Source organism: Helicobacter sp. MIT 05-5293 (assembly GCF_000765665.2).
Taxonomy (GTDB): Bacteria; Campylobacterota; Campylobacteria; order Campylobacterales; family Helicobacteraceae; genus Helicobacter_C.
Genome location: NZ_JROZ02000001.1, coordinates 519,043 through 576,448 on the forward strand (window position 1 = coordinate 519,043; position 57,406 = coordinate 576,448).

General features: G+C 37.5%; 61 protein-coding genes and 1 tRNA gene (2 of these 62 running past the window's edge). 31 read left to right on the forward strand and 31 right to left on the reverse strand.

The genetic code is table 11. The features are described 5' to 3' along the window. The 24 genes from nuoN to LS68_RS02730 all read right to left on the reverse strand — a co-directional run. Window positions 1-735, reverse strand: the beginning of a protein-coding gene (nuoN, locus tag LS68_RS02615; protein WP_034370188.1) for an NADH-quinone oxidoreductase subunit NuoN. It extends 759 nt beyond the left edge of the window; 735 of the gene's 1,494 nt are visible here — the first part of the coding sequence; it begins with the start codon at window positions 733-735; the stop codon falls past the left edge of the window. A 1-nt stretch (window position 736) separates the two neighbouring features. Then, window positions 737-2,317: an NADH-quinone oxidoreductase subunit M gene (locus LS68_RS02620; protein ID WP_034370191.1), complete on the reverse strand. Its 1,581-nt coding sequence runs from the start codon at window positions 2,315-2,317 to the stop codon at window positions 737-739. 4 nt (window positions 2,318-2,321) lie between these two features. Beyond that, the gene (gene nuoL / locus LS68_RS02625) at window positions 2,322-4,187 is read right to left on the reverse strand and encodes an NADH-quinone oxidoreductase subunit L (RefSeq protein WP_034370194.1); all 1,866 of its coding nucleotides are present in this window, start codon (window positions 4,185-4,187) and stop codon (window positions 2,322-2,324) included. Window positions 4,188-4,190: 3 nt separating this feature from the next. Further along, on the reverse strand, window positions 4,191-4,493 hold the full coding sequence (gene nuoK / locus LS68_RS02630) for an NADH-quinone oxidoreductase subunit NuoK (protein WP_034370197.1): 303 nt from the start codon (window positions 4,491-4,493) through the stop codon (window positions 4,191-4,193). Further along, window positions 4,490-5,020, reverse strand: a complete 531-nt coding sequence (locus LS68_RS02635) for an NADH-quinone oxidoreductase subunit J (protein ID WP_034370201.1) — start codon at window positions 5,018-5,020, stop codon at window positions 4,490-4,492. The genes nuoK and LS68_RS02635 overlap by 4 nt, the downstream gene beginning before the upstream one ends. Then, window positions 5,013-5,627, reverse strand: a complete 615-nt coding sequence (nuoI, locus tag LS68_RS02640; RefSeq protein ID WP_241993650.1) for an NADH-quinone oxidoreductase subunit NuoI — start codon at window positions 5,625-5,627, stop codon at window positions 5,013-5,015. The genes LS68_RS02635 and nuoI overlap by 8 nt, the downstream gene beginning before the upstream one ends. Window positions 5,628-5,636: 9 nt before the next feature. After that, window positions 5,637-6,635, reverse strand: coding sequence for an NADH-quinone oxidoreductase subunit NuoH (gene nuoH / locus LS68_RS02645; RefSeq protein ID WP_034370204.1), 999 nt, complete (start codon window positions 6,633-6,635; stop codon window positions 5,637-5,639). After that, complete coding sequence (locus LS68_RS02650; protein ID WP_034370207.1) at window positions 6,628-9,135, reverse strand: NADH-quinone oxidoreductase subunit G; 2,508 nt, start codon at window positions 9,133-9,135, stop codon at window positions 6,628-6,630. Before LS68_RS02650 ends, nuoH begins: the two co-directional genes overlap by 8 nt. Next, window positions 9,132-9,986, reverse strand: coding sequence for a hypothetical protein (locus LS68_RS02655; RefSeq protein WP_034370210.1), 855 nt, complete (start codon window positions 9,984-9,986; stop codon window positions 9,132-9,134). Before LS68_RS02655 ends, LS68_RS02650 begins: the two co-directional genes overlap by 4 nt. Then, window positions 9,976-10,212 carry an NADH-ubiquinone oxidoreductase subunit E family protein gene (locus LS68_RS02660; RefSeq protein ID WP_034370213.1) on the reverse strand — a complete coding sequence of 79 codons (237 nt, stop codon included), beginning with the start codon at window positions 10,210-10,212 and terminating at the stop codon, window positions 9,976-9,978. The genes LS68_RS02655 and LS68_RS02660 overlap by 11 nt, the downstream gene beginning before the upstream one ends. Before the next feature lie 14 nt (window positions 10,213-10,226). Then, window positions 10,227-11,456, reverse strand: a complete 1,230-nt coding sequence (gene nuoD, locus LS68_RS02665) for an NADH dehydrogenase (quinone) subunit D (RefSeq protein WP_138090850.1) — start codon at window positions 11,454-11,456, stop codon at window positions 10,227-10,229. Further along, window positions 11,453-12,208, reverse strand: a complete 756-nt coding sequence (locus LS68_RS02670) for an NADH-quinone oxidoreductase subunit C (RefSeq protein WP_034370217.1) — start codon at window positions 12,206-12,208, stop codon at window positions 11,453-11,455. The genes nuoD and LS68_RS02670 overlap by 4 nt, the downstream gene beginning before the upstream one ends. A 12-nt stretch (window positions 12,209-12,220) precedes the next feature. Beyond that, the gene (locus LS68_RS02675) at window positions 12,221-12,730 is read right to left on the reverse strand and encodes an NADH-quinone oxidoreductase subunit B (protein ID WP_034370219.1); all 510 of its coding nucleotides are present in this window, start codon (window positions 12,728-12,730) and stop codon (window positions 12,221-12,223) included. Continuing rightward, on the reverse strand, window positions 12,712-13,116 hold the full coding sequence (locus tag LS68_RS02680) for an NAD(P)H-quinone oxidoreductase subunit 3 (protein ID WP_034370221.1): 405 nt from the start codon (window positions 13,114-13,116) through the stop codon (window positions 12,712-12,714). Before LS68_RS02680 ends, LS68_RS02675 begins: the two co-directional genes overlap by 19 nt. A gap of 111 nt (window positions 13,117-13,227) precedes the next feature. Next, window positions 13,228-13,941, reverse strand: coding sequence for a YebC/PmpR family DNA-binding transcriptional regulator (locus LS68_RS02685; protein ID WP_034370223.1), 714 nt, complete (start codon window positions 13,939-13,941; stop codon window positions 13,228-13,230). A 47-nt stretch (window positions 13,942-13,988) separates the two neighbouring features. Then, window positions 13,989-14,603: a hypothetical protein gene (locus LS68_RS02690; protein WP_052100209.1), complete on the reverse strand. Its 615-nt coding sequence runs from the start codon at window positions 14,601-14,603 to the stop codon at window positions 13,989-13,991. Between the two features lie 94 nt (window positions 14,604-14,697). Further along, the gene (hemB, locus tag LS68_RS02695) at window positions 14,698-15,675 is read right to left on the reverse strand and encodes a porphobilinogen synthase (RefSeq protein WP_034370225.1); all 978 of its coding nucleotides are present in this window, start codon (window positions 15,673-15,675) and stop codon (window positions 14,698-14,700) included. 23 nt (window positions 15,676-15,698) lie between these two features. Further along, the gene (locus LS68_RS02700) at window positions 15,699-16,955 is read right to left on the reverse strand and encodes an ArsS family sensor histidine kinase (protein ID WP_034370228.1); all 1,257 of its coding nucleotides are present in this window, start codon (window positions 16,953-16,955) and stop codon (window positions 15,699-15,701) included. 3 nt (window positions 16,956-16,958) lie between these two features. Beyond that, window positions 16,959-17,639 (reverse strand): response regulator transcription factor, encoded by a 681-nt coding sequence (locus LS68_RS02705; protein WP_034370231.1) that lies wholly within the window; start codon window positions 17,637-17,639, stop codon window positions 16,959-16,961. A gap of 306 nt (window positions 17,640-17,945) precedes the next feature. Beyond that, window positions 17,946-18,326, reverse strand: a complete 381-nt coding sequence (locus LS68_RS02710; RefSeq protein ID WP_034370233.1) for a hypothetical protein — start codon at window positions 18,324-18,326, stop codon at window positions 17,946-17,948. Next, window positions 18,317-18,571, reverse strand: a complete 255-nt coding sequence (locus LS68_RS02715; RefSeq protein WP_034370236.1) for a hypothetical protein — start codon at window positions 18,569-18,571, stop codon at window positions 18,317-18,319. The genes LS68_RS02710 and LS68_RS02715 overlap by 10 nt, the downstream gene beginning before the upstream one ends. Before the next feature lie 85 nt (window positions 18,572-18,656). Beyond that, window positions 18,657-19,439 (reverse strand): ATP-binding protein, encoded by a 783-nt coding sequence (locus LS68_RS02720; RefSeq protein ID WP_034370239.1) that lies wholly within the window; start codon window positions 19,437-19,439, stop codon window positions 18,657-18,659. Between the two features lie 106 nt (window positions 19,440-19,545). After that, window positions 19,546-20,871 (reverse strand): MFS transporter, encoded by a 1,326-nt coding sequence (locus LS68_RS02725; protein ID WP_034370242.1) that lies wholly within the window; start codon window positions 20,869-20,871, stop codon window positions 19,546-19,548. Continuing rightward, a complete protein-coding gene (locus tag LS68_RS02730) occupies window positions 20,871-21,404 on the reverse strand; it encodes a peptidylprolyl isomerase (protein ID WP_034370244.1) in 534 nt (177 codons plus the stop codon). Before LS68_RS02730 ends, LS68_RS02725 begins: the two co-directional genes overlap by 1 nt. A gap of 84 nt (window positions 21,405-21,488) precedes the next feature. Here LS68_RS02730 and LS68_RS02735 point away from each other — a divergent pair, with 84 nt between their 5' ends. From LS68_RS02735 to LS68_RS02770, 8 genes are all read left to right on the forward strand, one after another. Beyond that, the gene (locus tag LS68_RS02735; RefSeq protein WP_241993651.1) at window positions 21,489-22,505 is read left to right on the forward strand and encodes a hypothetical protein; all 1,017 of its coding nucleotides are present in this window, start codon (window positions 21,489-21,491) and stop codon (window positions 22,503-22,505) included. 169 nt (window positions 22,506-22,674) lie between these two features. Then, window positions 22,675-24,012 (forward strand): S41 family peptidase, encoded by a 1,338-nt coding sequence (locus LS68_RS02740; protein WP_034370248.1) that lies wholly within the window; start codon window positions 22,675-22,677, stop codon window positions 24,010-24,012. A gap of 9 nt (window positions 24,013-24,021) precedes the next feature. After that, window positions 24,022-24,732 carry a phosphoribosylaminoimidazolesuccinocarboxamide synthase gene (purC, locus tag LS68_RS02745; RefSeq protein WP_034370250.1) on the forward strand — a complete coding sequence of 237 codons (711 nt, stop codon included), beginning with the start codon at window positions 24,022-24,024 and terminating at the stop codon, window positions 24,730-24,732. Window positions 24,733-24,760: 28 nt separating this feature from the next. Then, on the forward strand, window positions 24,761-25,003 hold the full coding sequence (gene purS, locus LS68_RS02750; protein ID WP_034370252.1) for a phosphoribosylformylglycinamidine synthase subunit PurS: 243 nt from the start codon (window positions 24,761-24,763) through the stop codon (window positions 25,001-25,003). Next, a complete protein-coding gene (gene purQ / locus LS68_RS02755; RefSeq protein ID WP_034370255.1) occupies window positions 25,000-25,659 on the forward strand; it encodes a phosphoribosylformylglycinamidine synthase subunit PurQ in 660 nt (219 codons plus the stop codon). The genes purS and purQ overlap by 4 nt, the downstream gene beginning before the upstream one ends. Before the next feature lie 14 nt (window positions 25,660-25,673). Next, window positions 25,674-26,777, forward strand: coding sequence for a hypothetical protein (locus tag LS68_RS02760; protein WP_034370258.1), 1,104 nt, complete (start codon window positions 25,674-25,676; stop codon window positions 26,775-26,777). Beyond that, on the forward strand, window positions 26,761-27,474 hold the full coding sequence (locus LS68_RS02765) for a 1-acylglycerol-3-phosphate O-acyltransferase (RefSeq protein ID WP_034370260.1): 714 nt from the start codon (window positions 26,761-26,763) through the stop codon (window positions 27,472-27,474). The genes LS68_RS02760 and LS68_RS02765 overlap by 17 nt, the downstream gene beginning before the upstream one ends. 37 nt (window positions 27,475-27,511) lie before the next feature. Then, window positions 27,512-27,587 (forward strand) — tRNA-Ala (locus LS68_RS02770). A 274-nt stretch (window positions 27,588-27,861) separates the two neighbouring features. Here LS68_RS02770 and LS68_RS02775 read toward each other — a convergent pair. Next, entirely contained in the window at window positions 27,862-28,347 is a 486-nt protein-coding gene (locus LS68_RS02775) for a flavodoxin domain-containing protein (RefSeq protein WP_034370264.1), read from the reverse strand. Between the two features lie 138 nt (window positions 28,348-28,485). On the opposite strand from LS68_RS02775, the gene LS68_RS02780 reads away from it, so the two are divergent. The 3 genes from LS68_RS02780 (at window position 28,486) to LS68_RS02790 (ending at window position 30,326) form a co-directional block, all read left to right on the forward strand. Beyond that, window positions 28,486-29,118 carry a ribonuclease HII gene (locus tag LS68_RS02780; protein WP_034370267.1) on the forward strand — a complete coding sequence of 211 codons (633 nt, stop codon included), beginning with the start codon at window positions 28,486-28,488 and terminating at the stop codon, window positions 29,116-29,118. A 66-nt stretch (window positions 29,119-29,184) separates the two neighbouring features. After that, complete coding sequence (locus LS68_RS02785) at window positions 29,185-29,748, forward strand: bacteriohemerythrin (RefSeq protein ID WP_138090853.1); 564 nt, start codon at window positions 29,185-29,187, stop codon at window positions 29,746-29,748. 17 nt (window positions 29,749-29,765) lie between these two features. Then, a complete protein-coding gene (locus LS68_RS02790; protein ID WP_138090856.1) occupies window positions 29,766-30,326 on the forward strand; it encodes a hemerythrin family protein in 561 nt (186 codons plus the stop codon). A gap of 248 nt (window positions 30,327-30,574) precedes the next feature. On the opposite strand, the gene LS68_RS02795 is transcribed toward LS68_RS02790, so the two are convergent. Both LS68_RS02795 and LS68_RS02800 read right to left on the reverse strand, forming a co-directional pair. Next, the gene (locus LS68_RS02795; protein WP_034371817.1) at window positions 30,575-31,624 is read right to left on the reverse strand and encodes a CapA family protein; all 1,050 of its coding nucleotides are present in this window, start codon (window positions 31,622-31,624) and stop codon (window positions 30,575-30,577) included. 10 nt (window positions 31,625-31,634) lie between these two features. Beyond that, on the reverse strand, window positions 31,635-33,158 hold the full coding sequence (locus LS68_RS02800) for a bifunctional indole-3-glycerol phosphate synthase/phosphoribosylanthranilate isomerase (protein WP_052100409.1): 1,524 nt from the start codon (window positions 33,156-33,158) through the stop codon (window positions 31,635-31,637). Between the two features lie 345 nt (window positions 33,159-33,503). Here LS68_RS02800 and LS68_RS02805 point away from each other — a divergent pair, with 345 nt between their 5' ends. From LS68_RS02805 to LS68_RS02830, 6 genes are all read left to right on the forward strand, one after another. Further along, entirely contained in the window at window positions 33,504-35,621 is a 2,118-nt protein-coding gene (locus LS68_RS02805; RefSeq protein ID WP_138090860.1) for a carbon starvation CstA family protein, read from the forward strand. 37 nt (window positions 35,622-35,658) lie between these two features. After that, window positions 35,659-35,853, forward strand: a complete 195-nt coding sequence (gene kcuS, locus LS68_RS02810; RefSeq protein ID WP_199741474.1) for a KCU-star family selenoprotein — start codon at window positions 35,659-35,661, stop codon at window positions 35,851-35,853. 198 nt (window positions 35,854-36,051) lie between these two features. Then, the gene (gene queF / locus LS68_RS02815; RefSeq protein ID WP_034371572.1) at window positions 36,052-36,537 is read left to right on the forward strand and encodes a preQ(1) synthase; all 486 of its coding nucleotides are present in this window, start codon (window positions 36,052-36,054) and stop codon (window positions 36,535-36,537) included. Between the two features lie 7 nt (window positions 36,538-36,544). Further along, the gene (gene yejB / locus LS68_RS02820; protein ID WP_034371575.1) at window positions 36,545-37,597 is read left to right on the forward strand and encodes a microcin C ABC transporter permease YejB; all 1,053 of its coding nucleotides are present in this window, start codon (window positions 36,545-36,547) and stop codon (window positions 37,595-37,597) included. Window positions 37,598-37,619: 22 nt separating this feature from the next. After that, window positions 37,620-38,639 (forward strand): ABC transporter permease, encoded by a 1,020-nt coding sequence (locus LS68_RS02825; RefSeq protein WP_138091089.1) that lies wholly within the window; start codon window positions 37,620-37,622, stop codon window positions 38,637-38,639. Then, window positions 38,639-40,234, forward strand: coding sequence for an ABC transporter ATP-binding protein (locus LS68_RS02830; RefSeq protein WP_138090863.1), 1,596 nt, complete (start codon window positions 38,639-38,641; stop codon window positions 40,232-40,234). Before LS68_RS02825 ends, LS68_RS02830 begins: the two co-directional genes overlap by 1 nt. Before the next feature lie 3 nt (window positions 40,235-40,237). Here LS68_RS02830 and LS68_RS02835 read toward each other — a convergent pair whose 3' ends face one another. Next, window positions 40,238-41,065 (reverse strand): M23 family metallopeptidase, encoded by an 828-nt coding sequence (locus LS68_RS02835; protein ID WP_034371710.1) that lies wholly within the window; start codon window positions 41,063-41,065, stop codon window positions 40,238-40,240. A gap of 173 nt (window positions 41,066-41,238) precedes the next feature. On the opposite strand from LS68_RS02835, the gene rplU reads away from it, so the two are divergent. The 11 genes from rplU (at window position 41,239) to LS68_RS02890 (ending at window position 52,477) form a co-directional block, all read left to right on the forward strand. Next, the gene (rplU, locus tag LS68_RS02840; RefSeq protein ID WP_034371713.1) at window positions 41,239-41,550 is read left to right on the forward strand and encodes a 50S ribosomal protein L21; all 312 of its coding nucleotides are present in this window, start codon (window positions 41,239-41,241) and stop codon (window positions 41,548-41,550) included. A gap of 42 nt (window positions 41,551-41,592) precedes the next feature. Then, a complete protein-coding gene (gene rpmA, locus LS68_RS02845; protein ID WP_034371716.1) occupies window positions 41,593-41,850 on the forward strand; it encodes a 50S ribosomal protein L27 in 258 nt (85 codons plus the stop codon). A 115-nt stretch (window positions 41,851-41,965) separates the two neighbouring features. Next, complete coding sequence (obgE, locus tag LS68_RS02850; protein ID WP_034371719.1) at window positions 41,966-43,054, forward strand: GTPase ObgE; 1,089 nt, start codon at window positions 41,966-41,968, stop codon at window positions 43,052-43,054. A gap of 185 nt (window positions 43,055-43,239) precedes the next feature. After that, window positions 43,240-44,634 (forward strand): quinone-dependent dihydroorotate dehydrogenase, encoded by a 1,395-nt coding sequence (locus tag LS68_RS02855; protein WP_034371722.1) that lies wholly within the window; start codon window positions 43,240-43,242, stop codon window positions 44,632-44,634. A gap of 39 nt (window positions 44,635-44,673) precedes the next feature. Beyond that, window positions 44,674-45,993 (forward strand): pitrilysin family protein, encoded by a 1,320-nt coding sequence (locus LS68_RS02860; RefSeq protein ID WP_138090866.1) that lies wholly within the window; start codon window positions 44,674-44,676, stop codon window positions 45,991-45,993. Between the two features lies 1 nt (window position 45,994). After that, window positions 45,995-46,876 carry a 4-hydroxy-tetrahydrodipicolinate synthase gene (gene dapA / locus LS68_RS02865; protein ID WP_034371726.1) on the forward strand — a complete coding sequence of 294 codons (882 nt, stop codon included), beginning with the start codon at window positions 45,995-45,997 and terminating at the stop codon, window positions 46,874-46,876. Beyond that, the gene (locus tag LS68_RS02870; protein WP_052100378.1) at window positions 46,873-47,676 is read left to right on the forward strand and encodes an enoyl-ACP reductase; all 804 of its coding nucleotides are present in this window, start codon (window positions 46,873-46,875) and stop codon (window positions 47,674-47,676) included. Before dapA ends, LS68_RS02870 begins: the two co-directional genes overlap by 4 nt. Before the next feature lie 18 nt (window positions 47,677-47,694). Next, the gene (locus LS68_RS02875) at window positions 47,695-49,014 is read left to right on the forward strand and encodes an apolipoprotein N-acyltransferase (RefSeq protein WP_052100381.1); all 1,320 of its coding nucleotides are present in this window, start codon (window positions 47,695-47,697) and stop codon (window positions 49,012-49,014) included. A 180-nt stretch (window positions 49,015-49,194) separates the two neighbouring features. Further along, window positions 49,195-49,962 (forward strand): hypothetical protein, encoded by a 768-nt coding sequence (locus LS68_RS02880; RefSeq protein WP_034371729.1) that lies wholly within the window; start codon window positions 49,195-49,197, stop codon window positions 49,960-49,962. Between the two features lie 174 nt (window positions 49,963-50,136). After that, on the forward strand, window positions 50,137-51,795 hold the full coding sequence (locus tag LS68_RS02885) for a tetratricopeptide repeat protein (RefSeq protein WP_138090869.1): 1,659 nt from the start codon (window positions 50,137-50,139) through the stop codon (window positions 51,793-51,795). A 13-nt stretch (window positions 51,796-51,808) separates the two neighbouring features. Next, window positions 51,809-52,477, forward strand: a complete 669-nt coding sequence (locus LS68_RS02890; RefSeq protein ID WP_199741475.1) for a 3-methyladenine DNA glycosylase — start codon at window positions 51,809-51,811, stop codon at window positions 52,475-52,477. A gap of 36 nt (window positions 52,478-52,513) precedes the next feature. Here the strand turns inward: LS68_RS02890 and LS68_RS02895 are convergent, their stop codons facing one another. The 3 genes from LS68_RS02895 to LS68_RS02905 form a co-directional block, all read right to left on the reverse strand. Further along, the gene (locus LS68_RS02895; RefSeq protein ID WP_052100427.1) at window positions 52,514-52,744 is read right to left on the reverse strand and encodes a hypothetical protein; all 231 of its coding nucleotides are present in this window, start codon (window positions 52,742-52,744) and stop codon (window positions 52,514-52,516) included. A 79-nt stretch (window positions 52,745-52,823) separates the two neighbouring features. Further along, window positions 52,824-53,381 (reverse strand): Fe-S-containing hydro-lyase, encoded by a 558-nt coding sequence (locus LS68_RS02900; protein WP_034371958.1) that lies wholly within the window; start codon window positions 53,379-53,381, stop codon window positions 52,824-52,826. 10 nt (window positions 53,382-53,391) lie between these two features. Next, entirely contained in the window at window positions 53,392-54,237 is an 846-nt protein-coding gene (locus LS68_RS02905) for a fumarate hydratase (RefSeq protein WP_034371955.1), read from the reverse strand. Between the two features lie 287 nt (window positions 54,238-54,524). Here LS68_RS02905 and LS68_RS02910 point away from each other — a divergent pair, with 287 nt between their 5' ends. The 3 genes from LS68_RS02910 to LS68_RS02920 all read left to right on the forward strand — a co-directional run. Then, window positions 54,525-54,962, forward strand: coding sequence for an HTH domain-containing protein (locus LS68_RS02910; RefSeq protein WP_052100165.1), 438 nt, complete (start codon window positions 54,525-54,527; stop codon window positions 54,960-54,962). Window positions 54,963-55,039: 77 nt separating this feature from the next. Further along, on the forward strand, window positions 55,040-55,537 hold the full coding sequence (locus LS68_RS02915; RefSeq protein WP_277872301.1) for a WYL domain-containing protein: 498 nt from the start codon (window positions 55,040-55,042) through the stop codon (window positions 55,535-55,537). A 651-nt stretch (window positions 55,538-56,188) separates the two neighbouring features. After that, window positions 56,189-57,406, forward strand: the 5' portion of a protein-coding gene (locus tag LS68_RS02920; protein WP_241993652.1) for a GTPase. Its footprint extends 171 nt past the window's final position; 1,218 of the gene's 1,389 nt are visible here — the first part of the coding sequence; the start codon lies at window positions 56,189-56,191; its stop codon lies beyond the right edge, outside the window.

The following is a 57,406-nucleotide window of genomic DNA, read 5'->3' on the forward strand; positions in this document are numbered from 1 at the left end:
GTTTGAACCTTCATACACATCAGGTCCCCATGTGTGGAAAGGAACGACAGAGATTTTAAAGCCTAACGCACACAGCATTAAGATAAAACCAATAATGGCAAGTGGTGAGGGTTCAAAAGCATGCTGTTGTAAAAATTGCGCAATACCTATGGTATCGACACTTCCTGTTGCTGTGTAAAGTAGCATTGCTCCAAAGGCATAAAATGCTGTCGCGAGTGATCCCATTGTGAAATATTTGATCGATGCTTCAAAAGCACTTGAACGATTGTGTAACGCTATGAGTGCATAAAGAGATAAAGATGCGGTTTCTAATCCAAGCAAAATCAAGATGAGATTGTTGCTTGAAACCATAAAACCAAATCCTGCAATGCTAAATAAGAAAAGAGCATAGAATTCAGGTTTTTGGCATTCTGGCAAGTTTGTTTTGTTGATAAAAAGAGGAAAGAGCAAAAGAGCACTTGTAAGGATAATGATTTGTGTTAAAAGTGAGATTCCATCAACGAGTAAGAGATTAAAGAATCCTGAAGCATGATATGTTTCGATCAATACGCCTAGGATAAAGCCGAGATTGAGCAATACAAAAAGCACACTGATACTGACACACAAATCACGAGTATTTGATTTGTTAAAGATTCCAACACCTAAAATTACAATTCCGCCTAGGAGTGATATTGCCATGGGAATGAGTAGTTGAAAATGAAGTTGTGAAAATGAAAAGCTCATTAATTCTGGCATTTTAGTCTCCTAAATTTGGGATAATAAGAAGATCATCGGGTGAAGTGCGATTAAATTCATCTGGAATCTCAATAAGATTCTCTTGAGGATCTTCGAGGGTATCGGGAAGATGATTGCTTGTTTGGATTTTATGATAAATGATTTGATTGATATGCTTGATGCTGACATCAATAGGTTCTAAGAGTGGTTTAGGATAAACGCCTAGCCATACAATAAGCACTATAATAGGTAAAAATACAAGTTTCTCTCGTAGATTCAGATCATTTAAGTGGCGATGCTGATCCGAGACAGAACCCAAGAAGACTTTTTTAAACACACTTAACATATAAATTGCCCCCACAAAGAAGCTTGTCCCTGCAAGAAGTGTGATGATAGGATTAATTTGAAAGTATCCAAATAGTGCCAAGAATTCTCCCACAAAACCCATTGTGAGAGGCAGACCTAAGGCACTCATCATTACGATTCCAAAAATAGTAGTAAAATGAGGCATTACATTTGCTAGACCTCTGCAACTATCAATTTGCTGACTTTGGATTCTCTCGTATAAAACTCCTGCGAGCAAAAATAATGCTGCGACTATCACACCATGAGCAATCATAAAAAATACAGCACCACTCATACCTTCGATATTGAGGGAAAACACACCCAAAACAATGATACCCATATGTGAGAGTGAGGCATAAGCAATCAAAGTTTTGATATTGGTTTGTGCATAAGCAATCAAAGCTCCATAGATGACCATAATAACACATAAAATACCAATGATTAAGCTCAAATCATTACTGACAACAGGGAAGAGTGGCAATATAAAGCGCACGAGAGCATAAGTCCCCATTTTGCTAAGAACACCTGCGATCAAGGCTGACCCAACGATGGGAGCTTGTGTGTAGGCATAAGGTTGCCAAGAATGTAGCGGCAATAGAGGGATTTTGACAGCGACACCGATAAAGAATGCTAAGAATACCCAACCCTGTATGCTTAAATCTAAATCTATGGCATACCAATCTAAAAGGTTAAAGCTCCATACACCCGAAATAAGGAAATATTGATAAGCATAATACAGAATACCTATAAGCATAATCAAGGACGCACCAAAAGTGTAGATGAAATATTTTAAGGCTGCATAAGCGCGTTTTTCACCTCCCCATACACCAATAATATAAAGCACAGGTATGAGGGAGAGTTCCCAAAAAATGTAAAACAAAATCACATCAAGCGCGCTAAATACACCCATTACAATACTTTCTGTAAAAAGAATAGCAACAGCAAGGGGTGTTTTGATTTGCTTAAAGAAATAGATTCCTAGTAGTGTAATAAACGCATTCAGAATAATCAAAAAAAGCGAAATTCCATCAATGCCCACATCATAATTGATGCCATAAGAAGCAATCAGAGGAAAGTGAGAGAAAAACTGAATCCCGCCATAATCAAGATGAAATTCATTCCACAAAAGGAGTGTAAAAAAGAGTTCTGTTGCCGCAACGATGATAGCAAAGATTCTCGTATTTTCACTGCGCAGAATAAGGAGCAATAATGCTGCGAGCGCGGGAAAAAATATGATAATACTTAATAAATAGTCCATCAATTTACCTCCAAATAAAATACGCTAAACACAGCAAAACTAATATGAAAAGTCCCACAATCATTAGTCGAAGCATTTGGGTGAGATCACCATTTTGTATGCGTGAGAGTTTGGTGCCTAGTGTTTTGGCAAAATTTCCAACAGAATCTACAAAAGCATCAATCCCACCTAGCTCAATTTTTTGCCATAAGAAATATGAAAGCTTCGTATAGGGTTTGATGAATAGGGTTTCGTATAGTTGGGGAATGTAGTAATTATTGCTCAAGATTCTGTAAATGAAAGTTTCTTGCCAAAATGCTGAAAACCCGCCTCGTGCGTATTTGAAAATAGCAAAAATTGCCCCACAAATGACGACACAAAGTGTCCCTGCAATAAGGAGATAATGCGTATCATGTGCAAGAGCTGTTTGTTTAAAGGGCAAGACTTGCGAAAGAAAATCTTCAATTACCCCACCAAGCCCTGCAATAACTGCAAGAATCGCTAGAGGAAGCATAGCGAGCAACATATATGAATACGCTTCATGTGGGTGTTCATTGTGTCGTTTAGGGACAAAGAATACAAGCATTAAAAGCCTAAAGGAATAAAAGGCTGTAAATAGGGCGGTGATGAGCAACACTCCCCAAATAATCATATATCCTTCACTGAATGCGATTTCAAGTATCTTATCTTTAGAGAAAAAGCCCGCAAATGGATAGATTCCAGCAAGTGCCACAGATGCAATGAGCATTAGAATCATTGTGTAACGTAGTGGTTTAGATAAGCCACCCATTGATGTAATATCAAGTTTATCATTCATAGCGTGCATTACATTTCCTGCCCCAAGGAAAAGCAGAGATTTAAAAAACGCATGCGTGATAAGATGAAAAAGTGCCACCCAATATGCGCCAATCCCTGCTGCCACAAACATATATCCGAGCTGTGATAAGGTTGAATAAGCAATAATGCGTTTTAAGTCTTTATTTACTAAAGCCATACTCGCTCCAAAAATTGCTACAAATGCTCCTAAAGAGGTGATCCAGAATCCAACATCGGGTATCATTTGATATAAAGGATATGCACGGATAACGAGATAAACTCCAGCTGTTACCATTGTAGCGGCGTGTATGAGGGCTGAAACAGGTGTAGGTCCTTCCATTGCATCGGCAAGCCAAGTATGGAAAGGAAATTGAGCCGATTTTCCCATTGCCCCCACAAAGAGTAATGCACCAATCCAAATCAATAAGTTTTGGTCAAAGTCTTCAAATTCTAATCGTAAAAATACTTCTTCGTATTTAATGCTTTCAAAATACCATGCTATTAAGAAAATCCCTAAAATCAACGCAAGGTCAGCGATTCTATTCATCACAAATGCTTCGATTGAAGCAAAGTTTGCGCTTGGACGCTCATACCAAAAGCCAATGAGTAAGTAAGAGCATAGTCCCACACCTTCCCAACCAGCAAAAAGTCCTAAGAAGTTATCGCTCATCACTAAAAGCATCATTGAAAAAACAAAGGCACTCAAATAGCTAAAGAATCGATTGAATCCTGCATCATTTTTCATATAACCGATTGAATAAATATGCACCATTGTTGAAACAAGACTCACAACAAACATCATGCTGACGCTGATTCTGTCGATAATAATTCCAAATGAGCTATAAAAATTCCCGGCTTCAATCCAATTGAGAATCTCGAAGTTGATTGCGATATTCATACGGTAAGTGTAGAAGAGTAAGATGCTTGAAGCAAAAAGCGAACAAGCAATTAGCACACTTGAAATGATACCTATCCAAACATATTTTTGCTTCTGCCCAAATAATGCAGCAAAAACTGCACTGACCAATGGGGCAAATAAGGCTATATAAACCATTTGTATGAGAAATACGCTCATAACTTATCCTTTAAGTGTTTGAATCGTGTTAATATCAAGTGTGCGATGTTTTTTATACCAAATCACCACAAGCCCTAAACCTACTGCGATTTCTGATGCGGCAATAGCAATGATAAAAAGCGCGAAAATTTGCCCACTAAGATCATTGAGGTATGAGCTAACTGCTACAAATCCTACATTTGCAGCGTTGAGGAGAATTTCAGTAGAAAAAAATAACATCAAAATATTTTTTCGTTTCATCATACCAAAAAGTCCAATAGCAAACAAAATTGCCGAAAGCACCAAATAATGATTGAGTGTAATCATACAATCTCCTTTTTGGAGGATTTGAGAGAGAGGACAATACCTGCAACCATTGCGACAAGCAACATTAAAGCGGCTAATTCGAAAGGAATAAGGTATTTTGTGAAAATGACATAGCCTATCATTTGAATGTTGTTCATACTTGCAATATTGATGAGATGTTGAGAATCTGCGATTGATTCAATGTTATTGGCGATAATAGGCATACCAAGCACAATAACCAACATCAAAGCAATACCAAATGCTAGAATACAAGCGATTTTTTGATGTTTATTTGATTCTATGACGGGTTTGGAGGCATCAAAAAACATCATTGCAAACGCATAAAGTGCAACGACTGATCCACTATAGACAATGATTTGCACTACACCTAAAAATTCTGCATCAAGTGTAAAAAATATGCCTGAAATAAAGAGCATTCCACTTGCAAGGGCTGTCATTGCGTATAAGATTTGGCTTGAGCTTACCGCAATGACAAACATTATAATAGTAAGTGTGCTAAAGAGATAAAAAGCAATAGCTTCAAACATCAGATGCCTCCTTAGAATAGCTTAAGGGGGTTTTGCGTATTTGAGAATCTGCATCGGGAGAGATTGAGCCAAATCCGCTAAATTCTACAATCGAAGCATTTTTTTCAAGAATTTGATCTTTGCTACCAAAATGGGCTCTTTGCTCACTCGCATTTTCATATAAATCACTATGGACGATGGCGAGTTCTGGGCATACTTCTGCACACAATCCACAATAAATACAGCGTCCAAAATTAATCGTGTAATGATGTATTTTTTTGCGATGATCTTCGCCTTGATCTGTGATGATGCGGATACAATTGCTTGTGCAAATCTTTTCACACAACCCGCAACCGATACATCTTTCATTTTCAGATTCTAAAAGGCGTTGGAGCTTGTGAATTGCTCTGTATCGTGGGCTTAATGGAGCTAATTCTAAAGGATACTGAACCGTAACTTTAGGAGAAAAGAAAGCTTTTAGGGCATGACCCAAACCAACGAATAATTCAAGCTTAATGCTTGTTTGAAATGTAATGAGGCAACGTTTCAAGAAATTTTGTTGCAAACGTTGTGTGCGTGGAGGTAAAATGCGATAATCTGTCGTATTTTGTGGCATTAGATTTTTCATTTTTATTCCTTACAATAATAAAATGCTACCAGTAGCAAGGACATTGAGTAACGCCAATGGCAAGAGGATTTTCCAACACATTCTCATTAATTGATCAGGGCGCACATGAGGGAAGCTTGCTCTAACCCACATAAAGAGGAATATAAAGAAGCATACTTTGAGCAAAATCGCTATTCCTCCCGGGATAAAGCCCCAATCATTAAATCCTCCACAAAACATTAGGCTTAAAATAAAAGCAGTTGCAAACATATTAGCGTATTCACCGATAAAAAACATACCCCACTTAAGCCCGCTGTATTCGCTTGCAAATCCCGCTGTAAGCTCTGCCTCGTGTTCGAGCAGGTCGAAAGGTGTGCGGTTTAGCTCAACATACGCTGCAATAATAAAAAGCACAAAAGCTAAGGGTTGTTTGAAAATCAGCCAATTAAGCATACCTCCGGATTGGTATTGATTGATTTCGATTAGTGAAAGTGAGCCTATAATCATAAGCGGTGCAAGTAATGAAAGAATCGTAATGACTTCAAAGCTTAAAAACTGCAAACTTGCGCGCGCACCACCGATTAGAGACCATTTATTGCCCGAGCTTAATCCTGCTAAAAGAGGAGCATAAATACCACAAGAACCCACTGCAAGGAAAAATAGAATCCCCACATTAATATCAGCAATAATAGGGCGCACGGTGTGTCCAAAGAGCTCAAATTCTGGAAAAAATGGAATGGGTGCCATTGCTAAAAATGCTGTCATTGCCGCGATAGCAGGTGCAATGATAAAGATAGGACGAATAGCATTTTGAGGGATAATATCTTCTTTGGTAAAGAGTTTAATACCATCAGCAAGCACTTGCAATAAGCCATAAGGTCCGACATAGTTAGGTCCTAGTCGCCGTTGAAAGAATCCTAAAACCTTGCGTTCTAAATAAGTCCCAAACCCTGCTAATGCTGAAAATATAAGCAATAAAACAATAATTTTAAGCAGGGTTTCAATAATGTTTCCAGCAAAATCACTCATTGTTATTCCTTGTTTGAGATTCTAAGCTTAAAAGAGCATATCTTTGGTGAGCAAAAATCTTTTTTGCTCCCGTAAGTATCGGATTGACAAGATAAATTGGCTCATCAAGATAGTAGTCTATAAATACCTGCCCACTAACACAATGAGTAGAATCTGTAAGCGTGATGAAGTCTCCTTCTTGAAGATTCTGTTCTTGCATAAAAGATTTGCTCATATAAATGCCAACTTTATTTTGAATATGCTGACTTTTGGCAGTGTAGAGATTAAATTGTGAGGGAGAATGCAACATATAGGCATTGTATGTTTTCTTTTGAGGCAAGAGAAGTTGCTCATTAGATTCGGGGAGGTCTAAAGTTTGGGGGATTGTGATATTCTTGAAGCGATAACCCCGCAAATTTGTGCCGTCATTCAAGTAGCGATTCTCAAAATCATCAAATTCACAACCACAAATAAGGCTCGTGTAGTCTATCAAAAATTCACCTTTCATATCAAAAGCTTTAGCAATATCGCTCAAATCATAGCCATTAAAGGGTAGGGCAGGCTTTAAAGGCAAAATACGCGAATCAATGCTTGTATAAGTGCCTTCTATTTGATTGAAAGCAGGGAGAATAAAATCTGGTTGATAGTCTGAAGAAAAAGCAGTATGATTGTTAGAATCTTGCGAAATGAAATCAGAATCCATAATAAAATCACCTACATTACGGAATCCGATGGTATATTCTTGCTCATTTGTTTGAGGTAAGGGAGAGAGATCACAAATCATCGCTAAGCCAAGCGCATTTGCAAAAGGTGGGATAAGAAGAACTTTGAGATGCCCATCTTTTTGTAAAACCCCTAGAATCTTTGCAAATAATGCGCTTTGAGGGTGTTGGTATAAGTCATTTCCGATAATAAGAAGTGGCGTTGAATCAGCGTTGAAAAATGCTGATAAGGCTTGCAAGTCTTCATTGTTAATTTGTGAATCTTGCAACATTTGATAAAGAGAAGTTTCTTTAATTTCTTCGACTTGCTCGATAATTTCTTGGGGTGCTTGGTCTTGTGCATCATCACCTTGCGCAGGAATTTGTTTTTTGACTTCTTTGATAATTTTTTCTTGTTGGACAATATGAGAATCACAGATTGCTTGGAGATGCGTATATAATGACGAATCATTTGATTGATAGGCTTGTGTAGCTAAAGCAATACTTCCCAATGCGACAGGTAGCGCGTCAGAATGATAATGAATACTTCTAAGATTCTTGCTTAAACTACTCATTAGTGTGTCATGAATAGGGTGCATATAAATGACTTGCGAACCTTTGGTGAGTTTAAGTTTGTTGTTTAGCATATAGCGGAGTGTGGGCGCATTGTATCGAATCGCATCACCTAAAACAATGACATTTTGGGCATTTTTGACATCTTCAAGGTGAGAAAGTGTATTGCTTTGAGCGTAAGACAAAAAGGTATGGATAAAGTTTTTGAACGACAAAGCTTCATGGTTGTAAAGTTTGAGATTTAAAGATTTAGCAAGATGATTGAGCACGAATGCTTCTTCATTTGTGCTTTGATTACCAATATTAATGGCTTTTGCTTTTTTGAAAGCTTGAATCGCATCTTGTAGATTCTGTGTAGGAGAAGTGCTTGAGCATATATCATAAGCATATCGTCCTGCACCACAAATGGGATTAAAGTAAAAATCATTTTTTACGCGATAAATATGAGGTGTGCCTTGTGTATCACGATGACGCACTTCGTAAATGATCTTGCAACCCATTGCGCAATGCACACAAGTAGATTCTATTTTTTTGAGCTCCCACGCATTGGCTTTGTATTTAAAATCATTTGTGCTTAAAGCACCCACAGGGCAGACGCTGATACACTCACCGCAATCAAAACAAGGCATTTCTCCTACAAAATCAATCAATGCTTTTTGTTTCCTTGCCCAAACGCTAAGCGCATCTTTAGGCATCTTTTCTTTCCAAAGCGACATATCTAAAGGCTCTAAATCTGCTTTTTGTGCCTTAAGGTTGGCTTCGCCGAGATTATCTTTACAAGTTGTAACACATCGTTCGCACATAATACATAAATTTGGGTCATATACGGCTTTTGCCCATTGTTTATGTGGTTTATTGCTTTCTTTGATGCTGTATTCTTGACATTGCACATTCATTTTAAGAGTATAGTTTTGAAGCTCACATTCGCCGCTTTTATCGCATACACCACATTGGAGTGGGTGATTAACATCATAACTTTGCATAATCGCATTGCGCTCTTGATTGATTTCTGGCGTATGTGTGTAAATATTCATACCTTCTTTGGCTTTGGTGTTGCAAGAATAGCTGCGTTTTCCATCGGCATCTATCATACAAAGTTTGCAAGCCATCGTTGGAGAACAGCCTGAAAGATAGCAAATAGCGGGGATTTCAATCCCTTCTTTGCGGGCGATTTGCAAGATACTTTCACCCTCATTGCAAGTAATTTCTTTATCGTTGATATGGATAGTAATAGTGTTTTGACTCATCTTGCAATTACCTCGACTTTCTGATAGGGATAACCCACTTGTTGATAAGATTCTTGAGGGAGATAAAGTATCCCAATAGTCCCCTTAAGGTGAGAATCAATCTTTGCACAAGCCTCAAAAGATTGAGTGTGGCTTTTTAGTATAATGGGTTGTAAATCATAAAGTTTATTTTGCGGTGCAAAGAGCAAAGGAGTTTGAAGAATATAAGGTTGTGTTTCTGTAGGCACGATATAGATGACATTGCCATTAGATTCTGGGAGAGATTCACAAGGAGCAAATACGATATTTGAGCAATGCGCATTTGGGGTAATGGTCGTCTCAAGAGTGGGGATAACGATATGTATATTGAGATATTGTGCCAAAGTGCCAATAATATGAGCTATCTCTATAGCTTCATCGTGCATGGCAAGCTCTTCACCAAGTATCAATGTCATATCACTATTTTTAGGAATCTCACTCAATATTTGTAATTCTTCTTCACCAAGATTAGATTCTGAAGCAAGGAAACCAATGTCAAGATCATCAAGAATCTGTTTGATATGGGAGGCTGTGGAGGGTTGCTGTGTCTGTTGAAAAAAGTCTTTGCTTAGCAAAAAATAAATAATAAGCCACGCCACACCTAACTCTGTGCCTACTTCATAGCGAAAACAATGATTATTGCAAGAAGATTCTTGTGCAAATAAAGGGTGAAAAAGATATTTTTCAGAATCTTGCGATGCGTTTAAAGACGAATGTGTCCAAAAGTAACCAAAACTAATTATGTAAGGCGATTGATGAGCCATACAAGGTGTGATGGGTTTTTGGGCAATATTGGCAATCGTTTGAGCAAAAGAAATAAGCTTATTGCGCATTGCACTTCCTTTTAACGACTAATGTCCAATCCACTTCGTTAAAGCGCAGACTATTCATCAACTCATCATTACGAGTTTGGATACAATCAATGGCTTTTTGGACATTAGCAAAATCAGTCGCATCAAAAAGAAAAATAGCTACTTCGCCATCACTCATTGTATCAAGGAGATTCTCCATTTTAGATTCAAAAGTATCTTTTAAATGTCTTAAATCATATCGTGTCATCTTTTACCCTTTCCCTATCGATCCACTTCACCAAAGACAACATTTGTAGAGCCAAGAATTGTAGGAATATCAGCAAGATAATGCCCTACGAGCAATTCTTGTAATGCCCCTGTGTGATAAAAACTCGGTGAACGCACTTTGAGTCGGTGAGGGTAGGGCGCACCCTGTGAATTGATAAAGAATCCAAGTTCGCCTTTGGGGGATTCTGTCGGCACATAGGATTCTCCGACAGGCGGACGCATACCTTGCGTTACAAGCACAAAATGTTGCATTAAAGAGTAATTTTGCGTCATAATGTGTTCTTTTGGTGAGGAAATATATCGGGCATCTTTTGCCATAATTTCGCGCGGTGTAGAAGGATACATAGCAATAAGCTGTTTAAGAATCTTGAGTGATTCATAAATTTCTTCGATATATAATTGATAACGCGCATAACAATCCCCTTCTGTAGCGACAGGCACCACAAAATCAAGCTCTGAATATAGCTCATAAGGTTGATGCTTACGAATATCCCATTTGATTCCGCTACCGCGAGCCATCACACCACTCAAACTCCATTGTGAAACAAACTCTGCAGACACATATCCGACATTTTCAAGGCGAATGCGCCAGATTCTGTTTTGGTCTAGTAATCCTCGCACTAAGTCTAATGTTTTTGGCACTTCTTGTATGAATTTTTCCACGCTCTCAAGGAAGTTGTGCGGGAGATCAAGAGGCACACCGCCAATGCGGATTGCATTATGTGTAAGTCTCGCTCCGCAGTAATCTTCCATTAAATCCAATCCGTATTCGCGTTGGATAAAACAATAAAGGAAAATTGATAATGCACCCACGTCCATTCCATGCACACCGATAAAAAATAAATGTGAGATGACACGATTAATCTCTGCAAGCATCGTGCGTATGACTTTGGCTCGTAACGGGACTTCCGCGCCAATCAATTTTTCTACGCTAAGAGCAAAAGCAAGGTTATTGCTCGTTGCGGCAATATAATCCAACCGATCAGTCGTAGGCATAAACTCATTATATATCATATTTTCGGCAAGTTTTTCGACACCTCGATGTAAATAGCCAATATCGGGTGTGGCTTTAATAATTTTTTCATTTTCTAGCTCGAGAATCAAGCGAAGCTGCCCATGTGCAGAAGGGTGCTGTGGTCCAAAATTAAGAATCATCTTATCATTTTCTTGCTCAAAAAAGATATTTTCAAAGTTTGGTTTTAAACGTGTGTAGTTTTGCTTCATCTGCGTTCCTCAAGTTTTTTACTACTTTTAAATTGCTTCAATAAGGCAGGAGCATTTTCTTCTTGATAACGCACCTCAAAGCTTACAGGTGCAAAGTTTATCGTATCGCATGGATCAATTCTTGCACTATCTCGTTGCTCTTTACCGATGATAGAGCGGTAAGATTTGCCAAAAATTTTATCCACTTCATACCATTGTGCAGATTCATCGCCTTGTAATGGATAAGATTTTAATAGGGGGTGTCCCACCCAGTCTTTGGGCATCAAGATTCTTTCTAAATGTGGGTGTCCTTCAAAGATAATGCCAAACATATCATAACATTCTCTTTCACTCCAATTGGCACTTTTAAAAAGTGATGCGATTGAGGCGATATTTTGCCCTTTTTTGAGTTTTGTTTTAATCTTCAGACGTTTAGAATAGGTGTCTTCTATTTTAAGAAGAAGATAAAAGAGTTCAAATTCATTAGAATCCTCAATCTTGTCAATTGCGCTCATTTCTGTGAGTGTTTGATAACCCAAGGATTTTAATTCTTGAATGCAGGGGAAAATTTGTTGAGAATCTACCCATAAAGTCGCTAAGTCATTTTGAATATAAGCTTGATTGAGTGTCATTTTTGATGAAAGATATTTCCACTCTTCTTCATAAATCGTGCCTTCTATGGGAAGCATCGGGCAAGTAGGCGGAATATCAAAGCGAGGTGTATAATAGACTTTTTTTTGTGTGTTTTGTTTAGGAGGATTCTGTCGTATCATTTTTAAATTCCTTTATACTAAACGCTTTTTAATAACAGGAGCTTTGGCTTTTTGCTTTCGTATTTTTTGTTGCAATACCATTACTGCGTATTGAAGTGTTTCTGGACGAGGAGCGCAACCGGGCAAATAAATATCTACAGGGATAATGCGATCCACACCTTGCACGGTCGAGTAGGTGTTAAACATTCCCCCTGTGTTTGCGCAACTGCCCATTGAAATGACCCACTTGGGTTCGGGCATTTGATCATAGAGACGGCGGAGGAACTCGGCATGTTTTTTTGTGAGTGTTCCAGAGACAATCATTAAGTCGGCTTGTCGAGGGGAAGCACGAAAAATCGTCCCGAATCGATCTAAGTCAAAACGACTTCCACCCGTTGCCATCATTTCAATAGCACAGCATGCAAGCCCATAGGTAAGCCCCCATAAAGAATTGCTTCGTCCCCAATTGAGCAGCTTATCTACCGTGCTTAAAGCAATAGGTAAGCCTGCATTTTGTGTATAATTTACTCGATGCTCTGCCATGACAATGCTCCTTTTTTCCACGCATAGATAAAACCTACAAGCAAGAAAGCTATAAAACTTATCATTTCTACAAATACAAATATGCCTAACCCAATATGCTCGAATAATTTAAAATTTAAAGCCCATGGCACCATAAAAAGCACTTCAATATCAAAAAGAATAAAAAGCAAAGCAAGAATAAAAAAATGTGTCGAGATTCTGTTGGGCTGTTTGTTGGAAGTAGGACCACATTCATAAGTCGATAGCTTGAGCTTTTCACGATCTTTTTTAGCAAGCGCACGCGAAATAAAACGTTGCAAGCGTAGAGTCATCGGAAACGCTATGCTTACAAGCACAAATAGGATAAAGACGCCAAAATAAGGATGTTCAAAAGTCGCATGACTCATAAAATGCCTTTTAATTTGTTGTTGAGATTAATCGGTATTTTAATGTATAGATTCTGAAAAAAACGTCAATAAGTAAAAGAATCTTTTACAAAACAAAACTTGGTTACTTTTTTACTCTATGTTTGTATAGACTGCTTGGACATCATCATCATCTTCAATCTTGTCTAGCAGTTTTTCAATTTCTTGCATTTGCGATTCTGTAAGTGCAATCGGAGAAGTTGGGATTCTCTGCAGTGTAGCTTTAGAGACTTGTATATTTAATGTTTCAAAGCCTTCATTAAGCTTGCCAAAATCTTTATAATCTCCATAGGCGATATACGCATTTTCTTTATCTTCTGCTGTTTCTAATTCTTCCAAACCATAGTCAATCAATGCAAGTTCAATGTCATCTTTATTTTGCGTTGTCTCAAATTCAATCACACTTTTGCGCTCAAACATAAACTCAATAGATCCATTGGTGAGGACACTTGCCCCGGGTGTTTTGTTAAAATAGCTTTTGATATTAGCAATCGTGCGTGTGGGATTGTCTGTAGTGCATTCAATAAATATAAGCACACCATAGTTTGCTTTGCCCTCATAAGTGATTTCACTAAAAATACCTTCTTTCCCACTAGCGCGTTTAATGGCAGCATCAATATTGTCTTTTGGCATATTCTGTGTTTTTGCATTGGCAATGGCTAATCGTAGCTTGGCATTCATTGTCGGATCACTCCCGCCCTCTTTTGCCGCTACGGTGATAGCTTTAGCAAGTTTGGGAAAAACTTTACTCATTTTGTCCCATCGTTTTTCTTTAGCGGCTCTGCGGTATTCAAACGCTCTTCCCATAAAAAGTCCTTATGATATTTTTGGAGAGGTATTATACCAAAAACTTTTTAGTCTGTTACAAACTGATATTCATTCAGCAAAGAAATTATTTTGGTTTTGTCAAGATTTTCTTGAGGCTTGAAGATACCTAAAGTTTCTGTCTGATCGATGATGTTTAAAAATTCTAAAACAATATGATATTGAGGGCGATTAAAAAAATCATGAATGATAATCGTGCTATTGTGATGGCAGTGTAGTAGGGTGCTAAGCACACATGCCACACGAAAACGCCCATCGATAAAAAATGTGTCAATGTCTAGAATCTCTTCAGGAGGGAGTGTTTGAAAAATCCATTGTGAATACAGAGGGTAGTTTTCTCTTTTACTATCATCGACAGGGACACCCCAAGCTTTTGTTTTGCCAATATCAATATGATAGAATCTTAAGCGAGGCGATAAAGATTCTATATTATGGTCAGCATTAGGTATTTTAAGAGCGTTTGCGATAAGCTCATTTGTGCTTAATTGGTCAATAAACGAAGCATCAGATTCGATACTGATGACTTTGGTCAAAGTGGCATATAAGACTAAAAAAGTGCTCCCACCACAACCAAATTCTAAGTATTTTTGGGAAGAAAGTGTATGCTTTAGAAAAGTATTGATTTCCTTTGGAGAAGCATACATAGGAAGGAAGTGTTGAGTTTTGATTTTATGCCCCCCCCCCCGTTAGAAGTGAAGTAATCTTATTAAGAAAATGTTTTGCCATTATGTGTCCTTATCAGTGAAGTTTATTGAGAATCTTCGCGATTTCTTTTGTGTGATAGCTGATGATAATATCCGCGCCTGCTCTTTTGAAAGAAGTGAGTGTTTCTAATAACACCCTCTCATAATCAATGAGTCCTGCTTTTTGTGCATTTTTGAGCATCGCGTATTCTCCGCTGACATTATACACAGCTAAGGGCAATAATGTGCGGTCTCGAATATCACGCACAATGTCTAAATATGCAAGAGCAGGTTTTACCATTAAAATATCAGCCCCTTCAGCTTCGTCAGTAAGGCTTTCAAGAATTGCCTCTCTACGATTTGCTGGATCTTCTTGATAGGAATTTCTATCACCAAAGCTTGGAGCAGAATTTGCTGCATCACGGAAAGGTCCATAATAACCGCTAGCAAATTTTGTAGAATAGCTCATAATAGGAATATGAGAGAATCCACTTTTGTCTAAATAAGTACGGATTGTGGCAATCATACCGTCCATCATTGCGCTTGGAGCAATCATATCTGCGCCACAGGTCGCTAACACGATGGCTTGTTGTCCTAATATCTCTAAAGTCGCATCGTTATCAACACTATTTAATTTTGGGTCGAGAATCCCGCAATGCCCATGGTCGGTGTATTCACAAAAGCATAAATCCATCGTTACCATCATTTCAGGAAAATCTTTTTTAATAGCTTTTACTGCCCTTGCGATAATACTTTGATCACTTAATGCTTCACTTCCAAAAGAATCTTTATGGCTTGGCAAACCAAATAAAATAATGTGTTGAATACCCAAATCGCGTAATTCTTTGCATTCTTGCAATATTGTATCAATACTCATTTGATAAACATCAGGCATCGATGGAATTTCATTTTTGATACCTTCTCCTTCAATGACAAAAAGCGGATAAATAAATTGCCTTATATCAAGCTGGGTCTCTCTCACTAATGATCTTAAGGGAGCTTTAAGTCGTGTGCGTTTTAGTCTTCTAAACATAGGTTATTTCTCCTTTGTTAAGTTTATTTTAAAGGGCAATAGTTTTCTACCACACAATAATGAATGATAAAAATATTTACCCCGTCTTTGTGTTTGTAGCTAAATTTGAAACCTTGTGCATCAAGTGTATTTTTTATGATATACATACCTAATCCAAATCCTTGTGATGATGGCTTTTGGGGATTCTTAAAATAGGGCTTAAAATATTCTTTAAACTCATATTGCAAGGCTTGCCCCTTATTTGTCAGATAAAGTCTGTCATTTTTGATATACACTTGGACTTTGCCATCAGAGCTGTATTTTATGGCATTGTCTAAAAGATTCTTAATGGCAATTGCAAACAGGTCAAAATCGGCTTTAATCAAAGCATCAGGAGCATTTAGTGTAATAGGATCATCGGGTGTATTCTCATCAATCAAGAGCATTTCTTTGGTATGGTTGATCAAATCTTGTAGCAAAAACTCTTGTTTATTGAGGTGATAATTTTTTGAGCTAATTTGTTCAATTTTGGCAAATTCATTAATCAGCTCATTGAGCCGTGTGAAAGCAGAGCAAAGTTTTTGTTTTTGTGTAGTATCTTGCACCATTTCAGCGATGATTCTTCCTTTGGTAATAGGTGTTTTAAGCTCATGCATTATAGAGCGGAGAAGAAGACTTCTTGCTTCATTGAGGGATTTGATTTGATTAGAAGATTTGTAAAATTCATTTTGAAGCTCACCAATCTCATCTTTTGCGTTGGGATTATAATGTATGTTGGAATTATCACCTTCAGCAAATTGTTTGATATGCTCTTTAAGTGTTTTGAGAGGCATCAAACTCTTTAGCACGACAAAGAAAACAAAAGTGAGTAAAATGATGCCAACTAGCGTAATGATGTAGAAATTTTTATAAGATTTTCGCGATTGATCTTTGTATAAAATTGCCTCATCAGCTGTCTCAAGGAGGATATAAATGCCATCTGGGGTATTGACAGCTTTTGCAAAAATACCGCTAAAGTTTGAGGGTATTTTATTGACTTCTTGAAGCGATTTTTTAATATCATTTTCTACAGGAGAAAATTGCATTTTTTCAAGGTATTTTTTAATGAGATCAATATTGCCACCATATTGCATTATTTCATTGATCGTGATAATGTATTGATTGTAGCGGAATTCGGAAAGAAGATTCTCATTTTGGATATGATCTTCAATGAAATAATGCGAAATGGCAAAAAAGCTTAACAAAGTGCATACAAATAAAATAGTAATCTTAAAAAAAATCGAATGTTTGAATTGTAACATACTCTAAGCTTCTAATTTGTATCCCACACCTCGCACTGAAATGATGTATTGAGGATTTTTGGGGTTTTCTTCGATTTTAGAGCGTAGGCGTCCAATGATGACATCGATGCTTTTGTTAGAGCTTTCTGGATTGATAGATTCAGATTCAATAGCAATGGCTTCACGCGAAAAAACATGCCCTTTTTTGCTAATTAATAAAGTGAGAATCTCATATTCTGCTCGTGTTAATTCAAGTTTTTTATCCTTAAAAAAGACTTGTCGGCTGTATTTGTCGATTTTAAACACGCTGTCTTTTTCTTTGTCTTGCTCTTTAGTATTCTTTTTATTATAACGTCTTAAAAGTGATTGGATTCTTGCGACAAGCTCTTTTGGATCGTAGGGTTTAGAGATATAGTCATCAGCCCCAGATTTAAGTGCTTCGACCTTGTCATCGACATCACTCCGTGCTGAAGAAATAATGATAGGAATACTTTTTTGCTTCGCAACACGTTTGCACACTTCAAGTCCATCAAGATTGGGCAAGGTGAGGTCAAGTATCAGAATATCAAAATGCTTTGCATTAACTGCACTCATTCCTGTGTAAGGTTCATCATAATTAGTTACATTCATATCGTATTGTTTGAGATAACCGCTTATGATTTCTGCCAATTCTACATCATCTTCTATCATTAAAACTTCTAACATAAACTAACCTTTCATCAATAAGTAAGCTTGCATTCTATAATAAAAAACTTTTTTGATAGCTTAAAATTTGATTTGATAAAGTATGTTTTTTACGATAAATACCCTCAAAGTGGGGGCGTTTGAGGGTATTAATAAAGGTTTGGTTATCGGAAGTGAGTACCAAAAATATAAGGAGGAAGTTGGAGGGGGATAACCTCCTTCTGAGATGATACTCACAATGGTTAATCCATTACCTTGCCCTATCTCAATCGGGTCAAAGGCTAGAAACAATTTTAAATAACATTGTTAAACACAAATTTAACGATATTATTTTTTTAAGTCATTTATGCGTTCTTGCAATACAATAAGTTGGTATTCCAAAAAGTTGATAGTGATTGTGAGCTGGGATTGAATATCCTTATTTTGAGGTGCGTTAAGCCCTTCAAACAAAACCAAAAGCCGTTCTTGTAACGATTCTAAAAATTCACATTCTTCATTTGTCGCATAATAAGGCTGTGCAGGGCTAATTGAAAAATCATTAGGAGTTTTATTATGATGTGAATTTAAATCCGGTATTTTTGGATTTTGTAATGAAGAAGTATGCACTTGACGAATTTCCGAATCATCAGATTGAATTTGGGTCGGAATGTTGTCATTAGGGTTGGCAAGCTCATTGAGCGTCTCGAGAATCAAATCTTTTATTTCCATTGTAATAGCCACCTTTGAAATTGGATTAAATCTTGAGGAGATTGAGGTTGGGTGAAAAGTTTCTTTTGAGCTTGGTTGGTTGGAGGGAAATGTTTTTGTGCAAGCATGAGGCGTTTGATTGCTGTTTGAGATTCTTTATCATTTGGGTTTTCTAAGAGAATCTCACGATAAATTTTGAGTGCATCATCTTTAAGCCCATAAAGCTCATAAATAAAAGCTAGAGTAGTTGATTTGATATTCCCCATATCTTTTCCTCGCAGATGAGTTTTGTAAATGAGATTCTATAATTTAATTGTTTGAAAAACAATTAAATTAATGGCTGACATTCTCCTAATATTGAAGAAAATTTTTATCGCAAAAGCTCCCCGTATGAAGATTGCTAAAAGCATTTTTGAGTGATTTAAAGAAATCAGGTTGTTTGGCTTCCATTTCTTTTAAAAATTGTTTGGTTGTTTCTCGTGCATAAGGTTTTTTGTCAGAATCTAGCCAATTTATAGGGCAGTTGCAATCAGGAGCAATGTAGATGTGATTGTTAGCGATAAAGTCAATGATTTGCCTTTCTCTGACAAAGATTAAAGGTCGAATTACTTGCAAACCATTTTGGGCTTTGTAGATAGGAGGCATCGAACGCAAAGCCCCGTTGTAAGTAAGATTCATAAAGAAACTTTCAGCAGCATCATCAAGATGATGTGCAAGGGCAAGTTTATTGAATCCGCCTTCTAATGCTTTGGAATACAAAGCCCCACGCCTCATTCTTGAGCAAAAACTGCAATAAATCGTCCCCTCGCGTTTGTTTTGTTCGAGAATCTCATAAATATCTGTGCGATAAAGTTCATAAGGAATATTGAGATTCTCGCAATATTCAAAAATATAGTCGTATTCTCCACCTCTACCATAATCCACGGTGAGAGCCTTAAACTCAAAATTAAAAGGCGCATGTCGTTTCATATAGGCAAGTAAGGTTGCTAAAAGTATAGAATCTTTACCGCCACTTAATCCTAAAAGAACTTTATCATTTTCTTGTATGAGGTTATATTGCGCGTTTGTTTTGCCCACGACACCTAGAATCTTTTTACTGATAGTAGGCGTTTGAGTGTTTTTATTCTTTGTCATTTTTCTTGAAATAATCTCTATTGCGGTAGATTAGAAAAATCAAAAACGCTATAGTGATAGCAGCATAAATAATTTTTTCATTGTCGCTCAAGGATTATACCCTCCCTTATTTTTTGTTTAAATATTGCAGAATCTGATCTTCGTTGATATGTTTATCATCGTATTTAACGATAATCGTTTGCTGTGTGTGATTGATATACCATTCAATAACGCCGGTGATAGAATCAAGTGTATTAAGAGAATCTGCATCGTATGCTTGAATATCAAGATAAAGATTCTTTTGATTTTGTGGGTTAGTCAAAAATAATCCGAGAATCAAAGCCCATACGAGGCATACGATAGTAATCATAATAGAAAGGTGATACAAACCAAGACTCTCATAAAGCCACCCGCCACATATCCCTCCTAGTGCAGAGCCTACATAGCCAAGTGTTGTAAAAACCCCTAGTGCTGCACCTTTTTGATGCGCTTTGGGATAACGACTTGCTAAGGTTTGCATAATGGGTTCAAGAATGGCAAAACCAATAAAGAATGTTAAAACACCTGCTACGAAAAAAGCAAAATAAAGTGAGGGAAGCGACAATGCCATAAAAAAATAAGAAGCGATAAAGGCAAAGATACCTATAAGCATTGCACCTTTGAAATAACCTTTTTTTTGGACAAGCACAGATATTGGTCCCATGACAAGCACACCCAGACAAGCAGCAGGTGCGTAGATTTTCCAAAAATCACTACTAGGGATAGAAAATTCATTTTTTAATGCAAGGCTAATGCAGACAAAGGCAAAAATCATTAAAAATTTTTGCAAGAATGCGCTAAGATTCATCACAAGCAGATTCTTATTTTTAAGTATATCACTCATTTTATCTGTTTGAAAATGGTATTTGACATTAGGTGTATTAGGGACTTTGGCGTATAGGACGATGAGTGAAAGCACACACAAGAGGCTTGTCAGCAAAAAGAGTGCATTAAGCCCAAAATAGCTTGCAATAAGGGGGCTTAAAAGCATAGCAAGGATAAAACTAATAAAGATCCCAGCCCCCATGACAGCCATTGCTTTATTACGTTCTTCTTCACGCACTAAATCTGCAATTTGCGCACTTACTACCCCTCCAATCGCTCCTGCTCCTTGAATAAAACGACCTATAATAAGTGTAGTAATATCATCTGCGATAGCACAAACAAGTGAGCCTACCAAAAAGATGATAAGACCGATACCAATGATATGTTTTCGGTTGTATCGATCACTCCAAATACCAAAAGGAGTTTGAAAAATGATTTGTGTCAGCGCATAGCCTCCTGCTGCCATACCTGCTAAAAATGCACTTGTTTGAAATTCGTCGGTATAAAGCCCAATAATAGGCAATACAATAAAAAGCCCAAAAAAACGCAAACTAGAAACAATAGTGAGAGGAAAAATTTGATTAAACATCAAGCCTCTTGTTCGGGGAGATTCTCATAAATACTGACAGATTCTATAATATCGCCTTCCTTGATAGAATCAAGCACTTCAAAGCTATGTCGATCTTTGACACTAATAGCTCCAAAAACCGTGTGTTCGCCATCAAGATGAGGTTGAGGTGCAAAACAAATAAAGAATTGGCTTCCGCCGGTATCGCGTCCAGCATGTGCCATTGATAAAGAGCCTCTTTTGTGTTTATTTTTATTGTCTGCTACTTCGCATTTTACGCGGTATCCCGGACCTCCAACACCTGTGCCATAGGGACAACCGCCTTGTGCTACAAATCCCGGAATCACGCGGTGAAAAATTAAACCATTATAAAAATTATTTTGAGCAAGAGTGGCAAAGTTTGTAACATTTTGTGGTGCATCTGTAGGAAAAAGCTTAAATGTCATTGTGCCAATTTGTTGATTAGTTTTTGCACTTTTGACGCTTATGGTAGCGTATTGAAGTTTATTTAACGCATCTTCTTGAATCTCGTATATTTTTAATTCTTCTTTCATTGTTTTATGTTCCTCTGTAGTTTGGAGTAAAAATCCTAATGATTTTACCGATAATAGTTTAATATTATTTGAATGGAAGATTTAATGCTTTTAAAACAAACAAAAAAAATTATTGCAGGTGTGATGGTTTTGTGGATTGCTTATATCCCTTTTCTTATCGCTTCTGAAGATTCTGTAGAAGCAGTATTGGAAGACTATGAAAGTCCTCAAAAGTTATTTATGAATATACCTAATGCTCAAGAAGTGGAAAATACGCAATCTCAAAGCAATGAAGCTGCTAAAGTTAATTCTAGCAAAACAGATTCTGTGCAAAAAACCAAAATGCGTCCTCGAGATATTGCCACGCCTGTTGTGCCACAATGGATTTATAGCACAGCAATTATTGAGACAAACTTTAGTGATGGGTCGTTTAAAAAAGGGCTAGGGACATTATTGCAAAATGGATTCTATTTGACTTCTTCAGAGGTCGTTTATAATGGAAAAATTATGCCTAAAGCTATTTATGTCAAAATGCAAGACGATATGACTGCAAATTTGATTTGTGTTTCAAAACTTCAAGTCAAATCTGTTGATTTAGACGCAGGGTTAGCACTTTTAAAAGTTTCTCAATCTGTAGATGATTTTTGTCAGCTACGTCCGCAAACTTATTACCAAGACAGAATCTTTAAGCGTTATGGGATTGATGTTTTTGCCTCACATCGTGATATTGCACCTTATACAAAAGTCAATTATCCCTATTTTGATAAGATGTTTGTGTTTGTGCCTCAAAGCATGAAGATAGGAAGAGTAGCGACTTATTATGATTTTGATAAGCAAAAAGAGCAAGGCTATGGCTTTGAAATCAGCACAGATTCTTATGAAGAATATACTTATGGACGAGCATTTTATGATGATAAAGGGGGCTTTTTAGGTATGATGAGTCGTGCAGGTGTGGGATATGTGCCTGTATTTATTGAGCGTGATGTAGTGCAAGATTTCTTGTGTAATGCGCAAGAAAATGGAATCATTGATGATAATAATATAAAAAAATCGTGCCAAGTGTTAGGTGAAAATAGAAAACGCTTTTTTACCGATATGAAAGGTATGGCAAATTTTTATTAATCAAAAATAAAAATAAATCTCTTCAAGGGAATTTATTTTTTTAAACGAAATATATATTTTTTTTGAGTAAAATAATCCGCTAAATTTATGCTTCTTAAAAATAAAAACATTTTTTGTTTTTCTTTGATTGTTTTGTTTTTAATTTTAAATTTTTAAGTAAGGTTTTGTGATGATGAATAAATCACGTATAGTATTAGCAGGTGTGGTAGTCTCATTGTTTGCAAGTTCGGCTTTGTTTGTGGGTTTATCGGCAAATGATAAGCCACAAACTAACCCTAAAGTCCAAGAAGCCAACAAGCTTGAGTCGTTTAAAAAGCTGCGTAGGATTATGGGCATCGTTGAAGAATATTATGTCGATGAGTTAAGTTTTGATGAGATTGTAGATAAGTCTATTGACGGGCTTTTGAGCAATCTTGATGCTCATTCTAATTTTCTTAACAAAAAGAAATTTGATGATTTAAGGGCAAACACCGAAGGAGAATTTGGTGGTATCGGTATCACGGTGGGGCTCAAAGATGGGGCATTGACCATTATTGCACCTGTTGATGACACACCCGGAGATAAGGCAGGTTTGAAAAGTGGAGATGTGATTATCAAAGTTAATGATCAAAGCACAATTGATATGAGTATTGATGATGCTGTAAATCTTATGCGTGGAGCACCTCGCACCAAAGTTGAATTGACAATTATTAGAAAGGGTGAATCTAAACCTTTGGTTTTTAATATCGTGCGTGATATTATCAAAATAGATTCTGTAAAGACGCGAAAGATTCAGGATACGGATTATGTCTATGTGCGTATAGCTTCTTTTGATAAAAATGTTACAAAAAGTATCAGTGATGAGTTAAAAAAAGCTGGTCAATTTGATGGTATTGTATTGGATTTAAGGAATAATCCCGGCGGCATTTTAGATCAAGCTGTCGATGTGAGTCGTTTGTTTATTAAAAATGGAGTGATTGTTACGCAAAAAGGTCGCAATAAAAACGAAAACATCGAATATAAGGCTAAAAATGCTCCTTATGCAGATGTGCCTTTGGTGGTGCTTGTCAATAGTGGAAGTGCGAGTGCGAGTGAAATTGTTGCGGGAGCGTTGCAAGATCACAAGAGGGCAGTGGTGATTGGTGAGCAAACATTTGGCAAGGGAAGTGTGCAAACCGTCATGCAAATTGATCAAAACGAGGGCTTGAAACTCACAACAGCAAAATATTATTTACCAAGCGGGAGAACAATCCAAGCTGTAGGCGTTACACCGGATATTATCGTTTATCCCGGAGTTGTCCCAGAAAACGAAAATACATTCAGCATTAAGGAAGCCGACTTAAGAGGGCATTTGCAAGGCGAGATTGATAAGACAAAAAATCTATCAAAGCAAGATAATAATGTGCAAGACGATAAAAAGCTTATCACTACACCAATGCTCTATCAAGACATTCAGCTTAAGAGTGCTGTCGATGTTCTTAGGGCGTGGAAAGCTATCGGAACATTTAATCAGAATCCAAAAAAATAAGGAGATTTAATGCTAAAGCAACAAATGCTGTATGAAGGAAAGGGAAAGAAGCTTTTTGCCACAGATGATATGGATTTGGTGATTGCGGAATTTAAGGACGATCTTACGGCATTTAATGCTGAAAAGAAGGGCAATGAAGCAGGCAAAGGGGAGCTTAATTGCCAGATTAGCACTATTTTGTTTGAGCTTTTGGAGAAAAATGGCATCAAGACACATTTTGTTAAGCGTTTGGACGTTCAAAATATGCTGTGCAAAAAAGTGAGTATTATTCCTATTGAAGTCGTTGTGCGTAATATTGCTACAGGCTCTCTTACAAAAAGATTAGGCATTCCTGAAGGGAATGTTTTATCGCAAACATTGGTGGAGTTTTATTATAAAGATGATGCGTTGGGCGATCCTTTGATTAATGATGAGCATTGTAAGATTCTTAGTATTGTAAGTGATGACCGAGATTTAGAATTTTTAAAATCTCAAGCTCGTCAAGTTAATGCTGTATTAAAAGATTTCTTTGATTTAAAGAATCTCCGTTTGGTTGATTTTAAACTTGAATTTGGCAGAGATAAAGACGGACACATTATCTTAGCTGATGAGATTAGCCCAGATAGCTGTCGTTTGTGGGATAAGCAAACCAATGAGAAACTAGACAAAGATCGTTTTAGGCAAGATTTAGGTAGTGTCAAAGTCGCTTATGAAGAAGTCTTGAAGAGAATCTCAAAATAATAAAAAATAATAGTTTTTAAGGATAATAATGAAGGCTAAAGTGATAGTAACACTCAAAGAAGGTGTTTTAGACCCGCAAGCAAAAGCTATTTACCATGCTTTGCATTCTTGTGGTTTTGCGGATGTTAAAGATATTAAGCTCTCTAAAGAAATTATGATAGATTTACAGGGCAATGATGAGGCAAAAGCACAACATTTAGTGCAAGAAATGTGCGAGATTCTACTTGCCAATACGGTGATTGAGGATTTTAAAATCGAGATAGTTAAATGAGCGTAGCAGTTATCCAATTTCCCGGCACAAATTGCGAAAAAGACACGCAATATGCTTATGAGCAATTAGGGGCAAAAACACATATTATTTGGCATCAAGAAAGTGTATTGCCCGCTGATTGTGAATTGGTTGTATTGCCCGGTGGTTTTAGTTATGGGGATTATTTACGATGCGGAGCAATTGCTCGATTTTCTCCTATTATGAAAGCAGTTAAAGATTTTGTAAAGCAAGAGGGTTTTGTATTGGGGATTTGTAATGGTTTTCAGATTCTGTGTGAGGCGGGAATGTTGCCCGGCGCACTTAAACGGAATGAAAAATTACATTTTATCTCTAAAACACAATCTCTTAGGGTAAGACATAATGACAATGTTTTTTTACGCTCTTATAATACCAATGATATTATCAATATGCCAATTGCCCATGCCGATGGTAATTATTTTATTGATGCGGAAGGTTTGGAGGAGTTAAAAGCTCATCATCAGATTCTGCTTGAATATGTTGATAATCCTAATGGTTCAATTGCTTCGATTGCAGGGATTTGTAATCGAGAGAAAAATGTATTTGGATTAATGCCACACCCTGAAAGGGCGATTGAAGAGTTATTGGGCGGGTGTGATGGTCTAGCAATGTTAGAGAATCTTGTGAGAAAATCTTAATTTAGAGGTTAGTAATGAATCTTATTAAACACTGCTGTTTATTGTTTTGTTGTTTTTTATTGACACTTCCTCATTTGCTTAGTGCAGATTCATTGCAACCTAAGATTGCTTATTTGAACGCAACTCTTCCAAGCACAGATTCAAGTTTTTATGTGGGTCAGATTCTCGAAGTAAAGTATGCGCTTACGCTTTTATCGGGTGCAAAGCTTAAAGATGTAGAGTTTATGGATTTTGGAGCAAATAATAATCTTGAAATAGAAAATAAAGATGCGCAATGGCGAATTCATAGCGATGGCATACTTACAAATACTTACTATTATAAAATCAAGGCGCAAAATTTTACAATACCGCCGTTACGCGTGGTTGTCTCATCGTCCGACAATGCTTATCAAGACGAAGTGATCGCGAATGGTGTGAAGCTTCAAGCTATTGAGCTTTTGAATAATCCTCAATATGCTAATGTGATTGCTGATGCGATGGAAGTAGTGGATTATAGAGCAAGTCAATACGATGATAAGAATAATATTGTGATTTTTCAGATTGAAAGTAAAGATGCTAATCTTTCTTCAATGAAAATCGGGACATATCCTCAACAAGGTTTGGAAAGTAGCAAGGTAGTTGATGGTATTACTTATGGAATCTATTATGTAGTTTTGGATAAAAACATTAAAAATTTGTCATTTGATTATTTTAACCTCCATCAAAAAGCATTTGTAACAATCACATTGTCTGTCGATGTGCCCAAAAATGTGGTTGAAGAGGGAGGGGATATTAAGCCTCGCAATACATTTTTGATTTTTAAAAATCTAATGGTAGGTGGGCTAATCGTCTTTTTTGTCCTTGTGCTGATTATTTTTAAACGAGGGCGCAAAATTACACTCGGGATCATTGGTGTATTGGTCATAGTGCTGGTTTATAATATGCTTTTTAATTTTACTTCTGGTATTGCACAAGCAGGAACAAATGTCAGCATTATTCCCACGCATAATTCCACTATCTCTGAAGTGCTTAAAGTCCCCACAGAGGTATCTATTATCGGGGAATACAATGACTATTATAAAGTAATGATTGATTCGAAAGTTGGTTGGATAAGGAAAGAAGATGTTAGCAAAAATTAGAGCACTTTTTGCTACGATTTCAATCGTAGTCAGTATGCCTTTTATTATTTTACAAATTTATTGCACACGCAGTAAGGAAAATGGAAGAAATGCAAGGCGACAATGTCGATATTTTTTTACACTTAATAGATTGAAAGTAGAGCGCGTAGGAGAATATGACTTAAGCGCGAATCTTTTGGTAATCAATCATCAGAGTGTAACTGATATTATTTATTTTGAGGCTTATCACCCTGCCAATTTGTGCTGGGTGGCAAAAAAACAACTGGGTGAAATTCCTTTGTATGGTCATGCACTCAAAGGTCCTGATATGATTCTCATTGATAGAGAAGATAAAAATGGTATTGTTTTCTTGCTCAAAGAGGCTAAAAGACAGCTCGCACAAAATCGTGTGATTGCTATATTTCCCGAAGGTACAAGGAGTAAAGGTGGGGAGAAGTTTTTGCCCTTTAAGCCCGGAGCGAAGATACTTGCTTCAAAGTTTAAGCTCAAGATTCAGCCTGCAGTGCTTATTAATACGCGTAAGCTCTATAATAGCTCACCGATGAGTGTTGATACGAATACTGCTCGAGTAGTTTTGTTGGACGCTTTTACACCGGATTATAATGATGATAAATGGTATGAAAAGCTTGAATCTATGATGCAAGAAACTTATCTCAAACACTATAAGGAACTAAATCAAGAGGCTTTAAGCAAATAAAAGTTAGAATCTTGATTTTCTAAAAATCCAAAAAGACGGGGTGTTAGCTCAGCTGGGAGAGCGCAACGCTGGCAGCGTTGAGGTCAGGGGTTCGATCCCCCTACACTCCACCAATACAAAATACTCTTAATATTCGTTAATTGAAATAGATTTAGACCTTAGTTAATATTATATTCAAGCCACACGACTTTGCAAAGATGATATAGACTATTTGTTATAAAATGATTTATTGGAATGGTATGAAATATTGGATTATGAATAGTGATTATAGACATTCTATCGTGATCAATAGAGATAAGGAGAATAAAAGTGCTTGATGTCAGCAAAGAGGATATAAAGAAGAGTAAAGAGACAGAACCTTGTGTAGATTCTGTCTAAAAAGTATTGTTAATCAAGATGAAGAGATTTGATCCATGCCTCAATACGAGCGTCGTTTTTTTGCTCATCGGCTTTGTCAAGGCATAATCCTAAAAGCTTTTGTCCTTTTTGAGCGCGTGAGAAAGAATAATTGTAATCTTTGCAATCTACTGCTCCTACGAATTTTGCGCCACTAAAACGAAGTTTGTCATAAAAATCTGCAATGCCTGAACAAAAACTATCAGGGTGTCTTGCTTGTGAGCCTACACCGACTAAAGCAATAGTTTTGCGGCTAAAGTCAATATCACTTAAACCTTTGACTTTTGATCCCCAATCTTCTTGTAATGCTCCAAAATAATAGCTTGATGAGGCAAAAATGACGAAATCATATTCAGCAATTTTACTCAAATCGCAGTCTTTAATATTAAAAGAAGAAGCGTCAATTTTTTGGGCAATTTTATTTGCAAATTCTGCACAAACGCCTCCTTTGCTAGCATAGAATACAGCTTTTTTCATATTAACTCCTTTTGAAATTTTGATAAAAAGCACGGGCTATTATAGTCAATATTTCTTGAATCTAAAGTGATAAAGTATGATTAGAAAATGACGATATTTTTAGGATTTATATAAGTTTTGATATGGTAAAGGATTGAGATGATAATAGGGGGCATTGATGAAGCAGGTAGAGGTTGTATTTGTGGGGGTTTATTCGTGGCGGGTGTGGTTGGAGATGAGGAATTTTTAAGGACTTTTAATCCTAAAGATAGCAAAAAACTTTCTGAAAAAAAACGAGAATCAATTTATCAATTATTGCTTGCTCAAGCAATATCTGCAGACGATACACAATCGACCAATATCTCTCAACAAATCCATTTTCATATTGTGCAAAAAGATGCGTGGGAGATTGATAAATACGGCTTGAGTTGGGCATTGAAAACTGCGATTGAAGAGATTCTAGAAAAACTTGGTGCTTTTGCCAAAGAGTTTATTATTGATGGTAATAGCACTTTTGGTGCGCGTATACCTTCTTGCCTTGATTCTGAAATAACGCTCAAAACTCTCATCAAAGGCGATGATAAGAATCCTGTCATTGCTTGTGCTTCGATTTTGGCAAAAGTAAGTAAAGATGCGCAGATGTCAGAACTTGATAAACTTTATCCTCAATACGCATTGGGAAAACACAAAGGATATGCGACTGCATTGCATATCCAAAAAATAAAGGAAAATGGTTATTGCCCCCAGCATCGTAAAAGTTTTAAAATCTCAATGCAAGATTCTCTATTTTAATTTTGATATAAGACTTAAGTATATAAAATATGAAACGCACAAAGTTACAAGGGAGATTGCTTTTCAATGTTACCATTATGGAATGATGAATTTAGCGTTCGTCACGAGATTATTGATCAACAACACCAAAGGCTTTTTGAGCTTGCCCATAAGGCTTATAAAATCGCTAATAGCCACACCACTCGGAATGAGGTTAAAGGCATTATCACAGAATTCTTTGACTATATGAAGACGCATTTCAAAGACGAAGAGCAATATATGCAAGCCATTGGGTATCCTAAATTAGAAGAGCATAAAAGAATCCATCGTGCGCTTATTGCCGATATGGCAAGCATGGTTAAAAATATTCATTCAGCCAATGAGTTAAAAGACAAAATTATGATACTTGCTAAAGATTGGCTACTTGTCCATATTTTGCAAGAAGATATGCAGATTGAAAAATATCGCAAAGAAAGTCAAGCAAAGAACCCTACCAAAGAAGCAACAAAGACTTTTATTTATACTTGCGAATGTCCGGGCAAAGAACATAAGCTTACCGAATCTATGCACATTTTTGTTAAAAATAGCACCCAAAGTATTCGTTGTAAAGAATGCCAACAGGCTATTGTTTTTAAAGAAATGCTTGAATAATTTTAGAAGGAGGAAGAATGTTACCAGATTGGAGCGATGAATTTAGCGTTCATCATGAGATTATTGATCAACAACACCAAAGGCTTTTTGAGCTTGCCCATAAGGCTTATAGAATTGCCAATAGCCCCAGTTCTTCTAATGAGATAAAAGCAATCCTTGTTGAATTTTTCGAGTATATGAAGACGCATTTCAAAGACGAAGAGCAATATATGCACGCTATCGGATACCCTCGATTAGAAGAGCATAAAAAGATTCATCGCACGATTGTTGCTGAAATGGCAGGTATGGTAAAACATGTCGGCTCTATGGATATTCTTAAAGAAATGATTGCTACGGTTGCAGAAGATTGGCTACTTGTCCATATTTTGCAAGAAGATATGCAGATTGAGAAATATCGCAAAGAACAAATGGAAAAGAATGCGACTTGTGAGGTCAAGGAAGTTAAATACTATTACTATGTGTGTGCGTGTCCGGGCAAAGAGCACAAACTTACTGAATCTATGCACATTTTTGTGAGCAATTCTTCACACCCCATTGTTTGTAAAGAATGCCATCAAGGTATCATTTTGAAAAAATAATCATTGATTCTTGATTATGAATTTGCATTAACAAACAAGAATCAGTATCTTCTCTTAGGCTTTTTGCACATCTGTAAGATTGCCTAAGAGCCTTTTTATCTTTTTATCACAAATTCTTTCACCTCTCAAATCAAAACGCATTTATAGAATCTTTTGTAAAATCCCCATAGGGGAAGATTCTGTAATTATCGTGCTTTTGTTATCTTGCAAAAACTAGCAATCAAGAGACAAAAGTAAAAAAATTGTTTCTAAAGCTCGCCAATGCGAATTGAGCTATCATCTTTTGTGATGATTTTGATATATTCATTATAGATTGTTTTGTAGTCAGGTAAAACCGCATTATTGAGCTGATCAAACCAATAAAGTTTGAAGTTTTTAAATTGCGCATTATAATAAGTATAAATAAGATCTGCTCGCGCATTTGAGAGCTTGACTTTACCATCTTCAATTTTTTGAATATGCACTCCTCCGATCATTCCAATGCGTTTGTTTGTGCCTCTTTGTCCGGAAATGAGATTCCCTAAAGAATAATACACAAGTGTATTATCAATCCACTCCACAGGCTGAATCACATGAGGATGCGTGCCAATGACTAAATCAACCCCGCAATCTGCAAGGAGTTTTGCTAGCTTTCTTTGCTCGACACTTGGTTCAAAGTCGTATTCAATCCCCCAATGCATTGAAACAATCAAGAGATCTACTTTATCACGCACTTTAGCAATATCTTCTTGAAGCATTTTTGTCGTATAAACATTGACTAAATATTCTTTTCCTTGTGGGATAGGGATACCATTTGTGCCATAAGTATAGGCAAGGAGTGTGTATTTGATACCATTTTTTTCTAAGATTTTGGGAGTGTTGCGTTCTAAAAATGAATTATAGCTCCCAGCAGTGAGTGCAGGCTTGTTTTTCCAGTAATCTAAAGATAAGCGAATCGCCTTTTCACCGCGATCAAGAGAGTGGTTATTGGCTAAAGAAACGAGATTGAATCCTAGTGCGAGCATATTATCGCCAAATTCTTGAGGTGAATTGAACGCGGGATAAGTGCTAAGCCCCAAAGTCGTGCCTCCTAGGATTGTTTCTTGATTATAAAAGGCTAGATCATATTTCTTGACCACTGGTGCAAGATTTTCCAACATTGAGCTAAAGTCGTAGGTTTGATCATTTTGTTTTGCATCTTTATAGACCGATGCGTGGAGGAGTGCATCTCCAGCCATTATCAATTCAATTTCATTTTTGGATTGTCCAAAGGCGAGATTAAAGATAAGCACACATAACAATATCGTGATTTTTTTCATCATTCACTCCTTACTCTAAATTTTGAGAATCTGCTATTATATCGTGTTTTGTTGTGTGATTTGGTAACAAATTTTCTAAAGTCGCAAAAAATTCTTTTATTTTTTGTGAATCTTTCCGCCCGGGTTGAGATTCTATGCCGGAATTAACATCAAGCATCATTGGCTTAAGAGAGAGAAAATCGTTTAGATTCTGTGCGTTGATACCCCCAGCGATGCAAAGATGTTGAAGTTTTAGTGAAGAAAGCACCTCTGTATCAATACTTTGTCCCGAACCACCGCCTAAAGCACTCCGAGAATCTAAAAGGCAAAATGCCCCAACGAAATTACACAAATCGTCTTTTTGGGCAATATTGATGACAGGATAGAAACAAAAATGTGCTTTGTTGAGGTCAATCCCGCCAAAATAATGCGGTGAGGTAGGATTGATCCCATGTAATTGCAGAGCATCAAGATGTCCTTCGGAGAGGAGATTCCTCGCATTTTGAAGTGTTTTTGGATTGTCATCAATGACACCAATACGCAAGATGTGTGGATAAAGAGTTTTGAGGGCTTTTGTAATGTGTTTTATTTGTTTAGATTCTATGAAGCGAGGACTTTTTTCTACCATGATAAAGCCAAACATATCCACAGGATATTCAGCGATTGTTAGTGCATCATCAAGACGCGTAATGCCACATATTTTGATAAGCGGCTTTTTGTATGGCATTTTTGCAAATATACTTTGATAGAATCGAGGTTGTTGTGTGCGCGCATTGAGTATTGAGGTCTTAAGAGACTGAAGTGCTTGAGTGGGATTAGAATGTGCGACAAGATAGCCCCCACACAATAAACCATCAAAACCTAAAGAGCCAATCATATAAGCCAAAGTATCTGATTCTATGCCAGATTCAAAAATAACCTTTGTATTGCGAGGAAGAAGCGAAATGAGTGAGCAGGCATAAGGTATGTCGATTTCAAAAGTATGAAGATTGCGCGAATTAATGCCTACAAGGGTGGGATTCAAAGGTTTGATAAAGTCAATTTCTTTGGTATTATGCACTTCTATTAAAGGTGTAAGCCCATAAGACAAACATTCTTGATACAAGGCAGAGAATTGCTCAAAGCCTGTTTTTTCATCAATAAACATCGCTACAATGAGCAAAATCATATCCGCTCCTGCACGATAGCTCACTTCAATTTCTTGTGGGTATTGGATAAAATCTTTTCTTAAAATACACGCGTTAGGAAAAGTATTTTTGATAAGCATTAAATCATCTAAACTCCCGCTGAAGTGATGTTCTTCACATAAAACAGAAATAGCCCCAGCACCTCCATTAAGATAAGAAAGGGCAAGGTCTTTGGGAGAAGAGATAGGGTCGATTAAACCTGCCGAAGGTGAAGATCGTTTGATTTCAGCAATGATAAAAACAGAATCAAGATTTGGTTTGATAAGAGGGTGGATTCTCTGTGAGGGGATTTGATGCCCAAAAGTAAAGCCTTTATGAGTGATGTCTGCAGAACGTTCTTTTGTGATTTTGGCAAGGATTTCTACCATCATTTATTCCTTAGAATCTTAAAACTTTAAAGTGTGAGATTGTAGCATATTGGGGTAATTTTTAGAAATGATAAGAAAGATTCGCAATTCCTAAAATAAGCTTGGAATCCTAGCAAGAGAATGACCATAGAGTGTATGGAATTGAGATATATTTGCAAGAAGTAGTGTTATTATCTGCACCGAGTTTCCATAACTTTAATATACCAAAATGAATGGGGATACAAGGCAGTGTTACTAAATCGCAAAATTTTTCTAAAAATTAAGGAATCTTTATAATGGCTTGAGTAACTTTGCGTTTAAAGTATGTAAAATGATATTGCATTTCAAAATAGGTAAAGGAGAGTCATGAATAAGATTCTAAGTATAGGCTTGTGGGTCGCCATATCCTTGATAGGAGCTTGGTGTTTTGGTGTGTTGGCATTGCACACAGGAGAGACTATCTCGGCAGTGTGGATTGTGGTGGCTGCAGTGTGTATTTATGCAATTGCGTATCGTTTTTATTCAAAATATATTGCTTATAAGGTTTTGGGGCTTGATGATAATCGTGCTACACCTGCAGTAGTGAATAATGATGGGCGTGATTTTGTGCCAACAAATAAAATTGTGCTTTTTGGGCATCACTTTGCTGCTATTGCAGGTGCTGGTCCTCTTGTAGGTCCGATTTTAGCGGCACAAATGGGTTATTTGCCCGGTATGATTTGGGTTGTTGTAGGTGTTGTGCTAGCTGGGGCAGTGCATGATTTTACCGTTCTTTTTATCTCTATGCGCCGTAATGGCAAATCTTTAGGTGAGATTATCAAACTAGAGCTTGGCAAGCCTGTAGGAACTATTGCGATGATTGGGATTTTAGGCATTATGATGCTTATTATTGCGATTTTAGCACTTGTGGTGGTCAATGCTTTGGCAGAATCTCCTTGGGGGCTTTTTACGATTGCAATGACAATACCGATTGCAATTTATATGGGACTTCATATGAGATTCTTGCGTCCGGGTAAAATTGGTGAGGCGAGTATCATTGGTTTTGTTTTACTTCTTATGGCTCTTTATTTTGGTCGTGATGTCGCAGCAAATCCTACTCTTGCAGCAATATTTACATTATCACCTGTTACTCTTACTTATGTAATGATTGTTTATGGGTTTATTGCAGCAATTTTGCCAGTTTGGTTTTTGTTAGCTCCTCGTGATTATTTGAGCACATTCTTAAAGATTGGTGTGATTGTGCTTATGGCAGCAGGAATCTTAATCGTGCGACCTGATATAAATTTCGAAAGTGTTACGAAGTTTGTTGATGGCACAGGACCAGTCTTTAGCGGACAGCTTTTCCCATTCTTGTTTATCACAATTGCGTGTGGGGCAATCAGTGGATTCCACGCACTTATTTCGAGCGGGACTACTCCTAAAATGCTTGAAAAAGAATCTCATGCACGAATGGTCGGCTATGGTTCTATGGTTATGGAATCTGCAGTTGCGGTAATGGCACTTATTGCTGCGGTGATATTGACACCCGGCTTATATTTTGCAGTTAATGTCGCTCCAGCAGGACTTGGCACAACAGGCATCGCTGATGTTGCAGAGGCTGCAGCTGTTGCTGCACAGACAATTAGCAATTGGGGATTTGTCGTAACGCCAGAGCAAATTATGGGTATGGCAACAGAAATTGGTGAAAATTCGATTCTAAGTCGCACAGGTGGTGCGCCTACTTTTGCGATTGGGTTAGCGACTATTATTTCACAAGTGCCTTTATTTAATCAAGGCTCAATAGCGTTTTGGTATCACTTTGCGATTTTGTTTGAAGCACTCTTTATCTTGACAGCTGTTGATGCAGGGACAAGAGCAGGTCGTTTTATGGTGCAAGATGTGTTAGGTAATGTGTATAAACCTATCGGTAATATTCATTCAATGTTTTGGGGCATTGTCGCGACACTTATTTGTGTTGCAGGTTGGGGTTATGTCCTTTATCAAGGTGTTACTGATCCACAAGGTGGAGTCAAATCACTCTGGACACTCTTTGGCGTCTCCAATCAAATGCTTGCAGGTATCGCATTGCTTACTGTGATCACCGTGCTTTTCAAAATGGGCAAAGCAAAACAAGCATGGGTGGTTATTGTCCCAGCAGTTTGGGTGCTTTTCAGCACACTTTATGCGGGTGTATGCAAACTTCTCCCTGCTAATGGTGAAAAAATCCATGATGCGGTGAGTCATATTGCACTTTGGCAAATTAATAGTGCAAAGGCAGCAGCTGAAACTGATCCTGTTTTGATTGAGAGATTCTCGACTATTGCGACAAACAATCTTATCAATGCAACTCTTTGTGCGTTGTTTATGTGTGTAACGATTTTAGTTCTCGTGCAATGTGTCAGAATCTGTCTTAAGTGTGTCAAAGGGACTAATCACCTTCCACTTTCTGAAGCGCCTTATCGTAAGGCTAGTGAATTTGAAGGCAGGATAGCCGCACATGGCTAATTCTTCTATACCCCCCTTCAAAGGGGGTATCACGATTTTGAAAGATAAGATTCTAAGGATTTATCATCGCTCTGACAGATTCTTTCATTTGTTAGTAGGAATGCCGAGTTATGATAAATACTTAGAACATATGAGAATCCACCACCCCGACAAAATCCCTAAAAGTCAAAAAGAATTCTTTAGAGAAGCACTAGAAGCAAAATATGGTGCGGGAAGGGCAAAATGTTGTTAAGCATGAAATATCGCAAGGTTTGCGAACACTTTTTTCATACTTTTCATTTTTGTTTGAAAAGGCAAAAACAATAGCCATCAATAGAGATGTTATACTAATACTTTTGTGGCGAGGCTTAAAATGATTTTTAAAATTAAATTATCATTCACGATACATAAAAAGGATTGTGATAAAATATGGATTTTATAAGGAATCGTTATGGCTCAACACACTCAAAATCATCGCCAAAAAGATCAACTCACCTTGCTCGGGTCAGCGGGAGTAGTGTATGAATACGACTACAATCCCTCAATCTTGGAGGTTTTTGATAACAAACATACAAACAATGATTATTTTGTAACCTTTAATTGCCCTGAATTTACAAGTCTTTGTCCTATTACTTCTCAACCAGATTTTGCACATATTCGCATCTCTTATATCCCTGCGCAAAAAATGGTAGAATCTAAATCGCTCAAACTTTATTTGTTTTCTTTCCGCAACCATGGTGATTTTCACGAGGATTGTATCAATATTATTATGAAAGATTTGATTGCAATAATGTCTCCGAAATACATTGAAGTTTATGGCAAATTCACACCGCGTGGAGGAATTAGCATTGATCCTTTTGCAAATTATGGAATCCCAAACACTCATTACGAAGAAATGGCGCGCTATCGTTTGATGCGCCATCGCTTGAAAGATTGAGGTTTTTTTGGGTATTTATCTTTTAAAACGTTTTTTGTTAATTATCCCTACGCTTATAGGTGTAATGAGTATTAATTTTTTGTTGATGCAATTAGCACCCGGCGGTCCTGTCGAGCAAACAATTGCCAAAATGGAGAATCTCGCTCATATTTCAGAAGCAGCGGTCGGGCAAAATCATCTCTACAAGGGTTCAGTAGGTTTAGAGCCTGAGCTAGTTGATGAAATCAAAAAGCTTTATGGTTTTGATAAGTCTTTGCTTGAGCGTTATGTGTCGATGCTATGGAATTTTGCACGATTTGATTTAGGTGAGAGTTTTTATCGCCAATCAAGCGTGGTTTCAATCATTATAGAAAAGCTACCAGTGTCAATCTCATTGGGATTTTTTAGCACACTTTTGATTTATTTGATCAGTATTCCACTAGGGATTAGAAAAGCAGTGCGCAATGGTTCGCGTTTTGATGTATTAAGCAGTCTTATTATTGTGATTGCCAATGCGATACCTGCATTTATGTTTGGCGTGGTTTTGATTGTTTTTTTAGCTGGCGGAAGCTATTTGGATATTTTCCCTTTGCGTGGATTGGTGAGTGAGAATTTTGATTCCCTAAGTCTAATGGGTAAAATTAAAGATTATTTATGGCATTTGTGTTTGCCTGTGTTATGTGTGTCTTTAGGTGGATTTGCGACTTTGACAATGCTTTGTAAAAATTGCTTTTTAGAGGAGATTCACAAAGCTTATGCGATTACTGCTAAGGCAAAGGGTGCAAATGAAAAACAGATTCTCTATGGACATATTTTTCGTAATGCGATGTTGCTTATCATCAGTGGGTTTCCTGCAGTTTTTGTAGGAATGTTTTTTAGCGGTAGCTTGTTGATAGAGATTGTGTTTAGTCTTGATGGGTTAGGACTTTTAGGCTATGAAAGCGTTGTCAATCGGGATTATCCTGTAATCTTTGGGACGCTTTATATTTTTACTTTTCTCGCCCTGATTGTAGGGATTATCAGTGATGTGCTTTATACTTTGATTGACCCGCGCATTCACTTTGGAGCAAAAAATGGATAATCTCTCGCTTCATAAACGCACAATGAGGGCGTATCGTTGGTCGATTTTCAAACAAAATAAACGCGCCTTTGCAAGTTTGATAATATTTATTATCCTTTTTGTGTTGAGTATGGGTGCGGAATTTATCGCTAACGATAAGCCATTATTTATTTATAAAGATCAAAAAGTGTATTTTCCTGTTTTTATTAATTATCCAGAAATAGAGTTTGGAGGAGATTTTGAGACTTATACAGATTATCTTGATCCTTATGTGCAAGGACTTTTAAGTGATGCGTTTGTGATACACACGCTAATCCCTTATTCTTATGATAGTATTATTATGGATTTAGATTCTCAAAGCCCTACTTCGCCAGATTCTAAACATTGGCTTGGCACAGATGATAAAGCGCGAGATGTCGCCGCAAGACTGATTTATGGGTATCGTGTGTCAATTATTTTTGCTTTGGTGCTTAGTGTGTGTAGCATTGTGATTGGAGTTTTGGTAGGCGCGATGCAGGGTTATTATGGTGGAATGATTGATCTTGTTGGGCAAAGGCTTATTGAGATTCTCAATTCTGTGCCTATTTTGTTTGTAATTATCATCATATCAAGTGTGTTAGAGCCGAGTTTTGGGTGGATTCTGTGTGTGGTGTTGGCATTTTCGTGGATGGCTTTAGTAAATCTTGTAAGAGCAGAGTTTTTAAAAGCTCGGAATCTCGAATATGTGAAAGCCTCTAGGGCATTGGGAGTGGGTGATTTTAAAATTATGTTTAGACATATTTTACCTAATGCGATGAGTGCTACTTTGACATTTGCACCCTTTATTATGGCAGGAAGTGTCGTTACATTGAGTAGCTTAGATTTTTTGGGTTTTGGTATGCCCGTAGGGAGTGCGAGCTTGGGAGAATTGCTCGCTCAAGGTAAAAACAATCTTTCTTCGCCTCATTTGGGCATTAGCGCGTTTTTAGCCCTGTCTTTTTTACTTTCTATTTTGGTGTTTATCGGCGAGGGCTTGCGTGATGCGTTTGATCCTCATATCAAATATCGCTCAAAGAATCCCTAATGACGCTTTTAAATATTTCTCATCTTAATGCCCATTTTGCCCATAGCCAACGCGACTTTGCATTACGCAATGTGTCTTTACATATCAATGAATGTGAAAAAGTCGCGCTTGTTGGAGAATCTGGATCGGGCAAAAGTATGCTTGCGCAGTTGATTTTGCGCTTGTCATCGCAAGTAAGTGTGCAAAGCGGGTCGATTCTCCTTAATGGAGAAAATTTGCTTTTGTTGAGTGAGTCGCAAATGTGTCAAGTGAGGGGTATGAAAATCGCCTATATTCCACAAGAACCGCTCTCAAGTCTGAATCCTCTCCATAAAGTTGGCAAACAGATTCTCGAAGGTTACTACTTGCATACTAAACAAAAATACAGCAAGGAGTTACAAGAAAGCCTACTCAATGAGGCTTTAGAATCTGTAGGGCTTTCAAAAGATATAGCCAATGCGTATCCTTTTGAGCTAAGTGGTGGGCAAAGGCAACGCGTAGCGATTGCGATGAGTGTCATTCATAAGCCCTCTTTGTTGATTTGTGATGAGCCAACGACAGCACTTGATGCGTATATTCAAAAACAGATTCTCGAGCTTTTGCTCTCTCTTAATACTCAAAGTGCGATTTTATTTATCAGTCATAATTTAAATATTGTGAAAGGATTTTGCGATAGGGTGCTTGTGATGAAAGAGGGAGAAATTGTAGAATCTGCCCCTACACAAGAGATTTTCACGACACCTAAGCATAATTATACGAAATTTTTGCTTGATGCTTGTGTATTGCCACACAAAGTAGAATCAAAGACAGAATCTGCAGAATCTACCTCCCACCCCTCAACCGATGAGATTCTTAATGTCGATTCTTTCAGTGTGGGCGTGCGTGAGCGCAAGTTTTTTTGCTCCAAGTGGAAACCATTGGTGCAAGATGTGAGCTTTAGTTTGTCTCATGGTCAAATTATTGGTATTGCTGGAGCTTCAGGAAGTGGAAAATCAAGCCTTGCATTAGGTATGCTGGGGCTTTTAGAGATACAAGGCAAGATGCGTGTAGGGAAACATTCTCTCCATACTCCAAAAGATTTTCGCGCGATTCGTAGAGATGTGGGTATTGTTTTCCAAGATCCTTTTGCATCTCTTAGCCCGCGTTTAAGTATAATGGAAATTATCGCGGAGGGTTTGGAGATTTATCAAGATACAAAGACAGATATTGCGCAAAAGGTTGAGTGGGCTTTAGAATCTGTAGGGCTTTCAAAGGATATAGCCAATGTGTATCCCTTTGAGCTAAGCGGTGGGCAAAGGCAACGCGTAGCAATTGCAAGGGCGATTGTCTTACAACCTCGTGTTTTGATTCTCGATGAACCCACCTCTGCCCTTGATAAAAGTTCGCAAAAAATGGTGCTTAATTTGCTTTTGGAGCTCCAAAAATCGCTCAAAATGAGTTATGTGTTTATCACGCATGATTTGGAGATTCTGTATCATTTGAGTGATAAGATTCTGATTTTGCACCATGGGCGCGTGGTGGAGAGTGGAGAGAGTAAAAAAATCTTTCAGAATCCCCAAAGTGCTTATGCGAAAATGCTTATAGAATCTTCTTTAGATTTGACTTTGCCCAAATAATCGTCATTTGAAGAGATTCTGTGTTTGTTGGACAAAATCGAGACTATCGACATTTGTGCCATTGATGACGATTCCAAAATGCAAATGAGGACCGCTTACTCTCCCTGTCCCACCGCTTTTCGCGATAACTTGTCCTCGCTTGACTTTGTCTCCTACCTTCACATCAAAACTATCAAGGTGAAAATAGACACTATAAAGCCCCTCCCCATGATTAATGACAATACTTTTACCTGAAAGGTATCGATCTTGGACAAGTGCGACAATGCCATCATTACTTGCCTTAATGGGTGTGCCTGTTACAGCACGGAAGTCTGTCCCTCCATGATAGCTTTTGATTGTGTTGTTAAAAACTCTCGCACTTCCATAAGGGCTTGTGATGACAGAATCTAGTGGTTTAATGAAAGGCTTATCCCATAAGCGACCTTTGGTGTAGGTGTGATAAACTTTGACAATGTCATTTTTTTCTTTTTCGATGCGTTGCGCAACTTCGTTTGAATAGCTTACTTTATCTGGTGCAACGGTGATTGTTTCTTTCGGATAGTCTTTTTGTAGGATTTTGATAGTGAAGTAATCTTTGCCTTTGGATTTGAGAATCTTGGCATTTTTTTCATAATAACCTACAGGCACAAAGGCGATTTTTGCATTTGGATTCTTGGGGTGAGAGATGTAGCGAATGGATTTTTTATCATAGGTTAGGGGCAAGGCTTCATCGGATTGGTAAATAAAAACCGTGCCATTATACGCACTATTGGGCGCAAGAGGTTTTGTGTCTGCAAAACTGAAAACATAAAAACAAGAGAGAAATAAAATAAATCGCAAAATGTGTTTCATAAATCGCTCCTTAGTGTGTGTTTAGGGATTCTGATAAGATTTAGATACTTTAGAATCTTGTTCAGAATTTTTTGGGTGTATTATAATCATTCAAAGCTTATATTAAAGAATGATGCGATAAAATCCCCCTTTTGTTTTAATTACAAAATTACTTCAATTCACAAGGAAATGCAATGTATGCAATATTTAAGAATGGAGGCAAACAATACAAGGTTGTTGAAGGAAGCATTGTGCTTTTGGATAAGATGAACCTTGAGCCAAAGTCAAAAATTGAGTTGAACGAAGTTTTAGCGATTGTCGATGGAGACAAAACTCATATCGGGACACCTTTTGTCAAAGGCGCAAAGATCGAAGCAGAGGTGATTAATGAGGGTAGGGCGAAAAAAGTCGTAACATTCAAAAAACGTCGTCGAAAAGATAGTAAAACCAAAAGAGGTTTTAGAAGAGATTTTACACGCGTGAGAATCCAAAAAATCAGTGTTTAATCAGAAAATTTAGTGAGTTTATTTATATTTAAGGAGTGAATAATGGCACACAAGAAAGGTCAAGGTAGCACCCAGAATAATAGAGATTCTGCAGGACGTCGCTTAGGCGTTAAGAAGTTTGGTTCACAATTCGTGCGTGCAGGAAATATTATTGTCCGACAAAGAGGCACAAAAGTGCACCCCGGTAATAATGTTGGCTTAGGCAAGGATCATACGATTTATGCTTTGATTGACGGGATTGTATTATTCCAACAAAAAGATAAGAATCGTAAAAAAGTCTCTGTTGTCCCTGTTTCTTAAATTTTTGGATTCTATTGTCAAGAATGCGAGATATGGCTTTTAGCATTGAGAGATCTCGTATTCTTAGGAATCTAATACGCTAGCCATAGTTAAACCAAAGAGTGAATACCCATAAATGTTTGTTGATAGTGTAGATATTTTTATCGCTTCGGGCAAGGGCGGTCCGGGAGAAGTCAGTTTCCGTAGAGAGAAATATGTCTTGCAAGGCGGTCCTGATGGTGGCGATGGTGGCGATGGTGGCGATGTTTATATGGAAGTGGATAATAATACTGACACACTTTCGAGATTCCGCGGAGCAAAGCATTATAAGGCTAAAAATGGACAGCCCGGTCGCTCAAGGCGATGCAGTGGAAAAAAGGGTGAAGATATTATCATCAAAGTTCCGCTAGGAACACAAGTTCTTGACTATCAAAGCGGTGAGTTGATAGTCGATATGGATATTTATCCAAAGTCTGTGTGCCTGCTTAAAGGTGGCAAGGGCGGATTGGGTAATGCACATTTTAAAAATTCGACCAATCAAGCTCCTACTTATGCTCAAAGTGGAATCAAAGGGATTGAGCGACATATTACCTTAGAGTTAAAGCTTATTGCTGATGTGGGGCTTGTAGGGTATCCTAATGTTGGTAAATCAACACTTATTTCAGTGCTTTCTAATGCAAAACCTCAAATCGCAAATTATGCTTTTACAACCATTGTGCCAAATCTTGGTGTTGTGGATATAGATGAGTATTCTTCATTTGTTATGGCTGATATTCCCGGAATCATTGATGGGGCAAGCGAAGGTAAAGGATTAGGGATAGAGTTTTTGAAGCATATTGAGCGCAATAAAGTTTTATTGTTTGTTCTTGATGCGACACAAGATGTATGTATGCAGTTTGAATCTTTGCGTATAGAGCTGAAACATTTTAATCCAAACCTTTTAGAGCGTCCTTTTGGGATTGTGCTAAGCAAATGTGATATTGTGAGTAAAGAAGCATTAAGCTTTTCACTGACTGCTTTGCATAATCAGTTTGCCCAAATGATAGAATCTCAAGAAGATGAAGTATGGCTTTCATCATCTTTTGATACCCAATCAAGCCATTTTTCAGTAATATTGCCTAAAGATACGCCTTGTTTTATTATGACTATCTCAAGTGCAACTTCTTATCATATAACATTATTAAAAAATTACTTAGCGCAGATTCTGAAATACACAACAAAATAAGTTTTATGCTCAAAAATGAATATAGTGTAAAATATAAACAATGTATTTTTTCAAATAAAGTAAAATCAATCTTGTTCATTCTTCGTATTGCACGAAGATTTATTTTTTATGATAAAATATTTGTGAAACATGGTTGCTTTTGTTATATAATATCTGTCTTAAAATCATAATTTGAAGGTGTGTTTATGTCATTTTATAAAGCTTTCTCCCCCTATTTGTTTAAGCTTGATCCCGAAAGGGCGCATTCTCTTGCAGAATGGTATTTGAGACGCATTGCACCGCTTCCGTTGATGCAAGATATACTTGCTGCTCGTTATTGCGTGGTTGATGAGCGATTACGCACACAGGTTGCGGGTATGGAATTTTATAATCCTGTGGGGTTGAGTGCGGGATTTGATAAAAATGGAACAATGGTTAAAGGATTATCGAGTTTAGGTTTTGGATTTCTTGAACTTGGCACGATTACACAAGCTCCACAATCTGGCAATTCTAAACCTCGGTTATTTCGCTTTGTTGAAGAGCAAAGTTTGCAAAATGCAATGGGTTCAAATAATCAAGGCTCTTTGGAGATTTCAAAACGTTTGCGTAAATTTTACCCTTATAGTATACCTTTGGGCATTAATGTAGGCAAAAATAAAGTGATCGCTCAAAGTGATTCATTGAAAAATTACGAAAATGTTTTGCTAGATTTTGTTGATGTGGGTGATTATTTTGTCTTCAATCTTTCTTCTCCCAATACTCCGAATCTAAGAGAATTGCAAAATGTGAATTTTGTCCAAGAACTTTTCACAATGGCGCGTTCTCACACTTCTAAGCCTTTATTTGTCAAACTTTCACCTGATATGGAAGCGCAAAAAATGCTTAAAGTCGCAGAGATGAGTATTGCAAGTGGTGCAAGTGGAATTATTGCGACAAACACGACTATAGATTATAGTCTGATTGAAGGCGCAAAAGATATTGGAGGGATTAGTGGGCTTGCTTTGAGAGAAAAGTCTCGAGAGTTTTTTGAGATTTTAAGTGAAGCGTTTTTTGGAAAAACGACTTTGATTTCTGTTGGTGGAATTAATAATGCACAAGAAGCTTATGAGCGCATTAAATTAGGGGCTTCGTTGATTCAAGTTTTTAGCGCAATGATTTTTGAAGGTCCAAGTCTGTGTCGTTCGATCAATCAAGGTTTGTTGGAATGTTTAGAAAGAGATGGTTTTGCTCATATCAATGAGGCTTTAGGGAAAGGGATAGGCATCAAAAAGACAAAAAAAACATCAAGTGGCAAAACAAACAATAAGACAGAAAAACCAATAACTCAAGATTCTAAAACTCCTGCTAAAAGAGGACGAAAGCCTGGAAGCCAAACTTCAAAAACTCAAGATACTAAAAGCCAATCAAATGATGTTGTTGATGCGACTAAATCTCATCGTCAAAAGAGTGAAACTAAAATGATAAGTGGTGCTGATTCTGATAAAACCAAATCACATTCTCCAAGAGTTAAAAAAAATACTCCAAAAGTCGAGGAAGTGAAATCACTGGACAATAAGACATCAGATCAGATTCAAGATAATCAATCAAAAGTGAATGAGTAATACTAAATGTCTTTTATTTTTGGAGTTTTAGGAGTTTTAATGGGTTTAGTAAATACGCCTATATTACCATCTTCATTGCAGCCTTTGACTGCTTCAAAGGTTTCTTCTTCTTTGCCTCAACATTATAGTGAGATTCTTGACAATCAGCTTCAAGTTGTTGCTGTGCCTTTGCGCAATGGGAGTGGTGTGATTCAGACAAGTGTTTTTTATAAGGTAGGCAGTCGTAATGAAATAATGGGTAAAAGCGGAATTGCGCATATGCTTGAACATTTGAGTTTTAAATCCACAAAGAATCTAAAAGCTGGTCAGTTTGATGAGATTGTTAAGGGTTTTGGTGGTGTGAATAATGCTTCAACAAGCTTTGATTATACGCATTATTATATCCAATCAAGCAAAGGCAATATGGACAAGTCTTTAGAGCTTTTTGCGGAGCTTATGGCTAACCTTACTTTAGATGATGCTGAATTTCAGCCAGAACGTAATGTCGTGGCAGAAGAACGACTATGGCGCACAGATAATTCACCAATGGGGTATTTATATTTTCGTTTTTTTAATACAGCTTTTACTTATCATCCTTATCATTGGACACCCATTGGTTTTATGGAAGACATTAAGGGTTGGAATATTGAGGATATTCGTGCATTTTATAAGACTTATTATCAGCCACAAAATGCTATTGTTCTTGTGAGTGGTGATATTGAACCTGATGAAGTTTTTAAGAGTGCAAAAAAACATTTTGCTTCTATTAAGAACAATACAAAAAGTATCCCACAAGTTAGTGCAAAAGAACCCAAACAAGATGGTGTGCGAAGAGTGATTCTCAAAAAAGACTCTCAAGTCGAATTTCTAGCAATGGGCTATAAGATTCCTAATTATTTGAGTGAAGATCAAGTCGCATTGAATGCGATTGGTGAGATTCTAAGTGCGGGCAAATCAAGTCTTTTTCAAAAAGAACTTGTCGATAAACAGCAGATTGCTACAAGTGCATATGCGTATAGTATGGATATGAAAGATGAAGGCATATTTTTTCTTACCGCTACAGCCCAGCAAGGCATCAAGGCTGAAAAAATTGAAGAAGAGATTTTAAAACTCCTTGAGGATTTGAAACAAGGAAAGATAACCCAAGAAGAATTGGAAAAAATTAAAATTAACACAAAAGCAAGCTTTATTTATGGTTTAGAGAGTGCTTCAGATGTGGCAAATGTATTTGGGAGTTATTTAGTGCGTGGAAGTATTAAACCTCTTTTAGAATATGAGCATAATATCAGTGAATTGACAATTCAAAAGATTCAAGATGTTGCAAATAAATATTTTGTAGAAGATCAATTAAGTGTTGTGATTCTCAAGGATAGGAGCTAAAATGGTTTTAGGGGCTATGAGTGCCTTGATCACTCCTTTTAAGAATCAAGAGGTTGATTTTGAAACCTACGAGATGCTTATTAAGCGACAGATTAAATATGGAATGGACGCTTGTGTGCCTGTAGGAACGACAGGAGAATCTGCTACACTAACACATAAAGAACATATGGAGTGCATACAAGTTGCCGTAGAAGTGTGCAAGGGTAGTCAAATGAAAGTGCTTGCAGGTGCGGGGAGTAATTCTACTCAAGAAGCTATCGAACTTGCTCGTTTTGCTCAAAAATGCGGAGCTGATGCGTTATTGTGTGTAACACCTTATTATAATAAACCTTCTCAAGAGGGCTTATATCAGCATTTTAAGGCAGTTGCAGATTCTGTAGAAATACCCGTGATGCTTTATAATGTGCCTTCTCGCACGGGTGTAAATATTGACATTCAAACAATAAAACGATTAAAAAAAGATGTTAAGAATATTTATGCGATCAAAGAGGCTACGGGTGCAATGGATAGAGTTGTCGCTTTAGGGTCGGAGGTGTCAGATTTGGCAATTTTAAGCGGAGATGATGCGATTAATTATCCGATTCTTGCCAATAATGGAAAAGGCGTGATTTCTGTAACAGGCAATCTTTTTCCTCAAGAAATTGCTCAATTGACACATTCAGCGATACAAGGAGATATGTATCAAAGTTATGAAATCAACACAAAGCTTTATGAAATTAATCAAATTCTATTTTGCGAGAGTAACCCTATTCCTATTAAGGCAAGTATGTTTTTATCAGGATTGCTCAAAAATTTAGAATATCGTTTGCCATTAGTGCCACCTTCTAAGGAAAATATGGCTAAAATACAAAAAATTTTAGAAAAATACGAGGTAAGACTATGAAAAATTCTCAAGATTCAACCACAAGCTATATGAAAGATAAAACATTAGTAGTTAGTGGTGCTACCCGTGGGATCGGAAAGGCAATATTGTATAAATTTGCACAAAATGGTGTGAATGTGGCTTTTACTTATAATCGTAATGAAGAAGAGGCAAAAAAGATTGCTTCAGATGTAGAAAGTAGATACGGAATTAAAGCAAGATACTATCCGCTCAATGTCTTAGAGCCAGAGCAATATAGTGAATTGTTTAAGAAAATTGATGAGGATTTTTCTCGTGTTGATTTTTTTGTGTCTAATGCAATTATTTATGGGAAAAGTGTAGCAGGAGGATTTGCTCCTTTTATGCGTTTGAAACCTCGCGGGCTTAATAATATCTATACTGCAACCGTGCTTGCTTTTGTCGTAGGTGCTCAAGAAGCTGCAAAACGTATGAAAGAGCTAGGAGGCGGGGCAATCGTTTCTCTTAGTTCTACAGGGAATCTTGTGTATATGCCTAATTACGCTGGGCATGGGAATTCTAAAAATGCAGTAGAAACAATGGTTAAATACGCAGCCACAGAATTAGGAGAGTGGGGGATTCGAGTAAATGCAGTGAGTGGAGGACCTATTGATACCGATGCTTTGAAAGCTTTTCCTGATTATGCGCAAGTAAAAGCCAAGGTTGAAGAAGAATCGCCTCTTAATCGTATGGGGACACCTGAAGATTTAGCCGGAGCAGTATTTTTCCTTTGCGATAATACGCAAAGTGCATGGCTTACAGGGCAAACGATTGTGATTGATGGTGGCACTACTTTTAAGTAATCCGATTCTGAATCGTTAATGTTAGCCCTCCAACGTTTTTTCAAAGTATGCAAAGTCGCATTCTTTGAAGCTACTTTTACACCTTTCTCTCTTAGAGAGAGTAAAACCTACAAACCGACTTTAATTTGGCTCTCAAAGTCTTTCTTATTTGCCTTTTGTATAATGCTTTCGCCTTATTTACAATGGTTTTTAGAATCTATCACTATGGATTACCCCCGTATTTTAGCCTCTTTAGTAGGACTTTTGGGTGTAGTAAGCATACTTTTTACTCCCAAAAATAGACGCTTTAGTGTGGGATTTTTTGTGGGGATATTGTGGTTTTATTGGGTAGGGCTTGGGCTTAGATATTTTGATATGATTTTTTTAATACCGCTTGGAACGCTTTTTATGGGAATCTTAGTGGGATTTGTTTTTTGGATAGGTTTATTTTGTGAGTGCCTAATCGTGCGCTTTGCATTTTTGATGCTTTTGAGTTTTTTTGAACCATTAGGCTTTGATTGGTTTATTTTAGAAAGCTTTTGGTTTGCTTATAGCTATTTTGGTGTCGATAAATTGAGTTTTGCCTTGATTATTGTGTCGGTATGGTTGCTTATCACATCGCATCGATATGTCAAGCTCATAGGTATTGTGTGTTTGTTGTTAGCCTTAGATAAGGGGACATTTCAGGAAGTTTCACCCGCTTTACCTTTAAAAATTAAAATCATACAAACTGAAGTTTCCCAAGATATTAAAAATGAGAATCTGATAAGGGTGGTAGAGGAGAATTTTGCCCACATCAGACACGCTGCACTTGAGGGTAACGATATGGTTATATTGCCCGAAGCTGCTTTCCCTTTTCCCCTAGAAAAATATAAAGACATACAAAAAGAGCTAGAAACCCTTAGTGATTCTATTGCTATTGTCGTAGGCTCATTGCGTTTGGAAGTGCTTGATAGAGAGGAGAAATATTATAACAGCACTTATATTTTCGACCATGGTCGTATGTCGGCAATTGATAAAGTTTTCCTTGTGCCTTTTGGTGAAGAGCTTCCGTTGTTTTTGCAACCCATTGTCGAAAGATTTTTTCAAGGGATTGGCGGTTTTTCGCGAGGAAAGGGACTTGGTGAGTTTGAAATCAGGGGCGTGAGATTCCAAAATGCTATTTGTTACGAAGGGACAAGTCGGCAAATTTATGAAAAATCCCCTCCTTTTGTTGTCGTTACGAGCAATAACGCATGGTTTGTGCCTAGTATTGAGCCTATTTTGCAAAAAAATCTTATGAAATATTATGCGCGTTTGTATGGAAGCACAATTTTACACGCGACCAATCTTTCTCCGAGTGCTATTATCACACCTTGAGTTATTCTTGACAGATTCTAAAATGCTACAAAAGAATAAGATTTATTCAGAATCTAAATGGATAGATTCTGTTTCTCAATGAAAAAATACACAGAGATTAAATTTATTCAAAACGATGCCGATTTTATAAGTTCTTATGGTAGAATCTTGCACCAATTTTTTCAGAAAGGAGTCATAACTATGAGAAAAATTATTTTAGGCGTAATGTTGTTGGGCGGTATTGCTTTAGGTGCGACTACATCAACATCATCAACAAAAAGCTTGAGTAATGCAAAAAAACAATTGTTGGGTAATTTTGCGAGCGGGTCAGTTGTGAGTGGCTCTAATTATGCAGGTAGTGGAGTTAAACGTTGGTATTTGTTTAATGAGGGGCATTTGGGTTATTCTTACTCAATACTAGGAGATTTAAATCTGCATTCTGCTGATGTGGGGTATTCGCTTTATATTACTTCTATTAAGTCTGCAAGTGGTATCCGTCCTTATGTGGGGACAGAAATCACATTGCCTATTTATATTAAATCAACAGGCAATTCAAATGCTTTCTTGCCCGGTGTGGATAATGGTTTGCCCGGTGGTTCAAAGGTCATGACAGATATTGGTTTTAATGGTTTTGGTATCCAAGTGCCGGTGATTGTGGGTGTGCAAGTCTCATCTTTTTATCTTCAAGGAATGGTAGGATATTCTTATCACAGAATCACTGATAAGTTTTATGTGAGTGAATTCCAAAATGATACTGATCTTGTGAATGAATACCACGGGCTTACTTATGGTTTGGGTGCGGGTATTAAGTTTTCTAATGTCTTTTCTGTAGGATTGCGCTATGTTACAGGGCAGCTAAACAGCTCTTCTCGAACACCCGGAGCAACAATTACTACAAATTCAGTGCGCACAAAAGACTTCAAAGACAGCTATCATCGTATGTCTATTATCTTTGGCGTAGTGTTCTAAAAATATCAAGATTCTAAGGAGAGGCTCTTGCCGCCTCTCCTTATTTTTTCTCCTATTCTCTTTTTTATTTTTTACCTACAGATTTTTTCGGACTAGTTTTATAAAATAAGCTTAAGTTAATGGAATTTTTTTTGCTTGATTATCTTTATTGTTTAAAATAAAAGGCTAAAGATAATGTCAGAGCAAATAACCGATGTCTCGACCGCTTTGCAACTCGCAAATCATCTCTATCAGAATCAACGTTATCATGAGTGCGTTGAAATATGTATTAGGATATTAAGCGTAGATTATAGCAACGCTGAAGTATGGAATCTTGCCGGTATTGTGATGCTAGAGCTTCGGATATTTGATCGTGCTGTGGAGTATCTACAAGAGGCGAGTAATCTTGCACCTTTGCAATTTAGCTATACTATCAATCTTGCTGAAGCTTATCGGCGGTGGGGTAATCCCCAAAAATGTGTCGAATTACTTTTGCATCTTCTTCGCACTCATTCTGCTTTGCAATCCCACTCTACCTTGCATTTTAATCTCGCTAAGGCATATTCGGATATGGAAGATTCTGATCATTCTATCAAACATTACACGATTGCTATCAAGCTTGATCCTAATGATTTGGGGGCGATGTTTAATCTTGCCAATGCACAAGTTAATCTTAAGCATTTTGGTGAGGCGATTGAGCTTTATTTGAGTGCATTTTCTAAGGGATTCTTAGATGCGGGTGTGAATCTTGCTAATACCTATGTGCAAATCGGACTTTTTGGCAAAGGCATAGAGGTGTATGAATCTATTTATGAGCATTACAAGCACGATGCTGATTTTTTATTTAACTACGCTAATGCCCTAAATTATGCCCATGCTGATTTTGAAAAAACAAAAAAATCATATGATGCGGCGATTGCCATTAATCCCAACAAGGTTGATTATTATATTAATTATGCGCATTTTCATTTTAAAAATCATCGTTTTGCAGAGGGTTTTAGAATCTATGAAGAGCGCAAAAAATATCCCGATATGCTTCCAAAGGGTGTCGCTAATCTTTGGCAAGGTGAAAGTTTGGAGCATAAGAGAATCTTGGTTTATTATGAGCAAGGCTTTGGGGATACTTTGATGTTTTCGCGGTTTTTGCTTAAAGTTTTGCCGATTGCTCAAGATGTGGTTTTCCTCGTGCAAGAGCCACTTGTTGAGATTTTTAGGCGGCTTGGTATCAAGACTTATGCTCGTCTTGATGAGGTTAATCAAAGTCAAATTGACATTGCCATTTCACTCTTGTCCTTGCCTTTGGCTCTTAATGTCTCATCAGTGCAGGATTTAAAGCCTACAACCTCACTAGAGTTATTGGCACGCGAATTTTATCTTGCGAAGAAAGATTCTCGCTTTAAAGTAGGGATTTGTTTTAATACAGATTCTGCCTTCAAAGAAGCAATGAATAAGAATATCCCTTTAGATAAAATGATGGAAGCATTTGCCGATTTAGAGGGAGTAGAGATACATTCTTTAAATAAATCAGGCATCGACAAACATTCTCAAAAGGCATTTCACATCACCGATCGCAGTAATGATATGGCAAACTTTTTGGATACTTCTAAGATTATTGAAGAAATGGATTTAATCATCAGCATCGACACAGCATTAGCGCATTTAAGCGCGAGTATGGGAAAACATACGATTGTCCTTTTAAACAAACGTTACGATTGGCGTTGGGGCAATGGTGTGAGCACACCATGGTATGATGATGTAGTGTGTATGACGCAGAGTAAAATGGGAAGCTGGGAGAGCGTAGTAAAAAATCTTAAAACCTATCTCAAAAGCACGATTCACGCTTTAAAGGCATAAAATGACAGAAGGCATTGATTCAAGCTTTGATTTACTCCTTGCACTCAAAAAACTCCACCTTTTAGAATCTTCCCCTAGTTGGTGGTGGCAAAATCATGGAAGCTTTGAAGTCGTAATCAGTGCGATTTTGGTGCAAAACACTCAATGGGAAAAAGTGCAAAAAATGCTTGATTCTATGCGGAGTGCAGGGATTTTGAGTGCCAATCCGCAAAAGGATTCTCAAAAAGACCTAGAGTATATTGCGAGTATAGAATCCCAACTCCTTGCAAGTCATATCATTGGATTGCAGATGCAAAAATCCACACGCATTGTGCGATTAGCCTGTCAGATTCTTAAAGATTTTGGCTCATTTGAATCCTTTCAACATAGCGTAGATTCTGAATGGTTATTACAACAGAAAGGTATCGGGCTAGAGAGTGCGTATGCGATTTTAAACTATGCGTGTTTGCGCGAAGTAATGGTGGTTGATCGCTATACCTATAAACTTTTGTGTGCTTTGGGTTGGGAGATAGAAAACTATGAAGAATTACGAGAATTTTGCGAGAGAGGGATTAGAGAGAATCTTGAAGAAGTCTATAAATTATACCCTAGTGATATGAGTTTGGCGCAAATTTTTGCGCGTTTCCATGGCAAGATCGTAGAGTTTAGCAAGGCTAAACTCTCCCCTGCCTTGTTGCAATAAAAGTTATCTATTTTTGGCAAGAATATTGATAAAAACTTACCAAATAATGATTTTATTATAAATATGTGAGTTAGGAATCTCTTCTAAGATTTGTATTTCTTTGCCGATTAATTTTGGGTATTCCTCGATTTTGTAGCTTCTTAATTCTTGAGGCGAGATGTCATTGTAGGTAATATATCCTTTTTGCGCATTGGCTATTAAGTGATGTGCGTATAAATCTTGAATCTCCCTATTTAACTCACTAAAGGCGTAATTACTGATAAACAAATGATTTTTGTTTAACGATGTAAGAATGTATCTCTCAAAGCCATATCATTGGGTTTGAAATGGCTTTGAAGTGAAAGTATTAAATCTTCTTATACGGCGCTTGTCCGACCTCATAGTAGTTATTCCCTTGCGCGTCAATTGCGACAATCGCGGGGAAGTTCTCAATCGTGAGCCGCGCTACAGCCTCGGGTCCAAGCTCGGGGTAAGCCAAAACTTCATATTTGGTGATACATTTCGAGATAAGTGCCGCTGCACCGCCCACAGCCACCATATACACCACGCCATGCTTGACCATAGCATCAATAACCTCTTTGCTGCGGTAGCCCTTGCCAATCATGCCGTGGATTCCCTGCTCGATAATCGTTGGGGTGTATTTGTCCATTCGCCCGCTTGTGGTTGGTCCTGCGCTGCCAATCGCGTTGCCCGGCTTTGCGGGCGTTGGTCCAAGATAATAAATCGTCTCGCCGCTCAAATCCACAGGGAGCTTTTCGCCCCGCGCAAGGGTCTCGGTAAGCACCTTATGCGCCGCATCACGCGCACAGAGAATCGTCCCGCTAATCAACACGCTTTCGCCTGCCTTGAGGCTCTTTGCAACTTCTTTGCTCAAAGGTGCAGTGATTTTTTTTGGTTCTGCCATTGTTCCCTCCTTAAAGTTCAATATCAGCGTGTCGTGCCGCGTGGCAATTGATATTCACAGCCACAGGAAGCCCCGCAATATGGGTTGGATACCACTCAACATTCACGGTGAATGCGGTTGTTGTGCCGCCAAGCCCTTGTGGTCCAACGCCCGTTTTGTTTGCAATCTCGAGCAACTCTTCTTCAAGCTTTGCATAACGAGGGTCTGGATTTTTCGAATCAATCTCGCGCACCGCCGCTTGTTTGGCGAGAATCGCCGCTTTTTCCATCGTCCCGCCAATGCCCACGCCAATCACCATTGGGGGGCAAGCGTTTGGTCCTGCAAGCTTGACTGCTTCAGTAAAGACTTTTTTGACACCATCAATCCCATCAGCAGGCACAAGCATTTTTAGCACGCTCTTGTTCTCGCTCCCAAAGCCTTTGGGGCAGACTTTGAGATGCAGCTTATCGCCCTTGACAATGCGGGTATGAATCACCGCAGGCGAGTTGTTTGTGGTGTTTTTGCGCTCATACAGCGGCTCTTCAACAACCGACTTGCGCAAATAGCCCTCTGTGTAGCCCTTTTTGATACCCTCGTTGATTGCGTCTTCAAGGTATCCACCCACGATATGCACATCTTGCCCCACATCGACAAAAACCACGGTCATACCGGTATCTTGGCAGATTGGCATCATATTGCCCTCTGCAATCTTGCCATTTTCAATCAATGTGTCAAGAATGTTTTGCCCAAGTGCCGACTGCTCGGTCTTTTTTGCACCTGCAAAGGCTTGTTTGATGTCTGGTGTCTGAATGCAACAGGCATCAATCGCTAGCTTTGCAACAGCAGACTTAATATCTTCAAATTGCACCTCTCTCATCGTTTCCTCCTAGCTTTATTTGGTATGGACAGATTCTACTATGTAGAATGTAAAAAATGTATTAAATTTGGGATTTAATGTTGCAATTTCCTTACCACTTTTTAATTCTAAACTTTTAGTTCTAAATTTACACAAAAATCATTAGTGTAGTGGTAATTTTGTAAAATCTAAATCGTTTTTTTTTTTTTTTTGATTCTACTTTATGGAAAAATAGTGTAATATTTTTTCTAAAAAATTATTAAATGTTATAGAAGAGATTTGTATAAACTAAAAGGGATAAAAAGACAATGGCATCACAGCACGACACGATAGGAATCCGACTTAGCCAGATGCTTCGTTATTTTTTGAGCGGGGAGAAAATGAGTGCGAGGGAGTTTGCCAAAGAATTTGGTGTGAGTTTACGCACGATTCAAAGGGATTTAAATACGCGTTTGGGATTCTTGCCCTTGCAAAAAGACGCACAAGGCAGACTTTTCCTCCCTAAAGAATCCCTCAATAAAGTCGGATTCCAAGATGTTCGTAATTTTGCAATGCTTAGCGGGATATATGGGCTTTATCCGAGCTTGGAGGATAGTTTTTTGGAGATTCTTTTGCACCCTAAAGATTTGCAGTCTCATTCTTTATCTTCAGAATCTTATGATTCACAGCCATACCTAGCGCAATTTGCACACTCTCAAAAACATATATCACCCCCCCCCCAGCTGTTTCTAAACATTTCTTATTAAACAAGCAAGATTCTCGTAATCCTATCATCATCAAAAATCATGGCTTTGAGGGTATCTCTAAAGCACTTTTTGCCACGATTCATCAGGCGATTTTGACATCAAGCAATCTTAGCTTTACCTATAAAGATAAAAAGCGTGATGTTAGCCCTTACGCACTTTTAAATAATAGCGGTGTATGGTATCTTTTAGCCGATGAGGGAGGCACTCTAAAGCACTTTTCACTTCGTCATATTATCAATCTCACGCTTCAAGACACGCATTTTACTATTGATTCAAAGATTCAAGAGCTCATTGATAAAAGCAATACGACTTGGATTAATCAATGCACAAAAGAGGCGACTTTGCAAGTCGATAAAAGGGCTAGAGAATATTTCTTGCGTAAGAAGTTTATAGCAAGTTCTAGAATCGCCGCAGAAGATTCTCATGCCCTGTATGTAGAGTGTCAATACAGCTATGATGATGAGATTCTAAATCTTGCAAAGATGTTTTTGCCCTTTATCAGAATCTTAGAGCCACAAGCATTGCAAGAAAGACTAGAAGAGGAGATGCGTGGGTATTTGGAGGCAAAGCAATGAACGATATTGAGCTTTGCGACAAATCCTGTCGCAAGGGTGGAGTAGAATGAAAAGCTGGAGAAGTTTTGTCTTGATTAGCATCAAAGATTTTAAATATTAAATTCACATTAAGGAGGGTAGGATTGGCTAAAGAACTTATTAAATTTGGGTAATGGAATCTGCAAGTATTTAGATACGCAGAGCAACCAATGCACGATTTATGACAATTGTCCGGATATTTGTAGAGTAGAGGTGATGTTTGAAAAGGTTTATTTTAAACATTTGGACAAAGAAACTTTCTACAAGCTCAATAGAGAATCTTGCAGGATATTGCAAGACAAAGAGAATGTAGAGGAGAAATTAAGATTTAAAGGAAACAATATGGCATATAGACATGATAAAGATTTGGAGTTTTTGAGAGAATGCTCTGATGAAGAGTTAAATGGCTTGGTATATGTGCTAACGCACGATGTGAGTGATGGAAAGACTCGGCTCACAGAAAGCCTTACAGGAAGCGATAAATATAAACAAAATTTTCCTAATCATACACAATATGTTGATTTAATTTGTGAGGAGATTCAGAAATTTGGAGGAAATACAATCTCAAACCTTGTAAGAAACGTTGGCGTTTTATATCACGAAATCTTATGTGATGTGTGTGAGAAGCTTGAAATGCCTTATGATAAGAGGGATTCTGCAATAGATATAGAGGAGAAATTACTTAGAAAAATCTTTCAAGATTCTATGTCTAAAGCAAGTGAGGAAGAGCTAAGAAATATAGTAAAAGACTTATCCCCATCTTTTGATTTTAAAGATGCTCTTAAAAGCATTAATGATAAGAAAGAATTTGTGGATCAACTTCTGCAAATAATATCACAAGGTAAATCTACTATTTTTATCATTTCAGACATACTGGCAAGTCTCACAATTCAAAAAGCCACTACAACGGCTTCTGGATTTGTGGCAACAAGCGCATTAGCAAATCTTGGCTTAAGCAGGATGGTTGGTGCTATAAATCCTATATTCTTCGCAGCATCTTCTCTTTGGTTGATAAATGATGTAGCAGGTCCTGCCTATCGTGTAACAATACCTGCTGTGATTCAAATAGCATTTTTGCGTCAAATGCTGAAAGAAAGGAAAAGGGAAATGGAGAGGATTGAAGAGAATCTTGAACCCACAGAAATATTTTCTGCATTGTATTCTCACTTTTTTTCTAATATAAAATTAAATCTAATGATAGTAGGCGGCACAGGTGTAGGAAAAAGCTCCACAATCAATGCGCTAGTCGGAGAAGAAGTGATGAAAATTGGTGAGGGTGCAACCCCAGAAACACAAACAATTAAAGAAATTAAAATCACTAATAATCTTGTCGTATGGGATACTCCCGGACTTGGTGAAAGTGCTGAAGCAGATAGACGACACGCGGAGGAGATTGGTAAGAAATTGCGCGAAAAAAATGAAAAAGGAGAGGCTCTTATTGATTTGGTATTGGTAATCCTTGATGGGCGGACTAGAGATTATGGGACAGCGATTTCTATCATTAATGACACAATCCTACCTGCAATTGAAAATGAAGAAAAAAGAATCTTGATTGCAATCAACAAATGCGATAGTGTTGATGATGATAGAGAAGGCTATATAAAAAATGGTTACAAGCCTACAGAGAAACAAATCAAATATTTAAATGATTATATGGAAAATGTTAAAAAACGAATCGATATTGAAGTGGAGCCGATTTACTATTCTGCGGGTAAAGCAAGAGATGGTGAGCAAGAACGTCCCTATAATATTGACAAATTGCGTTTCCTTTTTGCTGAAAGATTCCCAAGAAAAAAGCGATTAGTTGCTAGACAGGAAACAAAAAAGGCAATCATGGGGGAAAATGAGAGC

Excerpts from the sequence above, each read along its gene's own strand:
- LS68_RS02780 (WP_034370267.1), top strand. The coding sequence starts at position 28,486 with ATGATAATAGGGGGCATTGATGAAGCAGGTAGAGGTTGTATTTGTGGG.
- LS68_RS02720 (WP_034370239.1), bottom strand. The coding sequence starts at position 19,439 with ATGACAAAGAATAAAAACACTCAAACGCCTACTATCAGTAAAAAGATT.
- LS68_RS02800 (WP_052100409.1), bottom strand. The coding sequence starts at position 33,158 with ATGGTAGAAATCCTTGCCAAAATCACAAAAGAACGTTCTGCAGACATC.
- LS68_RS02760 (WP_034370258.1), top strand. The coding sequence starts at position 25,674 with ATGAATCTTATTAAACACTGCTGTTTATTGTTTTGTTGTTTTTTATTG.
- LS68_RS02650 (WP_034370207.1), bottom strand. The coding sequence starts at position 9,135 with ATGAGTCAAAACACTATTACTATCCATATCAACGATAAAGAAATTACT.
- LS68_RS02725 (WP_034370242.1), bottom strand. The coding sequence starts at position 20,871 with ATGTTTAATCAAATTTTTCCTCTCACTATTGTTTCTAGTTTGCGTTTT.
- nuoK (WP_034370197.1), bottom strand. The coding sequence starts at position 4,493 with ATGATTACACTCAATCATTATTTGGTGCTTTCGGCAATTTTGTTTGCT.
- LS68_RS02900 (WP_034371958.1), bottom strand. The coding sequence starts at position 53,381 with ATGGCAGAACCAAAAAAAATCACTGCACCTTTGAGCAAAGAAGTTGCA.
- LS68_RS02860 (WP_138090866.1), top strand. The coding sequence starts at position 44,674 with ATGGGTTTAGTAAATACGCCTATATTACCATCTTCATTGCAGCCTTTG.
- purQ (WP_034370255.1), top strand. The coding sequence starts at position 25,000 with ATGAGCGTAGCAGTTATCCAATTTCCCGGCACAAATTGCGAAAAAGAC.
- LS68_RS02710 (WP_034370233.1), bottom strand. The coding sequence starts at position 18,326 with ATGGAAATAAAAGATTTGATTCTCGAGACGCTCAATGAGCTTGCCAAC.
- LS68_RS02785 (WP_138090853.1), top strand. The coding sequence starts at position 29,185 with ATGTTACCATTATGGAATGATGAATTTAGCGTTCGTCACGAGATTATT.
- LS68_RS02910 (WP_052100165.1), top strand. The coding sequence starts at position 54,525 with ATGGCATCACAGCACGACACGATAGGAATCCGACTTAGCCAGATGCTT.
- purS (WP_034370252.1), top strand. The coding sequence starts at position 24,761 with ATGAAGGCTAAAGTGATAGTAACACTCAAAGAAGGTGTTTTAGACCCG.
- LS68_RS02905 (WP_034371955.1), bottom strand. The coding sequence starts at position 54,237 with ATGAGAGAGGTGCAATTTGAAGATATTAAGTCTGCTGTTGCAAAGCTA.
- purC (WP_034370250.1), top strand. The coding sequence starts at position 24,022 with ATGCTAAAGCAACAAATGCTGTATGAAGGAAAGGGAAAGAAGCTTTTT.
- LS68_RS02655 (WP_034370210.1), bottom strand. The coding sequence starts at position 9,986 with ATGCGCAATAAGCTTATTTCTTTTGCTCAAACGATTGCCAATATTGCC.
- LS68_RS02885 (WP_138090869.1), top strand. The coding sequence starts at position 50,137 with ATGTCAGAGCAAATAACCGATGTCTCGACCGCTTTGCAACTCGCAAAT.
- LS68_RS02635 (WP_034370201.1), bottom strand. The coding sequence starts at position 5,020 with ATGTTTGAAGCTATTGCTTTTTATCTCTTTAGCACACTTACTATTATA.
- LS68_RS02705 (WP_034370231.1), bottom strand. The coding sequence starts at position 17,639 with ATGTTAGAAGTTTTAATGATAGAAGATGATGTAGAATTGGCAGAAATC.
- LS68_RS02880 (WP_034371729.1), top strand. The coding sequence starts at position 49,195 with ATGAGAAAAATTATTTTAGGCGTAATGTTGTTGGGCGGTATTGCTTTA.
- rpmA (WP_034371716.1), top strand. The coding sequence starts at position 41,593 with ATGGCACACAAGAAAGGTCAAGGTAGCACCCAGAATAATAGAGATTCT.
- LS68_RS02805 (WP_138090860.1), top strand. The coding sequence starts at position 33,504 with ATGAATAAGATTCTAAGTATAGGCTTGTGGGTCGCCATATCCTTGATA.
- hemB (WP_034370225.1), bottom strand. The coding sequence starts at position 15,675 with ATGTTTAGAAGACTAAAACGCACACGACTTAAAGCTCCCTTAAGATCA.
- LS68_RS02690 (WP_052100209.1), bottom strand. The coding sequence starts at position 14,603 with ATGTATGCTTCTCCAAAGGAAATCAATACTTTTCTAAAGCATACACTT.
- LS68_RS02870 (WP_052100378.1), top strand. The coding sequence starts at position 46,873 with ATGAAAAATTCTCAAGATTCAACCACAAGCTATATGAAAGATAAAACA.
- LS68_RS02670 (WP_034370217.1), bottom strand. The coding sequence starts at position 12,208 with ATGATACGACAGAATCCTCCTAAACAAAACACACAAAAAAAAGTCTAT.
- dapA (WP_034371726.1), top strand. The coding sequence starts at position 45,995 with ATGGTTTTAGGGGCTATGAGTGCCTTGATCACTCCTTTTAAGAATCAA.
- LS68_RS02685 (WP_034370223.1), bottom strand. The coding sequence starts at position 13,941 with ATGGGAAGAGCGTTTGAATACCGCAGAGCCGCTAAAGAAAAACGATGG.
- obgE (WP_034371719.1), top strand. The coding sequence starts at position 41,966 with ATGTTTGTTGATAGTGTAGATATTTTTATCGCTTCGGGCAAGGGCGGT.
- LS68_RS02715 (WP_034370236.1), bottom strand. The coding sequence starts at position 18,571 with ATGGGGAATATCAAATCAACTACTCTAGCTTTTATTTATGAGCTTTAT.
- LS68_RS02875 (WP_052100381.1), top strand. The coding sequence starts at position 47,695 with ATGTTAGCCCTCCAACGTTTTTTCAAAGTATGCAAAGTCGCATTCTTT.
- LS68_RS02730 (WP_034370244.1), bottom strand. The coding sequence starts at position 21,404 with ATGAAAGAAGAATTAAAAATATACGAGATTCAAGAAGATGCGTTAAAT.
- LS68_RS02680 (WP_034370221.1), bottom strand. The coding sequence starts at position 13,116 with ATGAGTCATGCGACTTTTGAACATCCTTATTTTGGCGTCTTTATCCTA.
- nuoH (WP_034370204.1), bottom strand. The coding sequence starts at position 6,635 with ATGAGTGATTTTGCTGGAAACATTATTGAAACCCTGCTTAAAATTATT.
- LS68_RS02740 (WP_034370248.1), top strand. The coding sequence starts at position 22,675 with ATGATGAATAAATCACGTATAGTATTAGCAGGTGTGGTAGTCTCATTG.
- LS68_RS02660 (WP_034370213.1), bottom strand. The coding sequence starts at position 10,212 with ATGACACGATATGATTTAAGACATTTAAAAGATACTTTTGAATCTAAA.
- LS68_RS02765 (WP_034370260.1), top strand. The coding sequence starts at position 26,761 with ATGTTAGCAAAAATTAGAGCACTTTTTGCTACGATTTCAATCGTAGTC.
- LS68_RS02795 (WP_034371817.1), bottom strand. The coding sequence starts at position 31,624 with ATGAAAAAAATCACGATATTGTTATGTGTGCTTATCTTTAATCTCGCC.
- LS68_RS02835 (WP_034371710.1), bottom strand. The coding sequence starts at position 41,065 with ATGAAACACATTTTGCGATTTATTTTATTTCTCTCTTGTTTTTATGTT.
- rplU (WP_034371713.1), top strand. The coding sequence starts at position 41,239 with ATGTATGCAATATTTAAGAATGGAGGCAAACAATACAAGGTTGTTGAA.
- LS68_RS02825 (WP_138091089.1), top strand. The coding sequence starts at position 37,620 with ATGAGGGCGTATCGTTGGTCGATTTTCAAACAAAATAAACGCGCCTTT.
- LS68_RS02855 (WP_034371722.1), top strand. The coding sequence starts at position 43,240 with ATGTCATTTTATAAAGCTTTCTCCCCCTATTTGTTTAAGCTTGATCCC.
- LS68_RS02775 (WP_034370264.1), bottom strand. The coding sequence starts at position 28,347 with ATGAAAAAAGCTGTATTCTATGCTAGCAAAGGAGGCGTTTGTGCAGAA.
- LS68_RS02790 (WP_138090856.1), top strand. The coding sequence starts at position 29,766 with ATGTTACCAGATTGGAGCGATGAATTTAGCGTTCATCATGAGATTATT.
- nuoD (WP_138090850.1), bottom strand. The coding sequence starts at position 11,456 with ATGAAGCAAAACTACACACGTTTAAAACCAAACTTTGAAAATATCTTT.
- queF (WP_034371572.1), top strand. The coding sequence starts at position 36,052 with ATGGCTCAACACACTCAAAATCATCGCCAAAAAGATCAACTCACCTTG.
- LS68_RS02700 (WP_034370228.1), bottom strand. The coding sequence starts at position 16,955 with ATGTTACAATTCAAACATTCGATTTTTTTTAAGATTACTATTTTATTT.
- LS68_RS02675 (WP_034370219.1), bottom strand. The coding sequence starts at position 12,730 with ATGGCAGAGCATCGAGTAAATTATACACAAAATGCAGGCTTACCTATT.
- nuoL (WP_034370194.1), bottom strand. The coding sequence starts at position 4,187 with ATGAGCGTATTTCTCATACAAATGGTTTATATAGCCTTATTTGCCCCA.
- LS68_RS02620 (WP_034370191.1), bottom strand. The coding sequence starts at position 2,317 with ATGGACTATTTATTAAGTATTATCATATTTTTTCCCGCGCTCGCAGCA.
- LS68_RS02830 (WP_138090863.1), top strand. The coding sequence starts at position 38,639 with ATGACGCTTTTAAATATTTCTCATCTTAATGCCCATTTTGCCCATAGC.
- LS68_RS02735 (WP_241993651.1), top strand. The coding sequence starts at position 21,489 with ATGCTTTTAAAACAAACAAAAAAAATTATTGCAGGTGTGATGGTTTTG.
- nuoI (WP_241993650.1), bottom strand. The coding sequence starts at position 5,627 with ATGAAAAATCTAATGCCACAAAATACGACAGATTATCGCATTTTACCT.